The organism is Geodermatophilus sp. Leaf369 (assembly GCF_001424455.1).
GTDB lineage: Bacteria > Actinomycetota > Actinomycetes > Mycobacteriales > Geodermatophilaceae > Klenkia.
In genome coordinates this window covers 1-57671 of sequence record NZ_LMQA01000005.1, presented here as the reverse complement: position 1 = coordinate 57671, position 57671 = coordinate 1, and the positions used below count along the sequence as shown (strand labels likewise).

Sequence of the window (57671 nt, the reverse complement as noted above, 5' to 3'; positions counted from 1 at the left end):
CAAGAAGTGCCCACTGCTCTACCGCTTCCGCACCATCGACCGGTTGCCCGAGAAGAAGTCCCGGGCCGCCGTGCGCGGCACGCTGGTGCACACCGTTCTGGAGAAGCTGTACGACCTGCCGGCCACCGAGCGCACCGTCGCCGCGGCGCAGGAGCTGATCGACCCCGCGTGGGCGGAACTGCGCCAGGAGCCCGGCGTCGCCGAGCTGTTCGCCGAGGCGGCCGACACCGCCGACCTCGAGGCGTGGCTGGCCTCGGCCGGCACGCTCGTCGAGACCTACTTCCGGCTGGAGGACCCCACCCGGCTGCAGCCCGCCGCCCGGGAGGAGCTGGTCGAGGTCACGCTGCCCGACGGACTGCTGCTGCGCGGGTTCGTCGACCGCCTCGACGTCGCCCGCAACGGCGCGCTGCGGGTGGTCGACTACAAGACCGGGGCGGTGCCCCGGGAGGCCTTCGAGTCCACCGCGCTGTTCCAGATGAAGTTCTACGCACTGGTGTTGTGGCGCACCCGCGGGGTCGTCGCCGCCCAGCTCAAGCTGATCTACCTGAAGGACGGCTCGGTCCTCACGTACGCCCCCGACGAGGCCGAGCTGCTCCGCTTCGAGCGGACCCTGCAGGCGATCTGGGCGGCCATCGCGACGGCGGTGCAGACCGGGGACTTCCGGCCGAACAAGAACCGGCTCTGCGGGTGGTGCGACCACCAGGAGTTCTGTCCGTCCTTCGGGGGCACCCCGCCCCCGTTCCCCGCCGAGGCCGCGGCCGCGGCGGGGTGGCGGACGACGCTGCCCGTCCTCGTCGGCTGACGGGGCTCAGCGGGCGACGGGCTCCCGGGCGCCCACCAGGTCCTGCAGGTCGGCCACGCCCAGCCCGGCGAGGGTCGGGCGGACCGTGAGACCCGGCAGCACGGGCAGGTCCTGCAGCGCGGGCACGCCGAGCACGGCGCACCCCGCTGCGAGACCGGCGGTGACCCCGGCGAGGGAGTCCTCGACCACGACGCACCTGGTCGGGTCCACGTCGAGCGCGGCTGCGGCCTGCAGGTAGGGCGCCGGGTCGGGCTTGACCGCCGGCACCTCGTCGCCGAACACCTCGACGGCGAACGGCGCGGTGCCCAGGTCCGCGGCGAGGTGGCGCACCACGATGCTGGCCAGCGGCCGGTGCGTCGTGGTCACCAGGGCGGTCGGCACACCGCCGGCCAGGGCCGCGGCCAGCAGGTCACGGGCCCCGGGCCGCCAGCTGACGCCCGCGGTCAGCATCTCCATGACCCGCCCCTGCAACCACCGGTCGTCGCCCTCGGCGTCCTGGGTCGCCGGGTCGAGGCCGAGGTCGGCGTAGAGCAGCTGCAGCGAGACCGGCACGGAGACCCCGGTCATCGCCGGCCGCACCTCCGCCGACAGCTGGCCGCCCAGCCGCACGGCGAGCTCCTCGAGCCCGACGTCCCAGTAGTGCTCGGTCTCCACCAGCGTGCCGTCCATGTCGAACAGCACCGCAGCCAGGTCCCTCACTCGTCCTCCGTCCGGTAGCCCAGGTTCGGGGACAGCCACTTCTCGGCCTCGGCGACGGTCCAGCCCTTGCGCTCGGCGTAGTCGGTGACCTGGTCGCGGGCGACCCGGCCCAGCACGAAGTACTGCGACTGCGGGTGGGAGAAGTAGAGCCCGCTCACCGCGGCCCCGGGCCACATGGCCATCGACTCGGTCAGCTCGATCCCGGTGGTTGCCTCGGCGTCCAGCAGGTCCCAGATCGCGAGCTTCTCGGTGTGCTCGGGACAGGCCGGGTAGCCCGGGGCGGGCCGGATGCCGACGTACTTCTCGGCCAGCAGCGCGTCGGGGTCCAGCCGCTCGTCGGCGGAGTAGCCCCAGAACTCGGTGCGCACCCGCTCGTGCAACCGCTCGGCGAACGCCTCGGCGAGCCGGTCGGCCAGGGACTCCAGCAGGATCGCGGAGTAGTCGTCCAGGTCGGCCTTGAACTCCGCGACCTTGTCCGCCGAGCCCAGGCCGGCGGTGACCGCGAAGGCGCCCACGTGGTCGTGCAGCCCGGTCGAGACCGGCGCGACGAAGTCGGCCAGGGACTTGCGGGCCGAACCGTCGCGGCCCTCGGTCTGCTGGCGCAGGTGGTGCAGGGTCGTCCGGACCTGCGTGCGTGCCTCGTCGGCGTAGACGGTGAGGTCCTCGGTGCCGTCGACCCGGGCGGCCGGGAAGAGCCCGAACACCCCGGCCGCGCGGAGCCACTTCTCCTCGATCAGCTGGTCGAGCATGACCTGCGCGTCGTCGTAGAGCCGGCGCGCGGCCTCTCCGGTGGAGGGGTTGTTGAGGATGTCGGGGAACCGGCCGCGCATCTCCCACGCGTTGAAGAACGGCTGCCAGTCGATGTAACGGCGCAGCTCCTCGAGCGGGTAGTCGGTGAACGTGCGGACGAACTGGGTGGCGTGCCCGGCCGGGTGGTCGCACACCGGGCCGCTGCACACGTCCCGGGCCTGCTGCAGGAGCATCCGCGGCCGCGGCGGCTGGTAGTCCGTCCAGTCGATCTCCGGGGCCCGCTCGCGGGCGGCGGCCAGCGGCAGCAGTGAGCGGGTGTCCTCCCGGGCGGCGTGCCGCTCGCGGAGGGCGTCGTAGTCGGCGTCGGTGGCCGCCAGCAGGCCGGGCCGCTGCTCGTCGGACAGCAGCGCGGCCACCACCGGCACCGAGCGCGACGCGTCCTTCACCCAGATGACCGGGCCGTGGTACTTCTGGTCGACCTTCACCGCGGTGTGCGCCCGCGAGGTGGTCGCGCCGCCGATCATCAGCGGGATGTCCAGGCCCTGCCGCTCCATCTCGGCAGCGAAGTCCACCATCTGGTCCAGCGACGGGGTGATCAGCCCGGACAGCCCGATCACGTCGGCGCCGTGCTCCTTGGCGGCGTCCAGGATCTTCTGCGCCGGGACCATCACGCCCAGGTCGATGACCTCGTAGTTGTTGCACTGCAGGACGACGCCGACGATGTTCTTGCCGATGTCGTGCACGTCGCCCTTGACGGTGGCCATGACGACGCGACCGTTGCTCCGCTCGACGTCCCCGGGCTGCTTCTCGGCCTCGATGTGCGGGATGAGGTGGGCGACGGCCTTCTTCATCACCCGGGCGCTCTTCACCACCTGGGGCAGGAACATCTTGCCGGCGCCGAACAGGTCACCGACGACGTTCATGCCGTCCATCAGCGGCCCCTCGATGACCTCGATGGGCCGGCCGCCGCGGGCGGAGATCTCCAGCCGCAGCTCCTCAGTGTCGCTCTCGGCGAACTCGTCGATGCCCTTGACCAGGGCGTGGGTGATCCGCTCCCCCACCGGCAGCGAGCGCCACTCCTCGGTGGCGACCTCCTTGACGGTCCCGTCGCCGGCGAAGTCCGCGGCGATCTCGAGCAGCCGTTCGGTGGAGTCCGGGCGCCGGTTGAGGACGACGTCCTCGATCCGCTCGCGGAGCAGCTCGGGCACCTCGTCGTAGACCTCCAGCGCCCCGGCGTTGACGATGCCCATCGTCATGCCGGCCCGGATGGCGTGGAAGAGGAACACGGCGTGGATGGCCTCGCGCACCGGGTTGTTGCCGCGGAAGCTGAAGGAGACGTTGGAGACACCGCCCGAGACGTGCGCCCCGGGCAGGTTCTCGCTGATCCACCGGGTGGCCTCGATGAAGTCCACGCCGTAGTTCGCGTGCTCCTCGATGCCGGTGGCGACGGCGAAGACGTTCGGGTCGAAGATGACGTCCTCGGGCGGGAAGCCCACGCCGTCCACGAGCAGGTCGTAGGCTCGGCGGCAGATCTGCTTGCGCCGCTCGAGGGTGTCGGCCTGGCCGTCCTCGTCGAAGGCCATGACGACGACGGCGGCCCCGTGCTTGCGGCACAGCCGCGCCTCGCGGAGGAACTTCTCCTCGCCCTCCTTGAGGGAGATCGAGTTGACGATCGCCTTGCCCTGCACGCACTTGAGGCCGGCCTCGATGACCTCCCACTTGGAGGAGTCGACCATCATCGGCACCCGGCTGATGTCGGGCTCGGAGGCGATGAGCTTGACGAAGCGGTCCATCGCGGCGACGCCGTCGATCATCCCCTCGTCCATGTTCACGTCGATGACCTGCGCGCCGGCCTCGACCTGCTGGCGGGCCACGGCGAGGGCCGCGGGGTAGTCCCCGGCCTTGATCAGGTTCCGGAAGCGGGCCGAGCCGGTGATGTTGGTGCGCTCGCCGACGTTGACGAACAGCGACTCCTCGGTGACGGTCAACGGCTCCAGGCCGCTGAGCCGCAGGGCCGGGGAGACCTCGGCCGGGGTCCGGGGCGCGCGACCCGCCACCGCGCCGGCGATCGCGCCGATGTGGGCGGGGGTGGTGCCGCAGCAGCCGCCGACCAGGTTCACGAAGCCGGCGCCGGCGAACTCCTCGAGCACCGCGGCGGTCTCGGACGGGGACTCGTCGTACTCCCCGAACGCGTTGGGCAGCCCGGCGTTGGGGTAGCAGGAGACGAACGTGTCGGCCATCCGGGACAGCTCGGCGATGTAGGGCCGCATCTCGGCGGCGCCCAGCGCGCAGTTGAGCCCCACCAGCAGCGGCTTGACGTGCCGGATGGAGTGCCAGAACGCCTCGGTGACCTGCCCGGACAGCGTGCGGCCCGAGGCGTCGGTGATGGTCCCGGAGATCATCACCGGCCAGCGGCGGCCGCGCTCCTCGAACAGCGTCTCGACGGCGAAGATCGCCGCCTTCGCGTTCAGCGTGTCGAAGACCGTCTCGACCAGCAGCACGTCGGAGCCGCCGTCGACGAGGCCGTTGGCCTGTTCCAGGTAGGCCTCGACCAGCTCGTCGAAGGTGACGTTGCGGGCGCCGGGGTCGTTGACGTCGGGGCTGATGGACGCCGTCCGGCTGGTCGGACCGATCGCGCCGACCACGAAGCGCGGCTTGTCCGGGGTGGAAGCGGCGTCCGCGGCCTCCCGGGCCAGCGAGGCGCTGGCCACGTTCAGCTCGTAGGCCAGCTCGCTCATGCCGTAGTCCGACAGCGAGATCGAGGTGGCGTTGAAGGTGTTGGTCTCGAGCAGGTCGGCACCCGCGGCGAGGTACTCCTCGTGGATGCCGCGGATGACGTCGGGCGCGGTGATCGACAGCAGGTCGTTGTTGCCCTGCACGTCGGAGGGCCAGTCGGCGAAGCGCTCGCCGCGGTAGCCGGCCTCGTCGGGCCGGTCGCGCTGGATCGCGGTGCCCATGGCGCCGTCCAGCACGAGGATCCGCTGCTGCAGGAGCGCGGTCAGCTCGGCGGTGGCGTCCGGACGGAGGTGCGCGCTGGGCGCGGTGGTGTCGGGCACGGGGGTCCTCGGAGGTCGGTGCAGCAGGTGTGTCGTACCGGGACCGGGGGGTCCGGGCACGACGTCCGGCGGGCTCGCCTTCGCCCCGGCGTCCACGCACGGGGAACCCCATCTTCCCACTCCCGTCCAGCACCCCGGTCCAGACGTGCCGGGAGCGACCCGGTCCTGCGCCCCGGGCGACGTAGGCTCGGAGGGGTGATCGACCCGACGTCCACCGCCGATGCCCTGCCCCAGCTCACCGACCCCGTCGTCGTCGTGGCCTTCGAGGGCTGGAACGACGCCGGGGACGCCGCGACCGGCGCGCTGGAGCACCTGGAGCTCATCTGGGACGCCGAACCGCTGGCCGCGCTGGACCCCGAGGACTACTACGACTTCCAGGTCAACCGGCCCACCGTGTCCCTCGTCGACGGCGTCAGCCGCCGGATGGAGTGGCCCACCACGCGCATCTCGGTGGCCAAGCGACCGGCCGGCAGCGAGCGGGACGTGGTCCTGGTGCGCGGCATCGAGCCCAACATGCGCTGGCGGAGCTTCTGCGCCGAGCTGATCGAGATCCTCGTCGAGCTCGACGCCTCGACCGTGGTCTCCCTGGGCGCGCTGCTGGCCGACACCCCGCACACCCGTCCCACCCCGGTCACCGGCTCGGCCTACGACACCGAGTCCGCGCAGACCTGGGGCCTGGAGACCTCCCGCTACGAGGGGCCCACGGGCATCCTCGGGGTCTTCCAGGACGCGTGCGTCCAGGCCGGGCTGCCCGCGGTGAGCTTCTGGGCCGCCGTCCCGCACTACGTCTCCCAGCCGCCGTCCCCCCGGGCGACGATGGCGCTGCTTCAGCGGGTCGAGGAGGTCCTGGAGGTCACCGTGCCGATGGGCGCCCTGCCCCAGCAGGCCGAGGACTGGGTCAAGACCGTCGACGAGATGGCCCAGGAGGACGAGGAGGTCGTCGAGTACGTCCGCACCCTGGAGGAGCGGGCCACCGAGAGCGACCTGTCCGAGGCCAACGGCGACCAGATCGCCCGCGAGTTCGAGCGGTACCTCAAGCGCCGCGGCACCGCCGGCGGCTCCTGATCTGACGAGAAGCGCCTTTCTCGTCGTCCCGGACGACGAGAAGGGCGCTCGTCGTCAGGGCAGGAGCGGGGTCATCAGGGACGTCGCGTTGCTGTCGAAGAGACGGTCGTGCATGGCGAGGGCGTAGCGGTCGGTCATGCCCGAGACGTGGTCGACGACCTGGGTGACCAGGTCGGCCTCGGTGTCCCGGTACGTGGCCGGGATGAGCTCGGGGTGGGCCAGGTGGTGGTCGACCAGCCGGCGTATGACGTCGATGGCCACGTGCTTCTGCCCGGCCGCGACGGGTGACTCGTAGACCCGCTCGAACATGAACGTGCGCAGCTCGTGCATGGCCTCGAGCGCGTCGGGCTCCATGACGACAGCCGAGCCACCGGCCAGACTGCCGGCGACGACGGCGTCGATCATCGAACCGACCATCTCGCTGCCGGGCTCCCCGAAGACCGCGCGGGCGCGGGCGGGCAGGTCGGCCGGGCGCAGCACCCCGGCGCGGACGGCGTCCAGCGCGTCGTGGGACAGGTAGCCGATCCGGTCGGCGTAGCGCACGCACTCGCCCTCGCGGGTGGTCGGCGGCGGGCTGATCTTCCAGCTGTGCGCCCGGACGCCGTCCCGGACCTCCCAGGTGAGGTTGAGGTCCTCGAGCACTTCGACGATGCGCACGCCCTGGGCCGCGTGGTGCCAGCCGCCGGGCACGTAGGGCTCCAGCGCGTCCTCACCGATGTGCCCGAACGGGGAGTGCCCCACGTCGTGGCCCAGCGCGATCGCCTCGGCGAGGGTCTCGTTGAGGCTCAGCGCGGCGGCGAGGGAGCGGGCCACCTGGGTGACCTGCAGGGTGTGGGTGAGCCGGGTGACGAAGTGGTCGCCGTCGGGGTGCAGGAAGACCTGGGTCTTGTGCTTGAGCCGGCGGAAGGCCTTGGCGTGCAGGATCCGGTCCCGGTCGCGCTCGTACGCCGTCCGCAGCGGGTCCTCGGACTCCGGACGGGCCCGCCCGCGGGTGGCCGTCGACCGAGCCGCCGCCGGCGCGAGCAGCTGCTCGGCCTGCTCGCGGGTGGCCCGGTCGGCCAACCGGAAGGGCGCGGTCACGCGGGGCTCAGAGGGCCACGCCGAGCAGCGCGTCGACGGCATCGCGGACGACGTCGGTCGCGTGCTGGTCGAGCTCCTCGGGCTCGCCCCCGGCCAGCGTCGCCGCGGCCCAGGCGTCGACGGCGGCGATGGCACCGGGTGAGTCCAGGTCGTCGGCCAGCCGCTCGCGCAGGGCGGTCAGGGTCGGGGCGGCGGGGGCGCCGGACTCCCGGTCGACCGCGCGCCGCCAGGTGGCCAACCGCTCCTCGGCGTCGGTCAGCAGGTCGGCCGTCCACGCCCGGTCGGTGCGGTAGTGCCCGGAGAGCAGGGCGAGCCGGATCGCCATCGGGTCGACGCCGTCGCCGCGCAGCCGGGAGACGAACACCAGGTTGCCCCGGCTCTTGCTCATCTTCTCCCCGTCCAGGCCGATCATCGCCGCGTGCACGTAGGCCTGGGCGAAGGGCTTGGTGCCGGTGAGGGCCTCGGCGTGCACGGCGGAGAACTCGTGGTGCGGGAAGACCAGGTCGCTTCCGCCGGCCTGGACGTCGAAGCCCATGCCGATGGTGCCCAGCGCGATCGAGGCGCACTCGACGTGCCAGCCGGGCCGCCCGGCCACGCCCTGGGGGCCGGCCCAGGAGGGCTCGCCCTCGCGGGCCCCGCGCCAGAGCAGCGGGTCGAGCCGGTTGCGCTTGCCCGGGCGGTCAGGGTCTCCCCCGCGCTCGGCGGACAGGCGCAGCATGGTGGCCTCGTCGTAGCCGCTCTCGGTGCCGAAGCCCGGGGCCTGGGAGACGTCGTGGTACACGTCGCCGGTGCCGTCCTCGAGGGTGTAGGCCAGACCGGCGGCCTGCAGCTCCTCGACGTGGGCGACGATCTGCGGGATGGCCTCGACGGCGCCGACGTAGTCCTCGGGCGGCAGCACCCGCAGCGCGGTCATGTCCTCGCGGAACAGCGCGGTCTCCCGCATGCCCAGGACGATCCAGTCCTCGCCGTCCCGGTCCGCGCGCTCGAACAGCGGGTCGTCGACGTCGGTGACGTTCTGCACGTAGTGCACGGCGTGCCCGAGGTCGCGCCACTGCCGGTTCACCAGGTCGAAGGCCAGGTAGGTCGCGGCGTGGCCGAGGTGGGTGGCGTCGTAGGGCGTGATGCCGCAGACGTACATCCGGGCGGTCTGCCCCGGGGTGGTCTGCACGACCTCGCCACGGGCGGTGTCGTGCAACCGCAGGGCAGGGCCGCGACCGGGCAGGGAGGGCAGGAGGGGGGCGGGCCAGCTGAGCACGCACCGAGCCTAGAGCCGACCCCCGACAGCGTCCGCGGGACGGGTCAGAAGGGCGGCCAGGGCAGCGCCGGCCAGTCCCCGCTGGGCTCGGGGTGGGTGCCCGAACGGAGCAGGTCGGCCACCCGCTGCTGGGTGCGGCGCACCTCCCGGCGGGTCAGGTGCTCGTGCAGCTGCTCCCCCAGGTCGCCCATCAGCTGGTGCCGCAGCTTCTCCAGCACCTCGACCGCCTCGTCGGTGAGCGGCTTGCCGGCCCAGCGCCACAGCAGGGTGCGCAGCTTGGGGTCGGGTGAGAAGCAGATGCCGTGGTCGACGCCGTACACGTGGCCGTCGGCCATCGGGATGATGTGCCCGCCCTTGCGGTCGGCGTTGTTGACCACCGCGTCGAAGACGGCCATCCGGCGGAGCTCGGGCACGTCGCGCCGGACGAACGTGGTCATCTCCACCGACGGGTCGGCGTTCTGCCACAGCTGGACCATGCCGCGGCCGAAGGGCCCCTCGCGCAGCACCGTGGGGGGCACCACGCGCCAGCCGGTGGCCTCGGAGACCAGGTAGGTGGCGATCTCCCGGCCGGCCAGCGTGCCGTCGGGGAAGTCCCACAGCGGGCGCTCGCCGGCGACCGGCTTGTAGACGCACTCCCCCGCCAGGGTGTCGGTGCGGATCGCCCCGATCAGGGTGACGTTGCTGGCGTCCAGGAGCCGGCCCTCGAGGTCGAGCTCACCGTCCAGCAGCAGGGTGCGGGCCTCGGCGTCGTCGACCACCCGGCGGCGGTCCCCGTGGTCGAAGCCCAGGGTGTCCAGCTCGCGGGTGCCGTCGTCGACCTCGAGCTCGTCGTCGTCCTCGGGTTCGTCGTCCTCGACCAGGTCGTCGAGCTCCCCGTCGAGGAACGCGTCGACCAGCTCGTCGCCGGTCCGGTCGGGACCGGGCTCGGCCGTGCTCAGCGCCGGTACCCGTTCTGCCGCGGGCAGACGTGCCCGGCGGGGTCCAGCGGCATCGAGCACAGCGGGCAGGCCGGCCGCCCGGCCGAGACCACCCGGCGGGCGCGGGCCACGAAGGAGCGGGCCGCGGCCGGGGTGATGGTCACCCGCAGCGCGTCGGGGCCCTCGTCGGCGTCGGAGAGGATGGCGTCCTCGTCGATCGGCTCCTCACCGGCGGCCACGGCCTCGACCACGACGGCCTCGGCGTCGCCGTCCCAGGCCAGGCCCATGGCGGCGACCCGGAACTCCTCGTCCACCGGGGCGGTGAGCGGGTCGAGGTCGTCGACGTCGGCGTCCGGCGGGACGACGGTGGTGGCACGGGTGGCGATCTCGTCCAGCAGCTCGCTCATCCGCTCGGCGAGCACCTGCACCTGGGACTTCTCCAGGGCGACGCTCACCACCCGGCCGGCCTCGTCGGCGGCCTGCAGGTAGAAGGTCCGGTCGCCCGGCTGACCCACCGTCCCCGCGACGAATCGGGAGGGACGGTCGAAGTGGAAGACCTGGCGTGGCACGTGGACGAGGTTACGCGCGCAGCGTCAGGCCGTCGTCCCAGCGCCGCCGCCGACGACGGCGTCCGAGGAGGCCTTGCGACGTCGGCCGGGCTTCTTCTTCGGCGGGATCAGCGCGCTGACGTCGCCGCCGGTGTCGTTGACCCGCACCACGAACGGACGGGTCTCGGTGTAGTTCACGACCGAGATCGAGGCGGGGTCGGCCACGATGCGCTGGAACTGGTCCAGGTGCATGCCGTAGGCGTCGGCCAGGATCGCCTTGATCACGTCGCCGTGGCTGCAGGCCAGCCAGACGGCGTCGGGACCCAGCCGGGCGTTCCACTCCCGGACGGCGGCGACGGCGCGGGCCTGGGTCTGGGCGAGCCCCTCCCCCTCCGGGCCGGGGAACACCGCGGCCGAGGGGTGCTGCTGGACGACCTTCCACAGCGGTTCCTTGAGCAGGTCCTTGATCGGCTTGCCGGTCCAGTCGCCGTAGCGGCACTCGCCGAGCCGGTCGTCGGTCTGCAGCTCCAGCTCGCGCCCGGCCAGCACCGCGCCGGCGGTCTGCTGGCAGCGCTCCAGCGGGCTGGCCACGACCGCGGCCAGCGGCACCGGGGCCAGCCGGGCCCCGACCGCGGCCACCTGCGCCTCGCCGGTCTCGTCCAACCGCACCCCGGGGGTCCAGCCGGCCAGCACCCCGGAGGCGTTCGCCGTCGTCCGACCGTGCCTCAGGAGGATCAGCGTCGTCACAAGCACAGAGTAGTGAGACGACCGTGTCCTGCCGGCCCCGCTGCAGGGGCCCGCGCCGAGCGTCAGCGAGGCGTGGGGGGCAGCGGGGTCCTTCTCCTACGGCGACAGCACCCCGGCGCCGACCAGGGCGAGGAGCACCAGGCCCAGCACGATCCGGTAGACGACGAACGGGGTGAAGGTGCCGCGCTCCAGGTAGCGCAGCAGCCAGGCGATGACGGCCAGGCCGACGCCGAAGGCGATCACGGTGGCCAGCAGCGTCGGGCCCCAGTCGATGCCGCTGTCCAGGGACTCGTAGGCCTGGAAGAACCCCGAGCCGAGGACGGCGGGGATGGCCAGCAGGAACGAGTAGCGCGCCGCGGCCGCCCGGGAGTAGCCCAGGAAGAGGCCCATGGTGATGGTGCCGCCGGACCGGGAGACACCGGGGATCAGCGCGGCGGCCTGGGCCAGCCCGTAGAGGATCCCGTGCTTGACGGTGAGCTCGCTGACCTGGCGCTGCTTGCTGCCCACCCGGTCGGCCCAGAAGAGGACCAGGGAGAACACGACGAGGGCGATCGCGACGATCCGCAGGTCGCGCAGGGTGGTCTCGACCTGGTCCTGGAAGAGCAGCCCGAGGACGACGATCGGGATCGACCCGATGATGATCAGCCAGCCCATCCGGGCGTCGGGCTCCGAGCGCAGCGACCGGTTGCCCAGCGAGCGGACCCAGGTCGAGACGATCCGGATGATGTCGTGCCGGAAGTAGAGGAGCACGGCGATCTCGGTGCCGATCTGGGTGATCGCGGTGAACGCGGCACCGGGGTCCTCCCAGCCGAAGGCCTCCCCCACCACGCGCAGGTGCGCACTGGAGGAGATCGGCAGGAACTCGGTGAGGCCCTGCACCAGGCCCAGGACGACGGCTTCGAACCAGCCCACGCCGCTCAGCCCCGACCGGTCGGGACGGCGGCGGAACGGGTCACACGGGGAGCGGGCACGGCAGGCACCCTAGGGCGCGGGCCTGTGCCGGGCCGGGGTCGACACGGGTGTCGCCGGTCGCTGACGAGCGCCCGCGGCACACGCCGGTAGGTTGACCCGTCGTGGAACAGCGGGCGTTGGGGCGCAGCGGCCTGGTGGTCTCCCGGCTGGCGCTGGGCACGATGACCTGGGGCCGGGACACCGACGAGGACGAGGCTGCGATGCAGCTCACGGCCTTCGTCGACGCGGGCGGGACGCTGGTGGACACCGCCGACGTCTACGTCGACGGCGAGTCCGAGCGGACCCTGGGCCGGCTGTTGTCCGACGTCGTCCCCCGGGAGGACGTGCTGGTCGCGACCAAGGCTGTCGGCCGCACCCGGCCGGGCTCGATGGGCCGGGGCAGCTCCCGCGGGCACCTGCTCGCCGCCCTGGACGCCTCCCTCGAGCGGCTCGGCCTGGACCACGTCGACCTCTGGCAGCTGCACTCCTGGGACGACGCCACCCCGCTGGAGGAGACCCTCGCCGCGGTCGACACCGCGGTGTCCTCGGGGCGGACCCGGTACGTCGGGGTGAGCAACTTCACCGGCTGGCAGACCGCGCAGGCCGCCACCTGGCAGCGCGCGTGGCCCGGCCGCACCCCGCTGGTCAGCACGCAGGTGGAGTACTCCCTGCTGCAGCGCGGCGTGGAGCGCGAGGTCGTGCCGGCAGCCGAGGCGCTCGGCCTGGGCCTGCTCCCCTGGTCCCCGCTGGGCCGCGGGCTGCTCACCGGCAAGTACCGGCACGCGACGCCGAGCGACTCCCGGGGCGCCTCCCCGCAGTGGTCGGGCTTCATCGACGGGCTGCGCTCCAAGAACGCCGAGCGCGTGGTGGAGGCGGTGATCACCGCTGCGCAGGGCCTGAACACGGTCCCGCTGGCCGTGGCGCTGGCCTGGCTGCGCGACCGTCCCGGCGTCGTGGCCCCGGTGGTCGGCGCCCGCACCGCTGCCCAGCTGCAGGTCAGCCTGGACGCCGAGGACGTCACCCTGCCCGCGGCGATCCGCCGGGCGCTGGACGACGTCTCGGCCCCGCACACCTCCTACCCCGACCGCCGGCCCGGATGACCTCGTCCACGGCCGGCCCGGCCCCCGACGTCGTCTTCGCCGCCTTCACCACCGCGGGGCTCTGGCCCGGGCTGGGCAAACGGGCGGCCGCCGAGCTCCCCGAGGCCGGCATCCGGACGCCGGACGACGTCACCGCCGACAAGCTGGTCGGCCTGCCCCGGGTCGGCCGGCAGCGCGCCGAGCGGCTGTTCTCCTCCTTCCTGGCCGCGGCCCCCACCTACGACGTCGTCGAGCTGCTGGTCACCGCCGGGGTCTCGGCCCGGCTGGCCGCCAACGCCGCCGAGGCCCTGGGCCCGGACGCCGCCCGCCGGCTGCGGGACGACCCGTGGATGCTGCTGTCGCTGTCCCAGGTGACCCTCGCCGACGCCGACCGACTGGCCGTCGCGGTGCTGCCCGGGGTGGACAAGCAGGACGCCCGGCGTGGCCGCGCGCTGGTCTCGCTGACCCTGCGCACCGCCACCCGCGACGGGCACACCGTGCTGCCGGTCGACCTGGTCGTCGCCGCGCTGCGCGCCGAGGGCGTCGAGGACCCGGCCGCCGCGGTGCTGGCCGCGGTCGACGGCGGCGAGGTGCTCGACCACGAGCCCCCGGAGCCCGAGTTCGACCCGGAGTCCGACGAGGAACCGGCCGAGCCCGACCCGGCGCTGCGCATGCTGTCGCTGTCCCGGTACGGGATGGCCGAGGAGGCGGTGGCGGAGAACGTCGTCCGGCTGGCCGCCACCGCGGAGCGGATCGCCGACCCGGCGTCGGTGCGGTCGGTGGCCAAGGGGCTGGACCCCGCACAGCTCGAGGCCGTCGCGCAGGTGCTGGGCGCCGGCGTCAGCCTGCTCACCGGCGGGCCCGGCACCGGCAAGAGCCGCACTGTCGCCTCGGTGGTGAAGCTGCTGGAGTCCAAGGGCACCGAGGTCGCCCTGGCCGCCCCCACCGGGCGGGCGGCCAAGCGGCTGGAGGAGCTCACCGACCACCCGGCGGTCACCGTGCACCGACTGCTCGGCGCGCAGGGCACCACCGGCGGGTTCGCCCGCAACGAGGAGTGGCCGCTGGACGCCGACGTGGTCGTCGTCGACGAGGCCTCGATGCTCGACGTCGAGCTCACCGCCGCGCTGCTGGAGGCCTGCGCCGACGGCACCCACCTGCTGCTGGTCGGCGACCCCGCCCAGCTGCCCTCGATCGGCCCCGGGCACGTGCTCGGCGACATGATCGACTCCGGCGCGGTGCCGGTCACCGAGCTCACCACGCTGCACCGGCAGGCCGCCGGTGGCGCCATCGCGCGGCTGGCCACCGGGGTGCGCGGCGGGGAGCTCGTGCAGGTGGAGTCCCCCGACCGCGAGGTGGTCATCGTGCCGGCGACGGGCAGCGCGGAGGCCGCCCGCCGGGTGGTCCAGTTGGTCACCGACTCGATCCCCCGCGCGCTGTCACTCGACCCGGCGACGGTGCAGGTGGTCACCCCGGTGCACCGCGGGCCGGCGGGCACCATCGAGCTGAACAAGGCGCTGAAGGCCCAGCTCAACCCCGGCGACGGCACCGTCTACGGCTTCGACGTCGGCGACCGGGTGGTGGCCACCGCCAACCACCTCGACCTCGAACCCGTCGGGTTCGCCAACGGCGAGGTCGGCGTGGTCACCGGTGCCCGCGACGGGTCGCTGTCCATCGACTTCAGCTCCGGGCCCTGCAACGTCACCGGGACGGCGCTGAGCGACCTCAAGCACGGCTGGGCGATCACCGTGCACCGCGCCCAGGGCTCGGAGTGGCCCGGGGTCGTCGTCGTCCTGCCGCCCGAGGCCGGCGGCATGCTGTCCCGGCCGCTGGTCTACACCGCGCTCACACGCGCGCAGAAGCACCTGTCGATCGTGCACGCCTCGGGTGCCGCGCTGGCCCGGGCGGTGCGGGAGGTCGACGTCCGGCCGCGCCGCACCCGGCTCGCCCAGCTGCTGCGAGATCAAACCGACTGACAGACCCGCGGGCGTCGGGCAGGGTCGGGGCGTGGTGATCGAGCTCCGGGACGTCTCCTACGCGTGGCCGGACGGCACGCCGGTGCTCGACGGGCTCACCGCCTCGATCGGCCCGGGCCGGACCGGGCTGGTGGCGCCCAACGGCGCCGGCAAGACCACCCTGCTGCGGCTGCTCACCGGTGAGCTGACGCCGACCCGCGGCTCGGTGGTCGTCGACGGCGTGCTCGGGCACCTGCCGCAGGACCTCACCGCCGACGCCGCCCGCACCGTCGCCGACGTCCTCGGGGTCGCCCCGGTGCTCGCTGCGATCGCCGCCGTCGAGGGCGGGGACACCGACCCCGCGCACCTGGACACCATCGGCACCGACTGGGACGTCGAGGAACGGGCGCGCGCCCAGCTCGACCGGCTCGGGCTCGGTGACGTCGCCCTGGACCGCAGGCTGGACACCCTCAGCGGCGGTCAGGTCGTGACCATCGGGCTGGCCGGCCAGCTGCTCCGCCGTCCCGACGTGCTGCTGCTCGACGAACCCACGAACAACCTGGACGGGGACGCCCGCGCGCGGCTGTACGCGGTGGTGGAGGGCTGGTCGGGCACCCTGCTGGTGGTCAGCCACGACCGGGAGCTGCTGGAGCGGGTCGACCGCATCGCCGAGCTGGACCACGGTGCGCTGCGGGTGCTCACCGGCCCGTTCTCTGCGTACGAGGCGGTCGTCGCGGCCGAGCAGGAGGCCGCCGAACGCGACGTCCGCGGCGCCGAGCAGGCGCTGAAGCGGGAGAAGCGGGACCGGCAGGAGGCCCGCGAGCGCGCCGAACGGCGGGCCGGGAGCGCGGCCCGCAAGGCCCCCGACGCCGGCATCCCGAGAATCCTGGCCGGCGCGCGCCAGCGCCGGGCGCAGGAGTCCACCGGGCGTGCCGACGGGACGCACGCCGGCCGGGTGGACGACGCCCGGGCCCGCCTGGACCGGGCCGAGGCCGGGCTGCGCGAGGACCAGGTGGTCATCGTCGACCTGCCCGAGACCCGGGTGCCGGCCGGGCGCACCGTCGTCGCGGCGGTGGGCGTGCGGGTGCGGGACCTCTTCGGCGACGGGCTGGACCTGGAGCTCCGCGGCCCCGAGCGACTGGCGCTCACCGGCCCGAACGGCAGCGGCAAGACCACGCTGCTGCGGGTGCTGGCCGGGCTGCACCAGCCCGACGCCGGCACCGTGCGACGGGCCGCGGGCGGGGTAGCGTACCTGTCGCAGCGGCTGGACACACTGGACCCGGCACGGTCGGTGGCCGACTGCCTCGCCGACGCCGCGCCCGACCGCCCCGAGGCCGAGCGGCGCACGGTGCTGGCCCGGTTCCTGTTCCGGGGCGAGCGGGCCGACCTGCCGGTGGGCGCGCTCTCCGGCGGCGAGCGGCTGCGGGCCACCCTCGCCGTCGTCCTCGCCGCGCGGCCGGCCCCGCAGCTGCTGCTCCTGGACGAGCCGACGAACAACCTGGACCTGGGCAGCGTGGGCCAGCTGGAGTCGGCGCTGGCCGGCTACCAGGGGGCGATCGTGGTGGTCAGCCACGACCCCCGGTTCCTCACCGCCCTCGCGCCGGACCGGTGGCTCGAGCTCAGTCGCTGACCCGGCAGCAGCGCCGGGCGGCGCACATCATCCGGTGCACGGCGGGGCCGAGGGCGTCCTCGCTGTCGACGGGGACGTCGAAGGGCACCCGGACGTCGCGGTGCCCCCGACCGGACTCGATCCGCAGCCGGAAGCCCGCCCGGTCCAGCCCGAGCGGGCGGACGACGTCCCCGGCGGCCAGCCACTGCGCCGGGATGCGCGAACGCAGCAGGGCGAGCTCCTCGGGGTGGTCGGCGTCCAGGTGCTGCAGGGCAGAGCTCTCCACGGCCACCAGCGGGTCGGGGTTGGCTGCGGTGTAGTCCTCGGGCTCGATCTCGGTGGTGCCGCCGTTCTCCCCGAGCACCACCTCGGCCAGGTCCAGCCGCAGCAGCGTCGCGCTGACCCCCACGTCGAGCAGGGCGCCGGCGGGGAGCACCTCGGCGAACTCCAGGGCGGCCTCCCGGGTCTCGTCGTCCGGCACCGGGGCGAGCCAGCCCGAGAGCCAGAGCTGGGCCCGGACCGGGTCACGCAGGCTGACCGGAGCGTGGTCGGTGACCATGACGAGGGCGGCCAGGTCGCCGTCCTCGGCGGTGCGGACGGCGACGGCCAGCTCCCCCGCGGCCGGCACGACCAGCAGCACGGACCCTGCCTTCGTGGTGGCGTGGGCGAGCACCCGGGAGCCGGAGACGCCGGCCGCGCAGACGGCAGCGGACGGGCGACAGGCCACGGTGCGGGCGCGCTCGGCGGCGGTGGGCCGGACGACGGGCGGGGTGGTCGAGGTCATCGGTGGTCCTTCGCTCGGGATGTAAGGTGAGCCTAACCGAACAAGGAGGCCCCGTGAACACCCCTCGACCGAAGGTGCGCCTGTCCCGCGCCCTGGGCATGCCGCTCACCCCCAAGTGCGTGAAGTACTTCGAGCGCCGGCCGTACCCGCCCGGCGAGCACGGCCGCAAGCGCAAGAACACCAGCGACTACAAGACGCGGTTGATGGAGAAGCAGCGGCTGCGCGCCCAGTACGACGTCAGCGAGACCCAGCTGCGTCTGGCCTTCGACCGGGCCAAGAAGACCAGCCGCAACACCGGCGCCAAGACCGGTGAGGCGCTGCTCCTCGACCTCGAGGCCCGCCTGGACGCCACCGTGCTGCGCGCCGGCTTCGCCCGGACGATCTACCAGGCCCGGCAGACCGTGACCCACCACCACGTGACGGTCAACGGCAGGCGCGTCGACCGGCCCAGCTACCGGGTCGAGCCCGGCGACGTGGTCGCGATCGCCGAGCGCAGCAAGCCCAAGCAGCCCTTCCAGGTTGCGGCCTCCGGTGCCCACGCCGAGGCCCCGAAGTACCTGGACGTCCGGCTGACCGAGCTCACCTGCTTCGTCGTCCGCCGCCCCCAGCGCACCGAGATCCCGGTGCAGTGCGAGGAGCAGCTGGTCGTGGAGCACTACTCCCGCTGAACGTGGCGTGATCTGAACGCATTCGCGCCCAGGACTGCGAACAGGTCACGCCGAGATGCTCGGGCGTTCACGTCCCGACCCCCCTGACGACGCTCCGACCGGTCACCGTGGGCGGATGCGCATCGTGCTGGTCGCGAACCTGCACCACCCCACGTCCGGCGGGCTGCGGACGGCGGTCGACCGGCTGGCGTCGGGCTACGCGGCCCGAGGGCACGCGGTGGCCGTCGTCGTCCCGGGACCGCGGACGGTCGGTGACCCCGCCGACCTGCGCCCCGGTGCGGTCAGCGTGCTGACACTGGCCGCACCCCGCGTGCCCGGCGCCGGCGGCTACCGGCTGATGGACCCCTGGCGGGTGCGCCGGTTGCTGGACCAGCTGACGCCCGACCGGCTCGAGGTGTCCGACCGGACGACGCTGCGCGGGCTGGGCCGGTGGGCCGCCGCCCGGGGCGTGCCGACGCTGGTGGTCGCGCACGAACGACTGGACCGCGTGCTGACCCAGTTCCTGCTGCCCGCCGGGGCGGCCCGCCGGGTCGCCGACGCGGCGAACCGGCGCACCGCTGCCGGGCACGACCTGGTGGTCTGCAGCACCGAGTTCGCCGCCGAGGAGTTCACCCGGCTGGGGACGACGGTGGCCCGGGTGCCCCTGGGGGTCGACCTGCGCACCTTCGCCCCCGACCGCTGGGACTCCCGGCTGCGCACCGAGCTGCTGGACCGCTCCGACGTGCTGCTGGTGCACGCCGGGCGGTTGTCGGCCGAGAAGCACCCCGACCGGTCCGTGGAGACCCTGGCCGAACTCCGCCGCCGCGGGGTGCGGGCGGCGCTCGTCGTCGCCGGGGACGGGCCGTTGCACAGCAGGCTGGAGCGGCAGGCCCGCGGCCTGCCGGTCCGCTTCCTCGGCCACGTCACCGACCGGGACGCCGTCGCCACCCTGCTGGCCAGCGCCGACGTCGCGCTCGCCCCGGGCCCGCACGAGACCTTCGGACTGGCCGCGCTGGAGGCGCTCGCGTCGGGCACCCCGGTGGTCGGCTCGGCCGGGTCGGCGCTGCGCGAGCTGCTCGGGGACGGCCCGCACGGCGTCGCGGTCGCCGACGGACCGAGCGCGTTCGCCGACGGCGTCGTCCGGTTGCTGGCCGTGGACCCCGCCACGCGCCGAGCCGCGGCCCGGGCCCGGGCCGCGGAGTTCCCGTGGTCGACCTCGGTGGACCAGATGCTCGGACTGCTGGCGGCCTGAGCTGCGTCGACCTCCGGGAACCCGCAGGGTGGAGGCCATGCGTCGCGCCGCTCTGCTCCTGCCCCTGGCCCTCGTCCTCACCGCCTGCTCCGGCAGCGACGGCGGTGGCGAGCCCACCGAGAGCGCCCGCGCCGCCGAACCGGCCGACTCCCCCGCGCTGACCACCGACCCCGAGGGCACCGTCGTCGACCTGGACCCCGATGCCGAGGGCATGGTCTTCGACCCGGTGACCGGGCTGCTGGCCGTCGCCGTCCGCGACCCCAACCGGCTCGTCCTCACCGACGCCGACGGCGTCACCCAGGCCGAGATCGAGCTGCCCGGGCACGCCCGGCACCTGCAGCTCGCCGCCCCCGGCGGACCGGTGCTGGTGCCCGCCGAGGACTCGAACACCCTCGTCCAGGTCGCGCTGCCCGGCGGCGAGGTGACCGAGACGATGGTCGGGGACTACCCGCACGACGCCGCCCAGGTCGCCAGCGGCCAGATCCTGGTCGGCGACGAGATGGGCGGCACGCTCTCGGTCGTCACCGACGGCGAGGTCACCCAGACCTTCGACAGCCAGACCCAGCCCGGCGGGGTGGCCACGGTCGGCGACATCGCCGGCGTGGTCGACGTGGGCGCCTTCAGCATCACCACCTACGACGTCGCGGCCGGTGAGCTGCAGACCGTGCTGGACGCCGGCGACGGCCCCACCCACCTGGTCGCCGACTCCCAGGGCCGGTTCCTGGTCGCCGACACCCGCGGGGACGCGATGCTGGTCTACGGCTCCGACCCGCTGGAGCTGGAGTACACCTACGAGCTGTCCGGCAACCCCTACGGGCTGGCCTACGACAGCACCGACCAGGTCGTGTGGGTGACCCTGACCGCGACCAACGAGGTCGTCGGGCTGTCCACCGCCGGTGACGAGCTCACCGAGGTGGCCCGGTTCCCGACCGTCCGCCAGCCCAACACCGTCGCCGTCGACCCCACCACCGGGCGGGTGTTCGTGGGCAGCCGGGCGACCGGGCAGCTGCAGCTGATCGACCCGCGCTGAGGGTGTCCCGCAGGTGACCGGCCGGCCGACGGCTGGCACCATCGGGCGGGTGTCGATCCACGGAGACTGGGAGTACGCCCCGCTGCGCATCCCCAACGGCACGTCCCGCTCGGCGGCCGCGCAGATGATGAGCCTGCAGTCCGACGTCGGCGGCTGGGAGCTGGCCCGCCTCGAGCTGTACGCCGACGGCACCCGTCGCGTCGTCATGCGCCGCCGCGCCCGCCTGAGCTACCTCCCCCTCCCCGCCGTGTAGCGGGGAGCGCCCTTCTCATCGGGAGTCCTGACGAGAAGGGCGCTTCTCGTCGCCTAGGGGACGAGGACGACCTTGCCGACGGTGCCGCGGTCGCCGAGGGCGGCCAGGGCGGTCTGGGCATGGTCCAACGGCAGGGTCTGGCCGACCAGCGGGTCGATCAGGCCGTCGGCGAAGAGCCGGGTGAGGTCCTCGTGCACCATCCCGATCCGGCCCGGGTCCTTGCTCCGGTAGAGCCCCCAGTGCAGGCCGAGCACCGAGTAGTTCTTCACCAGCAGGTGGTTGGCCCGGGCCGCGGGGATCCGCCCGGAGGTGAAGCCGACGACGACGATCCGGCCCTCGAAGGCGATGCACTTGGTCGAGCCGTCGAACACGTCACCACCGACCGGGTCGTAGACCACGTCCGCGCCGTGTCCACCGGTGATCTCCTTGACCCGGGCCACGAAGTCCTCGGCTGCGTAGTCGATGACGTGGTCGGCGCCCATGTCGGTGCACACCTGCGTCTTGCGCGGGCCACCCGCGGTCGCGATGACCTTCGCACCGGCGGCCTTGCCGAGCTGGATCGCCGCGGTCCCGACGCCCCCGGCGCCGGCGTGGACCAGCAGCCACTCCCCCGCCTGCAGGCCGGCACGACGGTGCAGCCCGACGTGGCCGGTCTGGTAGGTGATGTAGAGCGCGGCGGCCTGCTCGTCGGTCATGCCCTCGGGCACCGGCCAGGTCGCGTCGGCGTCCATCAGGGCGTACTCGGCGAACGCACCGGGCCCGCCGGACGGCGAACCGAGCACCCGCTGCCCGTTCTCCAGCTCCCCGCACAGCTCCAGGCCGGGGGTGAAGGGCAGCGGCGGCTTCTCCTGGTAGGTGCCCTGCGCCATGAGGATGTCGGGGAAGTTCAGCGCCGCGGCGCGCACCCTGACCTTCACCTGGCCCTCCCCGGGCACCGGCTCGGGCACCTCGTCGAGGGTCATCACGTCAGCCGGGTCTCCGAGGGAGTGGACTCGCCATGCACGCATGCCCGCGACAGTGCCAGACCGGCCGGTGACCGGCGTCACGAGGGTGTCAGAGCGGCCCGAGCAGCTGACCGGGGATGCGGGCGGACTCCCCCGCGGCGTTCTTGGCGGCCGGGACGCCCTTGAAGCGGTAGGGCAGCGCCCCGACGCCGGGCTGGACGACGTAGGCCGCGCCGGGCTCGGCCGAGGTCCAGGCCGCGGCCATCGCGGCCGCCACCTCGTCGGCGCTGAGCACCGGGAAGTCGGCGGACTCGAAGTGCTCGCGCCACGGGTCGATGATCGCGGTGTCGGCGAAGCCGGGGCAGATCGCGGAGATGGTGATCCCCTCGCGGTGCAGCGCGGTGGCGATCGACCGGACGAAGGCCACCGCGCCGCCCTTGGCGATCGAGTAGGCCTGGTCGGTCGGCATCGGGGAGAGCCCGGCAAGGGACGCGGTGACGACGACGGAGCCCCCACCCGCGCGGCGCAGCGCCGGGCGCGCGGCGTCCGTGCCGTAGACCACGCCGTGCAGGTCGACCGCGATCACGCGCAGGTACTCCTCGACGTCCAGAGCGTCGGTGTCCCCCGAGCCCGCGATGCCGGCGTTGAGGAAGGCGGCGTCCAGCCGGCCGTGCTCGGCCTCGACGTCGGCCACCACCTGCTGGTTGGCGGCGTGGTCGGTGACGTCCAGGACGGCGAAGCCCACCCCGAGGTCGGCGGCCACCGAGCGGTTGCGGTCGCTGTCCAGGTCGGCGAGCACGACCCGCACGTCGGCGTCGCGCAGGCGGGTGGCCAGGGCGCGGCCGAAGCCGCCGGTGCCCCCGGTGATCAGCGCGACGGAACCGGCCGGCGGGGTGGGCGACGGGGTGGGCGAGGTCATGCGGGGCATCGAAACACGTCGGTGACCCGCGCCACCCGGAGGGGTGATCGGTGGACACCCGGCTCCAGTCCCGGTCCCGGGGGCCCGATGCACCCGGAGTAGACGTGTCGTGCACGACCGAACGGAGACCACACCTCATGCGGCCAGGTCCGCTGCGCAGCCTGACGTTCGCCGTCCTCACCGCCCTGGCGGCACTCGTGGGCCGGCTGACCGTCGTCGAGAGCACCCCGGTCGCCCTGGTCTGGCCGGCCGCCGGGCTGGCGGCGCTGTGGATGCTGCTCCTGCACGGCCGCACCGGGGTGCGGTGGGACGCGCTGCTGCTGGGCGTCGTGCTCGCCGCTGTCGACCTGGCCACCGGGAGCAGCCCCGCCGTGGCGGTGGCGCTGGCCGCGGTGGACGTCGGGCAGGCACTGCTGGTGGCGCGGCTCTACCGGCGGTGGAGCCCGACGCCGTCGGGTCCGCTGCTGCTGCACATGCGCGACCTGACCGCCCTGCTGCTCGCCACCGGGGTGGCCACCACCGCCGGCGCGGTGGCCGGCGGCGCCGTGCTCTTCCTGGGGACCGGGACCGGGTCGGTGCTGGCCACCGTGGTCGGGCAGGCCCGCAGCGGGGCCGCCGTCCTCGTCGTCGTCGCCCTGGGCCTCCGGGCACGCCAGCTCCTGCTGGTCCGCCGGGACGCCGAGCAGGAGACGGCGGTGCTGCCGTTCCAGCGGCCCACCGGCCGACGCGCCGCCGAACTGGCGCTGGCCGTCGTCGCGTCGGTGCTCGGCAACGTGGCGGTCTTCGTGTGGCTGCCGGCCTACCCGGTGGCGTTCCCGCTGTTCGCGCTCACCGCCTGGGTGGCGCTGCGCTTCGACACCGGCCTCACGGCGCTGCGGACCGCCGCGGTGTCCCTGGTCGCCGTCGTGTTCACCCTCCAGGGCGACGGCCCGTTCGCCGCCGTGGACGACGTGCTGGTCCGCGCGGTCATCGTGCAGGCCTACATCGCACTCGGCGCTGCCCTCGGCCTGGCGCTGGCGCTGAACCGGGACGAGCGGCTGGTCCTGGAGACCCGGTTGCGCAGCGCCGCCGACCACGCGGAGGAACGGCACCGCCAGGTGCAGGTGCTGGCCACCGCCACCCGCGCCGTGCTCACCGCCGACGACCCCCGGAGGGCGGTGTGCGACGCGGTCCGCGAGGTGACCGGGGCCGACGGCGTCTACCTCATCGAGCCCGACGGCGCGGGCCACCTGGTGTCCACCGCCGTCGTGGGGCTGGACCTGCCGCCGCTGGCCTTCAGCACCGACCCGACCACCTCCATGACGTCGCGGTTGTTCAGCGCGGGTGCCGGGGCCTTCGTCCCGGACGCCCGACAGGAGCCCGGGGTCATCGCCGGCCTGGTCGAGCACCTCGGGATCGCGTCGGCGGCGTGGCAGCCGGCCGCCCTGGCCGACGACCGGGTCGTGGCGCTGATCGGCGTCATGTGGCGGACCCCGGTCCCCGAGCTGTGCGCCACCACGCTCGGCGTGCTGTCGGTGTTGGGTGGTGAGGCGGCCCGGGCCATCGAGCGCGGCGACCTGCTGGAGCAGCTGGCCCGCGCCGCGGACCGGGACCAGCTGACCGGGTTGGCCAACCGTCGCCGCTGGGACGAGCTCTCCGGCGTGGAGGTCTCCCGTGCCCGGCGCAGCGGCCTGCCGCTCACCCTCCTGCTCCTGGACCTCGACCACTTCAAGGTCTTCAACGACACGTACGGGCACGGCACCGGCGACGCGTTGCTGCGGGACTTCGGGTCGGCAGCGTCGGAGTGCCTGCGGGACGGCGACCTGATCGCCCGCTGGGGTGGCGAGGAGTTCGCCGTCGCGCTGCCCGCGTGCACCGCCGAGGGCGCCCGGCCGGTCGCCGAGCGCATCCTGGCCGCTGTCCCGCACGGGCAGACCGCCACGGTCGGGATCGCGCAGTGGGTGCCCGGGGAGTCCGTCGGGGACACCCTGGCCCGCGCCGACGCCGCGCTGTACTGCGGCAAGCGCGCCGGCCGCGACCGGGCCGTCCTGGCCGGTCAGTCGGCGCTCGTACCTGCCTGACCCGAGCGGACGGCGCGCAGGAACCGCTCGACCGCGGTGTCGTCGTCGACCACCGTGAAGCGCAGCGTCGCGTCCCCGGTCCACACCGAGAGCTCCCGGCGGGTGCCGGTGAGCCGCTTGGCCACCCGGACGTCGACCCCGGTCACCGTGTCCAGGGAGATGTCGGCCAACGTCGGCTGACCGAACAACCCGGCGTGGGCCAGGTACAACCGCCCGCCGGCAACCCCGAGGGCCTGGGCGCTGCCGGGCCCCGGCAACCGACCCTGGGTCACCCGCAGGACGGTCACGACGTCGTGACCGTCCTGGGTGAGCTGGCCAATGAGGAAGGCGGCCAGCGGGTCGGTGGGCACGTCAGCTCGCCCGCAGGAACCTGTCCAGCACCCGGATGCCGAACTGCAGGCTCTCGACCGGCACCCGCTCGTCGATGCCGTGGAAGAGGCTGGCGAAGTCCAGGTCTGCGGGCAGCCGGAGCGGGGAGAAGCCGAAGCAGCGCATCCCCAGGGTCTCGAAGCTCTTGGCGTCGGTGCCGCCGCTCATGGTGAACGGCACCGGGCGGGCGCCGTCGTCCTCGGCCTTGAGCGCGGCGACCATCTGCTCGACCAGCGGTCCGTCGAACGTCGTCTCCACCGCCTGGTCGTGGTGGATGTAGTCGCGGGTGACGCCCTCGCCGAGCAGGGCGTCGATCTGGGCCTCGAACGCCTCCTCCTGGCCGTAGAGGAAGCGGCCGTCGATCGTGGCGCTGGCGGTGCCGGGGATGACGTTGGCCTTGTAGCCGGCGTCGACCATCGTCGGGTTGACCGTGTTGCGCAGCGCCGCGCCGATCATCCGGCTGATCGAACCGAGCCGGCTCAGGGCCTCCTCGGGCTCGTCGGGGTCGATCTCGATGCCGTAGGCGTCGCTGACCTCCTCGATGAACTGCTTCATCGGCGGGGTGAGCACGGTGGGCAGCCGGGTGGAGCCGATCCGGGCGACGGCGGCCGAGAGCCGGGTGACGGCGTTGTCGTCGTGGACGAACGAACCGTGCCCGGGGCGGCCGGCGGCGGTGAGCCGCATCCAGGCCAGCCCCTTCTCGGCGGTCTGGATCAGGTAGAGCCGGAGGTCGTCGCGGACGGTGAGGCTGAACCCGCCGACCTCGCTGATCGCCTCGGAGACGTTCTCGAACAGGTCGGCGTGGTGGTCGACCATGTGGTGGGCGCCGTACTTGCCGCCGGCCTCCTCGTCGGCGACGAAGGCCAGCACGATGTCGCGCGGGGGCTTCACCCCGGTGCGGGCCCAGTCGCGGACGAGCGCGAGGGTCATCGCGTCCATGTCCTTCATGTCGACCGCGCCGCGGCCCCAGACGTAGCCGTCGCGCTGCTCACCGGAGAACGGGTCGACGCTCCACTCGCGCTTGTCGGCGGGGACGACGTCGAGGTGCCCGTGCACGAGCAGCCCGGGGCGGTCGCGGTCCTCCCCGGGGATGCGGGCGACCAGCGAGGCGCGGCCGGGCTCGGACTCGTGGATCACCGAGTCGATCCCCACCTCGTCGAGCTTCCCGGCGACCCACTCCGCGGCCTTCCGCTCCCCCACGCTGGTGGAGAGGTCGCCGGTGTTGGTGGTGTCGATCCGGATCAGGTCGCTCAGCAGGTCCGCGACCTCGGCCTGGGCGCGCTCCAACGGTGCAGGTGTCGTCTCGGCCATGCGCCCGATCGTGCCACCGCCGCCCGTCCGCCCGCTCGCCCCGCCACGCTCCAGGGGCGGTGCGGACGACGCCGGGGCCTCCCGTATGCTTCTCCACGGCCCGCGCCGCAGTGCGCAGGTCCACCTGTCCGGGTGGCGGAATGGCAGACGCGCTAGCTTGAGGTGCTAGTGCCCTTTATCGGGCGTGGGGGTTCAAGTCCCCCCTCGGACACCAGCTCGCCCCGGTAATCCTGCAGGTCAGGAGGCCGGGGCGTTTGCGTTGACGCCCCAATTCGTGGTCCGTGATACTCCGGTGATACTTCGGACCTCAGGTTGGGTCAGCGAGCAGCGCTGCGAACCGATCCGCGGCCTGCCGCCCCATGCCTGGATGCACGTGCTGGTAGACCCCGAGGGTGATCGTCGCGTTGGCGTGCCCGAGCCGCTCGGACACGACCTTGACGGGTTCACCGTCAGCCAGCAGCAGGGTCGCGTGGGTGTGCCGGAGGTCGTGCAGACGGATCCTGGGAAGCTTGTCCTCGCCGAAGGCGCGGCGGGCGCGGGTGACGTGACTGTTGAACCGCCGCGAGAAGCGCTCGGGGTGCCGATAGCCGCCGTCGAGACCACCCAGCACCAGGTCATTGGTCCGCACGAGCTGCGGTGAGATGTTCGAGCGCCGAGCTTTGTACACGCGCAGCTTCTGGACCGTCCCAGCGTCCAGGTCGACGACCCGCGACTGGCCGGTCTTGGTGGGTCCTTCTACGAGCTCCTCTCCCCTATCCTTCGTCCTGACCAACCCCACGCTGCGACGGACCGCCACGCGCATGGCGTCGAGGTCGACGTCCCTCCACCGGAGTGCGAGTGCTTCTCCGCGGCGCATCCCGGTGAAACCGAGCACCCGCCATGCCATCGCCGCCTCGGAGTCGAACGACTCGCTCCACGTCAGGAACCGCGCCAACTCGACGGCGGTCCACGCGAGCATTTCCGGTGGCCGGGCCTGCGAAGGTGTTGGCGGGCTGCAACGGTCCGTCGGGTTGACGGCGAGGTGCCCGTGCTTGACGGCGTCGCTGAGGGCGGAACGGAGAATGGTGAACACGTACCGGACCGTCCGCGCGGACAGGCCCCCCTTGTTGTCCGCCCGGCCGGATGATTCGAGCTTCCGCATCCAGGTGTCGATCGACATCGCGGTCAACCGGTCGAGCGAGGTGCGGCCGATGTGCCGGTCGATGTGCAGTCGGATGTTCTTCTGGTAGCTCGACTTCGTGGAGGGCGCCAGCCGCTGAGCGCCAATCCACTCGGCCAGGTAGGCGGTCAACGTCTCCTTCGACAGGTCGACCCACTCACCGGTCTCGACCTTTCGTACTTCGGTACGAAGAGCGTTGGCAGCCTCGCGGCGGGTGGTGAATCCTCGCTTTAGGACGACCTTCGTCGAGCCGTCCGGCCGAATGGCGTTGTACTTGATCAGGAACTTGGGGCCAGTCGACGTCTGGTACTCACTGATTCCACCTTCGCCAGCCTGCCGCCGTTTCGTCCTCGCCACCGGTCTCCGTCCTCGACCTTTCGTCGCCTCGCGCACCGTTGTCCGCGACAGGCCCATGCAAGGCCCGCGAGCTCTGCAGCAGGGCTGTAGACCAGAAGCTGTGGACAGCGGGGACCTTCCACAGGGAGAGGTAGCAGTTGGCGCGGGCGAGTGACATGAGACAGCGCGTCACCTAGCCCAGCGGCCGCGCGAGCGGGACAGCCGTCTGTCATGGGCGTGCCGCCGGTGGCACCTCCAAGAGCTATGAGTTCGGCCGCCTCGACGCCCGCGACCGGGGGGCCAGTACTGGACAGGATCCGTGAAATGAGGCGACTTGGATGAACCTGGATGACTTAGTGAAGAGCAAGGCCGCAGTCGTGACCGTCGCTGAGGTCGCGGAACTCCTCGGCGTAGACGTTCGAACGGTCACGCGCGCGACGAACAACGGTGACCTGCCCGCCCTCCGCGTCGGGCGACGCCTTCTGATTCCCAGGTTGCCACTGCTGGCTCACCTCGGGGTGCTGGATACCGGGCCGGCGGCCGCAGCCGGCGCGCTCGCCTCCTGATTCCCCACACAAGCATGGGTAAGGCGGTCCGGTAGCCCCCTAACCCCCAGCCAGCAGCGGGGGGTCCGTGGCGGTCCGGGAACGTCCCGTTTCCGCAGGTCAGACGACTTCGGCGTCCGAGGCCGTCCGTCGCTGGGCAGGCTCGTCCGGACCGCGTTGCTGTACCGGTTGCTGTACTCGTCCCTCTGCGGGAGTCGAGCGCCTAGCGGTCGTAGACCTCCCGGCGGTGTCCAGCCCGGACGACCGTCACGACCAGCGCGTCGTCGAGGACGTCGTAGATGACGCGGTAGTCCCCCACCCGGATGCGCCAGGCGGTCTGCTCCCCCACCAGCTTCGTGGCACCCGACGGCCGCGGCTCATCAGCCAAGTCGCCGATGGCAGCGATGAGCCGCACGCGCACCGGCCTGTCGAGCTTGCGCAATTGTCGGGCCGCCGCGGCAGTGAACTCGACGGAGTACGTCACCCAGCGAGCTCGTCACGCACCTCGGCCAACGACACCCGCTCCCCGTCGTCCTCGGCCTTGGCCGCCCGGTAGGCCGCCACGTCCTGAGCCATCTCCAGCGCTTCTAGGGCTTCCAGGTCGGCGACCCCGACCACCACAGCGGCCAGCTTCCCGTTGCGGGTCACCCCGATGCGCTCCCCGCCGTACATCGCGCGACCCAACACGTCGGACAGCTGACCGCGCAGCTCGCGAGTGGTGACCTCACCGGAGATGGTGTCCATGCTCGCATCATACGCCGGACATGCAACTGTGTACACAAATTCAGCCCAGGTGACGCCCACCCACCCGATCGACCGGTGCCATCCCGCTGTCGATCCACAACCAGCGACGTGCACAGTTGTGGTCCGTTGTTTCCGGAACGAGTTTCGGTCACCGTTCGCACACCTCGACCTGCGAGTTTGTGCGACTGCTCGAACGTCAGTCCAGCGGCTCACAAACGGGCGGTTGTGGAACGCAGTTGCGGCACCCGTTCTTGGTCACGCAGTGTCACGATGCCGAGAGCCGCTACGTCCAGGTCTGCGGACGCCGGCTGAGATGGTCAGCGGACGAGGCTCACGACGACTTGGCCGAGCACCAGGACCGCTACGGCGGAGACCAGCCAGGCGAACCAGCGCTTGAGTCGTGCTGTGTCCAGGCCGGCGCCCAGTCGTCCGGCGACGAGTGCGGCGATTACGGCGGCGGCGGTGAAGCCGACGGTGATGGGCACGTCGATGGGGGCCTCGCCGGCGTGGGCGGCGAACCCGGCGGCGCTGTTGACGGCCACGATGACCAGTGAGGTGCCGATCGCGGTGGTCATCGGGAGGCCGAGCACGATGACCAGCACGGGGATGATGAGGAACCCACCCCCGACGCCGAGCAGGCCGGTGAGGAACCCGACGACGAGACCACCGGCGATGGTGCGGGGCAGGCAGCGCCGCCAGTTGACGGTCCCGTGGTCGGTGGCGCACGCGGCCCCGGTAGCGGGCTTGTCCTGCAGCATCCGCACGCCTGCGGCGATCATCAGGGCCGCGAACAAGGTCAGGACGACGTCGTCGGGCAGCAGCCGGTTGACCGCCGCTCCGGCGAAGGCCGTCGCCGCCCCGGCTGCTCCGAACACGATGGCGATGCGCCACGCGATCTGGCGGGCGCGCAGTCGGGGCAGTAGGGCGACGACGGCGGTGATGCCGACGACCAGCAGCGACGTGGCTACGGCCTGGGGCAGCGGTTGTCCGACGACGTAGACCAGGGCGGGCACGGCCAGGATCGACCCGCCCCCGCCGAGGAGTCCGACGAGGGCGCCGATGACCAGGCCGAGGCCGATCGCTGCGGCGATCACCGGGTGGTGGCGGTGCGCAGCACCTGCAGCACGTCGTCGAGGTGCACCGGGGTCCCGCCGCGGTTGTAGGGCAGCGCGGACAGGGCGGCACCCATGGCGCAAGTGTCGGTGACCGCAGCCCCGGCCAGGCCGGCCCCGATGCCGCCGGCGAGGAAGCGGGCCCGGGGAAACCGGATCGAGGCCAGCACGCTGCCGGCGACGATGGTGCCGGCGACCAGGCGGACCTGACGCTCCAGAGCCCAGCGCTGCTTCCCCCGGCGAACGGTGTGGCCGTCGGCGGTGTGGGCGTTCGTGCCGCCCTCGAGCACGGCCAGCTGCTCAGCGCCGGCCGAGGCCAGCGCGTCGTGCGCGGTGCGGGCCCTCGATCCGGCCTGGCACACCAGCACGACCGGGCCCTCCAGGGCGTCGGCCAGGGTGTCGGCGTGGGCCTGCACCAGGGGCAGGGGCACGTTGACTGCGCCGGGGATGTGGGCGGTCTCGAACTCCGCCGGGGTGCGGACGTCGACCACGGTGGCCGTGGTGGCGGCGACCTCGGTAGGGGCGATCAGGGTGGGGCTGGTCATGGGGCGTTTGTCCTCTCGGCAGTGGGTGTGGATCAGGAGCGGCTGAGGAGTCGGCGCAGGCGCCCGGGCTCACGGGGCTCGGCGGCGTGGCCGGGGCAGCGCTGTCCGGTGGGCACCCCGCGCATGACCTGGTCGACGTGCTGGCCGCAACCGGCCCAGGTGGTCTTCCCGCAGGTGCGACACGTGGTCGCGCGGCACATCTCAGACCGCCACGGACTCGGTGTGCAGGCCCGCAGCGGCCGATCCGGTCTCGGGGTCGCCGTAGCCGCCGTCGACCAGCACCGGACGACGTCCGGCCCGGGCCAGCAGCGACGCGGCGATCGAGGCGCGGTAGCCCGAGCCGCAATAGACCCAGACCTCCCCGCCGGGGATCTCGCCCATCCGGTCACGCAGCTCGTGGATGGGCACATGCACCGATCCCCGGACCCCACCACTGGCCCGCTCGTCGTCCCGGCGGGCGTCGAGGACGACGGTGTCGGGGTGCTCGGCCAACTGGGCGGCCAGGCCGGCGAAGTCGCTGACCGGGTAGGACCCCAGGTCGGCATCAGCGGCGAGGTCCTCGGGCGTGCCCACAGCGGCACCGGCGATCCGGTCGACCCCGATGCGGACCAGCTCCCGGCGGGCGGTGGCGACCTGCTCCGCGCTGTCCCCGATCAGGGTCAGCGGGGCGTCCCAGTCGTAGAGCCAGCCCAGGTAGGTGAGGAAGTTGTCGCCCAGCTCGAAGTTCAGCGCCCCGGGCAGGTGCCCCGCGGCGAAGGCGGTGCGGGTGCGCAGGTCGACAACCCACTCCCCCGCCGCCAGCCGGCCGGCCAGCTCCTCGGCGTCGACCACCCGGGGGGTCGACAGATCCACCGGCGCGGGGCCAGCGGCATTGATCGGGCCCATGTGGGCGTAGTAGGCCGGGTAGGCACCCAGCCCGGCGATCAGCTCGTCGACGAAGGTCTGCTCGTCCTGGGTCAGCGCCGGGTTCACCGATCGCTGCTCCTCGATCGTGGACGACGTGCCGCTGGTCGGGGTCGCGGCGCAGAAGCTGCCGAACCCGTGACTGGGGAACACCGCGGTGCCTGCCGGCAGCTCGGCGGCCAGGCGCCGCACCGAGTGGAACTGGGCATGGGTGAGGGTGCCGGTGTGCTCGGCCCCCAGCAGGTCGGTGCGCCCGGTCGAGCCGTAGAGCATGGAACCGCCGGTGAAGACCGCCTGCACCTCACCATCGGCGCCGGACAGGGCGTAGGAGACGTGGTGGTGGGTGTGCCCGGGGGTGTGCACAACGGTGATCTGCAGGTCACCGGCCCTGTGCACGTCACCGTCGGCCGCAGGGACCCGCTCGTAGGCGACGTCGTCGCCAGCCGGGACGAGATAGGCCGCCCCAGTGACCCGGGCCAGCTCGAGGCCACCGGTCACGTAGTCGTTGTGCACGTGGGTCTCCAGCACGTGGGTGAGGGTCACCCCGCGTCGGGCGACCAGGTCCTGGACGCGGTCGATGTCGCGCTGGGGGTCGATGACGATGCCGGTGCCGGCCTCGCTGACCAGGTAGCTGCGGTCGCCCAGGCTGGTGGTCTCGATGACGTCGATCTGCACGGCTGTCTCCTTGCATACGGTACGGGGTAGGGGTATCTGACGGTTCTGCTGAGGAACTGTTGGCGACGAGCGGGAGGCGCCTCAGGCGGTGGGGAGGCCGGCGTCTCGCCAGGCGTTCATGCCGCCGGCCATGTTGCTCACGCGGAGACCGGCCGCAGCCAGGGCCTCGGCGGCCTGCTGGCTGCGCCGCCCGCTCTGGCACACGGTGATGACCGGGGCGGTCGGGTCGAGCTCGCCGACCCGGGCGGCCAGCTGTCCCAGCGGGATCGCGGTGCTGCCGGCGATCGCGCCGGTGGCGACCTCGTCGGGTTCACGGACGTCGACCACGGTGCTGCCGGTATCAGCAGCGACCTGGGCGGGGGTGAGCTGGGCGATCTGCACGGTGCCTCCTCGTTGTGGGGTGGTTCAGGCCAGGGACAGCAGCAGCTTCTCCAGCTGCGCCAGGTCGACCTCGCGCTCGTCGGGGGCCGAGTTGACCGAGCAGTACCGCATGCCGGTGCTGACGACGGCGAAGCTCGCCTTGTTCAGCGCCTTCGAAGCCGCCGCCAGCTGAGTCACCACGGCAGCGCAGTCGCGGCCGTCCTCGATCATCTTCACGATGCCGCCGATCTGGCCCTGGATGCGGTTCAGGCGCTTCACGACGTCGGCGAGCTCGCCCTGGGGGATGTTCACGCCTCAGACTGTAGATACCCCCGGGGGTACCTAGCAACCCAGCTCGTCGTGCAGTGGGTCACGACTGCACAGGACCACACACGACTTGCCACGGACCGTCCGAGAACGGAGTTTCGTGGTCACCCCGGAGCGTGCTGTCCGACGGTGGCTGTGTCCGGCCGCCGCCTCACCCGCAGCCTCGGTGATGTTGTTCGACGAGCCAGGGCGCCTCCTGGTGCGTGAGCACCGCACGGCCCGCGTGTCACCGTGGGTACCCGCTGGGGTATCCGGTCCGGTGGTGGAGGTGTCGTGCGGGCTCGCCTGCTGTGGACGCTGCTGCTGCTGGCCGCTGTGTTCTCTGTGCACGGCCTCGTGCCGTCGTCGACCGCGTTACAGCCTGCGCACCTACCCCTGAGCTCAACCGACTGTGCGTGTTGAGGGTTTGAGCCGAACCACCTGACACCCGTGCCCTGTCCGGGGCCCGGCGTCGCGTGTTCGACCTGCCCTCACCCTTCACGCCCAGGCCCTGTCCTGCACCACGAGCAGGCCGTGGAGATGGCCGACCTGGTCGCCGACCGCTCCACCGACCCTGACGTCCAGGACCTCGCAGCCCGCATCCTGGCTGCTCAGGAACCCGAGATCGACACCCTCAACGGGTGGCTGGAGGCCTGGGGCGCCGACCGCGCCGAGAGCGAGATGTCCGGCATGGACGCTTCGGCCATGGGCGGGATGATGAGCGAGGAGGACGTGTTCCCCCTCGAAGCGGCCAGCGGTGTGCAGTTCGACCGCATGTGGCTGCAGATGACGCTCGAGCACCACACCGGCGCACTGGGCATGGCCCAAACCGAGATCTCCGAGGGTGAAGACCCGCAGGCCATCGCGCTCGCCCAGGACAGCACGGCGTCTCAGGGTGCTGAGATCACCGAGATGGAACAGCTGCTGGAAGGCCTGTCCACTCAGTAGCTGACCCGGGCGGGGGCTGCGTCCAGCTCGGTGCAGCCCCCGTCACACCAGCCACCCATGGCACCGTGCTGCAGTCATCGCGGCCGCGTCCTCAGGGCCACAACTCCTGGCGCTTCGACATCCGCAGTCACGGAAGCGGCCATCCAGTGGACAGCCCGATGAGCGCCCACCGAGTTCTCAACGGCGCGTTCTCCCGGCGAAGCGCGAGAGGGGACTCGCGGTCAGCGTGCCGCCCTGAAGGCAGCTGCCAGGTTCGTCGGTGCTCGGCGAGCTGCTCGAGCACCGCCGAGCCCAGGTACAGCCGTCAGGCCAACCCGACGGGGGCCGTGGGGTCGGCGCACGGGTCCACGCTGCCGATCAGGATCGTCGGGAAGCCGCGGGAAGCACAATGGGCAGCCTGCTCGGGGGTGGTCACCTGCTGCAGGTGTGAGGAGGTTGCCTCGTCCCCGGCCTCGTGAGGGCTTCCCTGGTCCGCTGGAGAACCAGCTGCCAGTTGGGACAGCCGTCGAAGGAGGGGAAGGTGACGATCACAACAACACCGTCGTCGCAGTCGAGACAGAGTTCATCGCCTGGGTTCTGAGGGGGCTCCTCGATCGCGAGGTGATCCGGCAGGCACTGACACGGAATTGGTCTGGGCCGAGGGTGAACCAGGAGGCGGGATCTGTCGTGCACCTGAGAGTGACCGGCGGATCAGCCGCCGGACGAGCATGAGGAGACCCCGTGAAGATCCGCCCCTCCCGAACGACGGCTGTCGTCGCCTTGACCGTGTCGGCGCTGGCGGTTTCAGCGGTCAGTGGCCTGACCGCGGCGTCGGCAGACGGCAACGGCAACGGCAACGGTCCGCGTGAGGTGCGCCTGACCGTCGAGTCCCCGACCAACCGGGACAACGTGGGGGTCGCCGGGGCCGGCTGGATGGTCGACCTCGGATTGGACTACGACGGCGGTCTGGCCCAGGCCGGCTACACCGGCGCTCAGCTCACGGGCCCAGCCGGGCACAACAACATCCCGCCGTTCCCGGGCACCTTCTCCACGGGCAAGGACGATCGGCTGCCGGGCCTGGTCGTGCTCGTGTCCACGACCAATGGCACCCTCCCAGGCTTCTCCGGTCCCGGGACCAACCTGGCCAACCTGTTCAACCTGACCGGTGTGACCGACCGCGACACCGACGGCAGTGCCCAGATCCGGGACACCTGGATCGTGGGTGCCCCGATCGCCGGCCAGAACGTGGATGCGATCCTCACGGTCGCCGTGGTCGGGGACCTCAACGGCAACGGGATTCTCGATGACGCCCCCGGCGTCGTCCAGGACGCCGACGGGGATGGGGACGTCGACCGTCGGGACCTGGAGGCCATCGGCTTGGCTTCCAACGTCGAGCGCGTGCAGTTCCGGATCAACGGTGCTCCCGCCTGACTCCCCCTCAGGCCCTTCGGTGGTCCGGCCGCCCACTCCGGCGACCGGATCACCGAGACCGTGAGAGACCGTGACGTCCAGCGGGGTGCCGAACCCGAACGGCAGCTGATGAGCGCTCTCTACCGGGATCACGCTGCTGCGATCCACCGGTTCGTGATGCGCTACGTCGACGGCGATGAACAGCGAGCCGAGGACGTCGTGCAGGAGACCCTGCTGCGGGCTTGGCGGCACATGGACGCATTGACCGTGGGGCGCGGGGATCCTCGGCCCTACCTGCTCACTGTGGCTCGTAACGTGCTCACCGACCAGTGGCGTGCGGCCTCGCGCCGCCCGCGGCTGGTCGACGATGCCGAGTTCCTGGCAGCCGTCCCCTCAGCCGAGGACATCGATGCCGCCGTCGATGGGTGGCTGGTCGCGGCCGCGCTGACGAAGTTGACCCCTGAACACCGGGACGTCGTCCGCGCGCTGCACTACGAGGGGCGCACCGTGGCTGAGACCGCCCTGCTGTTCGGTGTTCCCGAGGGCACCGTCAAGTCCCGCAGCTACTACGCCGTCCGGGCTCTGCGCACGGTGTTCGAAGAGATGGGAGTCGTCCGGTGACCGACCGCCATGAGGAATTGCGGCTGCTGCTGGGGGCCTACGTTCTGGGTGGTCTCGGCACCGGCGACCGCCGCGATCTCGAGGACCACCTGAGCCGTTGCGAGACCTGCCGTGAAGAGCTGAGTCGATCCGCGCCCCTGCCCGGCCTCCTCCGCCGCCTTCCCGCAGGAAGCGCGCCGTGGGACGACGGTGCGCCCAGCACCCCGCCCGGTGAGGGACTGGAAGGGCTGCTCCCCCGGTTGCTCGACGGTGTCGGGCAGGACCGGCGGCGCCGCCGTCGCAGCAGCATGGTGCGTACGGGGGTCATCGCCGCGACGGTGGCTGCCCTGGCCGCGGTGGGGACCGCCGCCGTCCGGGAGACCCCGGCACCGGCCTCCATCGTGTCGTTGAGCGCAACAGGGCTCTCGGAGGCGGATGGCGATGTGTCACTGGTCGACATGCCCTGGGGCACTGCCCTCACCGTGAGGGTGTCTGGACTCCCCGACGGTGGGCCGTTCGTGCTGGAAGTGACCAGATCGGGAGGCGGAGTACCTGAGCAGGCGGCCACCTGGTCGGCCACCCCGGCCAGAGCAATCGAAGTCCGCGGCGCCTCATCGATTCCCTACACAGAGATCGACACGATCAGCGTGGTGGGCCCAGAGGGTCGAGTTCTCACCTCCCGCTGACGCCTCAGACCTAATTACCCCCGGGGGTATCTGACAACCCAGCTCATCGCGCACTGCGTCACGACTGCACAGGACCGAGAACAGCTCGATGCGGACCGTCCGAAACGGGCGGCAACTGATGGTCGTGACGCGGGTAGGGCGATCGTCTGCCTACCCTGGTGGGGTATCCGGTCTAGTGGTGGAGGTGTCATGCGGGCTCGCCTGCTGTGGACGCTGCTGCTGCTGGTCGCGGTGTTCACCATGCACGGCCTCAGTTGCGCTGCTGCTGACTCGGCCATGACCGGTGCGTCTACCCACACGTCGGCGGCCACCGCTCACTCGCCCACCGCGGCTGCCGGCTCCGTCGTGGGGCTGGTCGTCGCGGGTGCGGCGATGCCGGACGTGGATGCCGGTCACTCCACCGATCAGCCCGATGGGCACAGCTCCGCAGCGCATGCGCTGATGGTGTGCCTGGCGGTGCTGGCCGGCGGTGTCGGTGCCGTGCTGGCCGCCTTGGCCGCGTGGCTGGCCCACCGTCGACTCGGGACGATCTACACCCGCGCAGCTGGGCACGTGCGGGTCGTCGTCGACCGCGCTGCAGCCTGCGCACCAGCCCCTGAACTCAGTCGCCTGTGCGTGCTGAGGGTCTAGGCCGAACCACCTGACGCCGGTGCCCTTGTCGGGGCCCCACGTCGCGTGCTCGACCTGCCCTCATCCTCTCGCGCCCTGGCCACGCCCGGGCGTCGCACCCTTCAGGAGTTCCTGTGTTCAACGACCCCGCGTTCCTCCGCTCGACCCGTAGCGCGGCACTCGTCGGTGCCCTCATCGCCGGCTCGGTGGCCCTGTCGGCCTGCTCCGGTGGCACGAACACTGCTACGTCGGAGTCCTCGACGTCGGTCCCGGCCGACGCGCCGTTCAACGACGCCGACGTCGAGTTCGCCCAGATGATGATCCCGCACCACGAGCAGGCGGTGGAGATGGCCGACCTGGTCGCCGACCGCTCCACCGACCCCGACGTCCTGGACTTGGCCGCCCGCATCCAGGCCGCCCAGGGGCCGGAGATCGACACCCTCAACGGCTGGCTGGAGACCTGGGGCGCCGACAGCGCCGACAGCGCCGACAGCGAGATGTCCGGCATGGACCACTCGGCCATGGGCGGGATGATGACTGAGGAGGACATGTCCTCCCTCGAGGCCGCCAGCGGCGTGCAGTTCGACCGCATGTGGCTGCAGATGATGCTCGAGCACCACACCGGCGCCGTGGGCATGGCCCAGACCGAGATCGACAACGGCGAGGACCCCGAGGCGATCGCCTTGGCCCAGGACATCAAGTCCTCCCAGGGCGCCGAGATCACCGAGATGGAACAGCTCCTGGAGAGCCTGGCGACCCAGTAACACCCAGCCGGCGGGGAGGCGCAGGCGTTGCACCGGCGCCTCCCCGCCGGGCCCAGGTCGATCCCGGGCGCGTGCCGCCGCAACCACCGGGCCCAGTTGGCTCGACCTTCTCGACGTCATCCCTTGGCCACCGGTACCCCCCGGTGGTATGAAGGGCTTCTACTTGGGTACCCCCCGGGGGTATGGAGGCATCATGTCGCACAGCCAGCACCACCCACCGGCCACCCAGGCCGACCACACCTCCCCACAGCAGGCCGACGACCACCCGACTGCCGCGCCCGCCGGCGGGCGCGAGGACCACGGCGGGCACGGCGGGCACGTGGCGGTGTTCCGGCGGCTGTTCTGGTGGAACCTGCTGCTGGCGGTGCCGACGGTGGCCGCCTCGGGCATGTTCGCCTCGATCCTGGGCTACCCGTTGCCCGACGTCGCCGGCCTGTCGTGGGTGTCCCCGGTGCTGGGGACGGTCATCTACCTGTGGGGCGGTCGGCCGTTCCTCACCGGCGCCGTGGACGAGATCGGCTCCCGCAAGCCCGGGATGATGCTGCTGGTCGCGCTGGCGATCACGGTGGCGTTCGCGTCGTCGTGGGCCTCGACGCTGGGGCTGGTGCCCCACGGGCTGGACTTCTGGTGGGAGCTGGCCCTGCTGGTGGTCATCATGCTGCTGGGCCACTGGGTCGAGATGCGGTCCCTGGCCCAGACGTCCTCGGCGCTGGACTCCCTGGCAGCACTGCTGCCCGATGAGGCCCAACGCGTCCAGGACGGCCAGATCGTTCCCGTGGCACCGGCCGACCTGCAGGTCGGAGATGTCGTCGTCGTGCGGCCCGGTGGCCGGATCCCGGCAGACGGGCGGGTCACCGACGGCTCGGCCGCGGTGGACGAGTCGATGATCACCGGTGAGTCCCCGACCGTCACCCGCGGCGTCGGGGACCCGGTGGTCGCCGGCACCGTGGCCACCGACTCCGGCATCCGCGTCCAGGTGACCGCCACCGGGGAGGACACCACCCTGGCCGGGATCGGCAAGCTCGTCGCCGACGCCCAGGCCTCCGGGTCCCGGGCGCAGCGGCTGGCCGACACCGCGGCCGGCTGGCTGTTCTGGTTCGCCCTGGGCGCCGGGATCCTCACCGCCATCGTGTGGTCGACCATCGGCGCACCGGAGGACGCGGTCATCCGGACCATCACCGTGCTGGTCATCGCCTGCCCGCACGCCCTGGGACTGGCGATCCCGCTGGTCATCTCCATCGGCACCGAACGCGCCGCCCGCGCCGGGGTCCTGATCAAGGACCGGGTGCAGATGGAGGCCATGCGCACCGTGGACACCGTGCTGTTCGACAAGACCGGCACCCTCACCGTCGGCCGACCCACCCTCACCGACATCCGCACCGCCGACCACCCCACCGCCGACCCCGGCCAGATCTTCGACGCCGACCGCGTACTCGCGTTGGCCGCGGCCGCCGAGACCGACTCCGAGCACCCCCTGGCCCAAGCCATCGTCCGGGCCGCCGCCGATCGCGGCCTGACAAACCCCACCGCCGCGGACTTCACCTCCTCCCCCGCCATCGGCGTGCAAGCCACCGTGGAAGGCCGCGCCGTCGCCGTCGGCGGACCCGGCCTGCTCGCCCAGGCCGGCGCCGCCGAGCTCCCGGTCGCCGACCAATGGCGCAAGCAGGGGTCGATCATCTTGCACGTCCTGGCCGACGGGGTCGTGATCGGCGCCCTCGCCCTGGCCGACGAGATCCGACCCGAATCCCGGGCCGCGGTCGACCAGCTCCGCGACCGCGGCGCCCAGGTCGTCATGATCACCGGCGACGCCGAAGCCGTCGCCGGCACCGTGGCCGCTCAGCTGGGCATCGACCGGTACTTCGCCGGCGTCCGTCCCGAGGACAAGTCCGCCACCGTCGCCGACCTCCAGGCCGAAGGACGACGCGTCGCCATGGTCGGCGACGGCGTCAACGACGCCCCCGCCCTGGCCCAGGCAGACGTCGGCATCGCCATCGGCGCCGGCACCGACGTCGCGATCGCGTCCGCCGGCATCGTGCTGGCCTCAGCGGACCCCCGCTCGGTCGTCTCGGTGATCGACCTGTCGGCCGCGACCTACCGCAAGAGCGTGCAGAACCTGGCCTGGGGCGCCAGCTACAACCTGATCTCCGTGCCCCTGGCCGCCGGGGTCTTGGCCCCGATCGGATTCGTCATGCCCATGTCCATCGGCGCGCTGCTCATGTCCGCATCCACGATCGTCGTCGCCCTCAACGCCCAACTGCTGCGACGCCTCGACCTCCGACCCGGGCCCACAGGGCCAGACCACCACCGCCCAGATCCCGGCGCCTCCGCGGCGTCGACCCACCGGATCGAGGTCGAGGCGTGACCACTCCCCGACGCTCGGCTCGGATCGTTCCTCCGGTGGCGTTGCGCACTCGAGCTGTGGGCCCTGCCATCACACAAGCCGGCCGCCCGTCCTCTTCCGGGACGAGTTGCGCAGCGAGATCCGTCGATCCGTACACAGGGTCTTGTCGTCCGCACTGGATGCACTGCGACACGGGTTGCGGTGTGCGCTCCGGGAAGGTCAGTGGGGCGGGACGACGAGCACCGGGGTGACCCTGGTGTCCAGGAGTCGTCGACCAGGGCAGGCAATGGGCTGTCCCGGTCTCGGGGGTGGGTGCCCACGACGATCATGCAAGCGTGCCGATCGTGACGGGGCCGGCAACGCCGGATGCAAGGTGCGCCGCCCCCGGCGCACCGCCGTCCCGGCACCGGTGCGTCGGGGTCGAACACCAGCGCTGGGCACTGGTCGGGTGATCCGTGGTCGAGCGGTCCTCTCCCGTTGTCCGGGGGTCCATCAGGCCTGAAGCACGGTTCAGGCGTCGCGAGCTCGGCGGCGTTCCATCGCCGGGCTCAGCGGTGGTCCTGCCGACTGGCGTCTGTCACCCCGCCCGCGCCACTCTTCCTCCGCGGTTCGGGCGGGGGGACTCGTGCCGTCGCCGTGGCCACCAGGTCGCGGGCCGGGCCGGCGGGGGGTCGGTCGGTGGGCCCCACCCACACGGCCCGCAACCGCCGGCCCAGGTCCACCCCGGTGAGGCCGACTGCGACCAACCGGCCGTCGCGCAGGTCACCGGCCACCGCCAGTCGGGGCAGGACGGCCGGGCCGAGCCCGGCCCGGACGGACTCCCGGACGGCGGTCGCCGTGCTGAGCTCGAGCACCGGCGCCGGGCCCGGGGCGCCCAGGGCCTGCTCGAGAGCGGTGCGGGTGCCCGAGCCGACCTCCCGGGTGACCAGCGGGGTGCGGGCCAGCAGGGCGGCGCCCACCGGCCGTCGTCGACGGGCCCAGGGGTGGTCCGCAGCGACGACGAGCACCAGGTCGTCGGTGCCCACCACGACCTGCGAGAGGTCGGACAGGGGATCCGGTCCCTCGACGAGCCCCAGGTCCACGGCGCCGGCGCGCACCAGGTCGGCCACGGCGGCGCTGTTGGTGGCCGTCAACGTGATCTGCTCGACGCCCCCGTGCGCCCGCAGGGCAGCCAACCACCCCGGGACCAGGTGCTCGGCCACGGTCATGCTCGCCGCCAAACGCAACCGCGCCGATCCCCGGTGACGCAGTGCGGTCAGGCCGGCGTCCAGGTCGGTGGCTGCCTCCACCACGCGAGCCGCCCAGGCGGCGAAGGCGGTCCCCGCCTCGGTCAGCCGGGTGCCGCGGGCCCGCCGCTCCAGGACGGCGACGCCCACCTGCCGCTCGAGGGTGCGCAGCCGGGCCGAGGCGGCCTGCTGGCTGACACCGTGCCGGCGCCCGGCGGCACCGATGCTGCCGGTGGCCACCACGTCCAACAACAGCTCCAACGCCCCCAGCTCGGGCACGTGCGGACTCAGCGGCACGCCGTCAGCTCCGGCAGCCATGCTGCTGCGGCGTCCAGGGCGTGCTGCAACCGCTGGTCGGCCTCGGTCCGGGCGTGGGTGTTGCGCTGGGAGGGGTGCGGCACCGCCAGGGTCGCCACCGGGTGCACGGGTGGGTGCATCGTCAGGTACCGCATCCAGCCGGCCAGTGCCGCCGTCCCCAGCGGGACGACGACCCGCAACCGCGGGACCAGCTCGAGGACCTCGGCCAGAGCTGGACCGGCCTCCACCAGGTCGGCCGCCCGTGGGTTGCGCCAGGCCTCGGGGGTGCCCAGCGCCCACGGGACGACGTTCCACCGCAGGCAGTCCACGGCCCCCAGCGGGGACGCTTCCCGCGCGGCCCGCAGCACCCGCGCCGTGGGGTCCGGGTTGTCCTCGGAGGAGAACCCGCGCTCCCCCAGCGCCATCGTCGCCGGACCCGGGCTCTCCAGGAGCAGCAGCACCCGCGCACCGGTGCCCCCGCCGTCCGGGTCGAACCACGGCACCGCCCGACCTCGGCCCCGCCACCGCCGGACCAGCGCGTTCAGCGGCGCGACGTGCGGGGCGTCCACCCGGGCGAGCTTGAGCTCTCGCAGTGTCTCCTGCACCGGTGCGACGCTAGGCCCTGTCGCCGAGCCCCACAACCCGAACTTGTGCATGCACAACGACGTGGCGGCTACCGGCAGGGTCTGCACCGGCGCAGGATGGGCCCATGACCAGCACGGCGATCCAGCCCACCCCCCAACCGGGCCTGTTCGGCAGCGCCGACGACAGGCGACTGGCCGTGGCCACCATCGGCCCCAACTGGTTCGCCTCGGTCATGGGCACCTCCATCGTGGCCACCGCTGCAGCCACCCTGCCCGTCACCGTCCCGGGCCTGCAGGTCCTGGCACAGGTGGTGTGGGTGATGGCCGGGGTGCTGCTGCTGGCCGTCTCGGCCGCCACCCTCGCGCACTGGCATTACCACCCCGACACCGCCCGTGGGCACGCCGACAACCCGGTCATGGCGCACTTCTACGGCGCCCCACCGATGGGCCTGCTGGCCTTCGGCGTCGCCACCCACCTCGTCGGCGCCGACCTCATCGGCGCCACCGCAGCACTGTGGGTGTTCGCCGTCCTGTGGGTCGCCGGCACCGTCTACGGCCTGGTCACCGCCGTCGGCCTCCCGTACCTGGTCTTCACCCGCCACGACGTCGCAGAGGACGCCGCGTTCGGTGGGTGGCTGATGCCCGTCGTCCCGCCCATGGTGTCCGCGGCCACCGGCGCCCTGCTGGTCCCCGAACTGCCCGCCGGACAGCTGCGCACCACCCTGTTCACCCTGTGCTGGTCGATGTTCGGGCTCTCGCTGCTGGCCAGCCTCGTGGTGATCACCTTGGTGTGGGGCCGACTGGCCCGGCACAAGATCGGCGCCGCCGCCATGGTGCCCACGCTGTGGATCGTGCTCGGCCCGTTGGGCCAGTCGATCACCGCCGCGAACAACCTGGGCAGCCAGGCCCACCTCGCCGTCCCCGAGCCCTACGCCACCGCCTTCCAGGCCATGGGGCTGGTCTACGGGCTCCCGGTGTGGGGGTTCGCGCTGATGTGGGCCGGCATCGCCCTCGCCGTCACCGTCCGCACTGCCCGGGCGCACCTGCCCTTCACCCTCACCTGGTGGTCCTTCACCTTCCCCGTCGGCACCGTCGTCACCGGCACGTCCGGGCTCGCCCTGCACACCGGCGAGACCTTCCTGCAGGTCGCGGCCGTCATGCTCTTCGCCGCGCTGCTGGGGGCCTGGGCGACAGTCGCCCTGCGCACGGCGCGCGGGGTCCTCACCGGGGCCCTGCTGCGCTGACCGTCGACCCCCGGGACATGCCAGGCACCCGACTGGGCCGGACCCGGGCGTCGCCTGGCAGGACAGCCAGTTCCGGCCCACAGAATGGGCCTCGGACGCGCAGCGGAGCTCTATCCACGGTTCCCGCAGTCACATCCGACCAGCCCGCTCCTGACACCACTGCACCACGGACGATCCATGCACATCGGGGACGACGACCGTCGGAGCCGAGCACTGCATCGACCCCGCAGACCAGGGCCCTAGCGGTTTCGGACCTAGTTGTGACACGGAATCCGTCGATCCATATACGGGGGTTTGTGAGCCGCCTGCGACATCTGCCCCCAGCCGGGCGAGGCAGGCCCTTCGTCCCTCCGCGACACCCGCAGACACGCCGCAGTGGTGCCGGTGAGTGCGTCGCATCCACCGGCCCCTGGGGTGCGTCTAGCCGCCCACCTCATCCATGCCCTACTCTCTGCGTATGGATGCGGATAGCAGATCAAGGCGGCCTGTGTTGCCCGCCGACCAGGTGGACCTAGCCGTCGAGGTGTTCCGGATGCTCTCCGATGCCACCCGCATTCAGCTGCTGTGGGCACTCATCGACCGGGAGCTGTCGGTCAACGAACTCGCCGACCACGTGGGCAAGACCCCGGCCTCGGTGTCCCAGCACCTGGCCAAGCTGCGGATGACCCGTCTAGTGCACACCCGCCGGGAGGGCACGTCGGTGTTCTACAGGCTGGAGAACAACCACATCGCCCAGCTGGTCACCGACGCCGTCTACAACGCCGACCACGCCACCGCCTCGGTACCCGACCACCACCGGCCCGACGCCGACATCACCGCTCTACCGACCCGCAGCGACGAGGCCACGTCATGACCACACCCCCCGGCCAGCACACCCCCGACGCGGACGATCAGGACACCCCCGCGCACCAGACCACCGCCGCCACCCACAACGACCACACAAGAGTCGTGGACGACCATCCGCACCGAGACCACCCCCACGACGACCACAGGCACGACGACCACGGGCATGACCACCCCCACGGCGACCACGGTCACGACCACCCCACGGGGCTGAGGGGGTTCGTACTGGGGCTCTTCCGGCCACACAGCCACGACTCGGCCGACTCCATCGACTCCGCCCTGGAATCCAGCGCCGAGGGCATCCGCGCCCTGAAGATCAGCCTCATCGTGCTGCTAGTCACGGCGATGGCCCAAGCCGTCGTCGTGTGGTTCACCGGCTCGATCGCGCTGCTGGCCGACACCGTCCACAACTTCTCCGACGCCCTCACCGCCGTCCCGCTGTGGATCGCGTTCCTGCTCGGGCGCCGCGCCGCCTCCCGCCGCTACACCTACGGCTACGACCGCGCCGAGGACCTCGCCGGAGTCTTCATCGTGGCCATGATCGCCCTGTCGGCGGTGCTGGCCGGCTACGAATCGATCCGCCGCCTGCTCGACCCCCAGCCGATCACCCACGTCGGCGTCGTCATCGCCGCCGGCCTCATCGGCGCCGCGGGCAACGAACTCGTCGCCCTCTACCGCATCCGGGTCGGCCGCAAGATCGGGTCCGCAGCCCTGGTCGCTGACGGGTTGCACGCCCGCACCGACGGCCTCACCTCGCTCGCCGTCGTCGTCGGCGCCCTGGGGGTGCTCGCCGGTTTCCCGCTCGCCGACCCGCTGGTCGGCCTGGCCATCACCGTCGCGATCCTCTTCGTGCTCAAGAACGCCGCCCGCGACGTCTACCGGCGGCTCATGGACGCCGTGGAACCCGAGGTCCTCGACGCCGCCGAAGCCAGCATCCGCACCACCCCAGGCGTCCTGGACGTCGAACGACTCCGGGTGCGCTGGACCGGACACCGCCTCCGCGCCGAGACTGCCGTCACCGTCGACCCCGACCTCAGCGTCACCTCCGGCCACGACATCGCCGTCGACATCCACCACCGACTGCTCCACGACGTCCCCAAGCTCATCGACGCCACCGTGCACATCAGCCCAGCCACCGCCGACCACGACCCCCACGACGCACTCGCCCACCACGGCACCACCTAAGGCACCTGGCGACCACCGGGTTTCGGACCAAGTTGTAGGCCGGAATACGTAGATCCGTATACGGGGGTTTTGATATGCCCCGGCCAAGACCTAGCGATGGACACTCACCAGGGTGTCAGCCACTGTGGACCTACCGCGCGGGTTGACCCACCTCAATGGCCTAGGAGGTCGACGTGGACGTCGCACTTCAGTACTTGGATGGCTGCCCCCACTGGCAGGTTGCTGACGGCCGAGTGCTGGAGGCTTTGAGGTTGTCCGGTCGCGACGACACGGAGGTCGACCACCAGTTGGTCTCGACTCCCGAAGAAGCCGCGGCCGTCGGCTTCCGCGGCTCCCCCACGCTGCTCATCGATGGTGTCGACCCGTTCGCCGACCCAGACGCACCCGTCGGCCTGTCGTGCCGGGTCTACCGCACAGACACGGGACTGGCCGGCTCCCCCACTGTCGAACAGCTGCTGGCCGTGCTGACGTGACGCCATCAGCTCCCGACGGTCGACTGGAGACTGTCGGCTGCGGTTGCTGCGGCCGCGACCGACCTCGCAATGGTGTCCATTACCTGGGGGCGACGCCTGGCGTCGCTGTCTGCTGGCGTTGTGCTCTGTGGATGGGTTTCCGCACGGCGTTCCGCCGGGGGTGAGGCCCCCGGCCGCCTCCGCTCCTGCGGCACAGACGCCTCGGCCCGCTGCGCCCCGGTAAGCGCGCTGCTCGTTGACGCCACCGTCCACCTCAGCCCAGGCATTCCCCGAGCTCAACCCCACCACCTCCGCGTCTTTCACCGCAGCGGCACCGAAGGCGCCCGAGTTGGGTATCGGGACTTCGCGTCGGACTGGCACAGCCTCAATCGTGAACTGGGGCCTCGTGCGTCCGGTGGGATGCAGACTCCAGCTGAAAGGTGCAGTGCTCCATGTCGAAGTGCTGACCCAGGCAGCCCCCCAGCGCATCGAGCACCCGTCCGCCATGGCCGTTGGCGAGTGCGTCCTCGCTGACCACCACGTGAGCCGACAGCGCCTTGGAGCCCGAGGTGATGGTCCAGGCGTGGAGGTCGTGGACGTCGACCACTCCGTCGGTCTCGAGGATGTGCTGGCGTACCTGGGCCATGTCGACGTCGCGAGGGGCGTTCTCCAGCAGCACGTCCAGAGCGTCGCGCAGCAACGACCAGGCCCGCGGCAGGACGAGGGCCCCGACGACCAGCGATGCCACGACGTCGGCACCGGTCCACCCGGTGGTGATGATGAGGATCGCCGCGACGATGACGGCAATCGAGCCCAGCGCATCACCCAGGACCTCCAGGTAGGCCCCGCGCATGTTCAGCGACTTGTCCTGCCCGCCCTTGAGGATGAGCAGAGAGACCCCATTGGCAACCAACCCCAGCACAGCGGCGGCCAGCATCACTCCGGAGCGGATCTCCGGGGGGTCCCCGATGCGCTGGACGGCTTGCACCACGATGTACAGCCCAATGCCGAGCAGCAGCAAGCTGTTTCCCAGGGCTGCCAGCACCTCAACGCGCTGCCAGCCGTAGGTACGCCGAGCCGAGGCAGCTCGCTGGGCCAGGGTCACCGCGACCAACGCCAACACCACCCCCAGGCTGTCGGTGGCCATGTGGCCTGCGTCGGCGAGCAGGGCCAACGAGCCGGAGATCAGCGCGCCCACGACCTGAACGATCAGGACGGTGACGGTGATGGCCAGGACCGCAACCAGCCGTTTGCGGTAGCCGGCCGAGACCGTGGCCCCCGGTGCGGGTGCGTGGTTGTGGTCGTGGCCCATGACGCGGTCTCCTCTGACATGCGGGTGTGCGCATGTCAGCATGCCTTACCGTGCGCGGGGAAGGGAAGGGGTCCTCAGCTGCAGGGGCCGCCCATCTCGATTCCCCGGGCCCGCAGCCAGGGCATCGGGTTGGTCCGCCCCTGGTACATGCCCTGGCTGTGCACCTCGAAGTGCAGGTGCGGTCCGGTGGACTGGCCGCGGTTGCCGACCTCGGCGATGAGTTGTCCCGCGCTGACGCGTTGGCCGGTGGTGACGAAGAAGTCGTTGATGTGGCCGTAGACGGTCACGGTGCCGTCGTCGTGCTGGATGTAGACGGCCAGTCCGAAGCCTGTCGCCGGTCCGGCTCGCACGACCCGGCCGGCGACCGGGGCGTAGATGGGGGTTCCGATGGGTGCGGCGATGTCGAGCCCGTTGTGCATCTGCCCCCACCTCATCTCATAACAGGAGGTGAAGCGCCCGCTGGTCGGCGCCACGCCGCCACCTGCACTCGGGGGGCGCGGAGCCGTAGTGACGGGCCCGGGGCGAGGGGGGACCGCGGTGGCTGCAGCACCGCCGCCGACGCCTTGCCCGTTGCCGGCGCGTGCTTGGGCTGCCGTCTGGGCCAGTACCTGGGCAGCTGCCTCGGCTCGGTCTGCTTCCTCTTGCTGGGCGGCCTGCTGCTGCGCCTGCCAGGCGGCGTACCCGTCGCGCTGGCCCTGCAGTTCCAACAGCCGGATCTGGGCGTTTTGGAGTTGCTGTTGCAGGTCGGCCTGCTGGGTGGTCAGTCCGTCCAGGGCCGACTGCGCCAGCGCGAGTTCAGCGGTCGCGGTGTCAGCTGCCGCGGTTGCGGCGGCCTGCGCGTCGGCGCTGTCCTCGACCGCTGCATCGGCCAGTGACGTCGCATTGGCCTGTCGCAGCTGAGCGGTCTCCAGGTCCTCCAGCAGGCTGACCCGGTCAGCGGCCAGGTACTCCAGAGTGACGGCCTGCTGCAGCATCTGCGAGGGTCCTTCGGCGGCGAGCAGGGCGCTGATCCCGCCCAGGTCCCCGGCACGCATGTACGTCTCGGCACCAAGGTCCCCCACCGCCGTTCGCGCTGTCTGCGTGGCTAGCGTGGCCGCCTCCAGCTCCACCGCAGCCACGACCGCGGCCTCCTGGGCGCGGAGCAGGTCGGCCTCGGCGACGAGTTGGGCATCCGCGGCGGCGGCAGCGACGGCGTTGGTCTGCTCGAGTTGGGCCTGGGCGTCGGCGATGGTGGCAGCCAGACGTCCGACCTCGGCGGCCGCGGCGTCCTGCTCGTCCTGGGCGGCCGAGATCTCGGTGTCGCTGGGGTTGAGCGGTGCCGCCTGCGCCGGCCCGGCCGACCAGGTCAAGGCGATCACCAGCACGCCGACCGCCACGCCCACCCGAGGTCGCCGACGGCCCAGGCCGTGATCTTCACGGGGTGGGGGTGTTGCAGTGCTCACGATGCCCTGGCCTCCAGCGGATACGACAACTACCTGTCGTAGTACTAACGGCCGGCGTGGTGGCGTCCTTGAGTCCTCACCCCGAACGGGTCACCCGGGTCGGTCACCGGCTGGACCTCGGTCGGCACTGCTGGCCGCGCGACTGATGGTCAAGCGCAGCGACCCCCCAAGGTGATGCCACGCTGGGCGAGCCATGGAGCCGGATTGGTGCGGGTGGCATAGAGGCCACCCACATGGGTCTCGATGTGCAGGTGCGGGCCAGTGGATTGGCCCCGGTTACCGACCTCGGCGATGAGCTCCCCCGCCTCGACCACCTGACCGGCGGTGACGAAGAACTGGTTGATGTGTCCGTAGAGGGTGATGGTGCCGTCGGAGTGCTGGATGTAGACAGCGAGCCCGAACCCGTTGGCCGGTCCGGCGTTCAGGACGACGCCCCCCTCGGGGGCGTAGATGGGCGTGCCGATCGGGGCAGCGATGTCGATGCCGTTGTGGTTGGTGCCCCACCGCGCTCCATAACAGGACGTGACTTGGCCGGCCACCAGCTCACCGCCCGAGGCGGCCACCGCGGCCTGACCGGCGGCGACGACCGATTCGGGATCATCCACGCCCTGTTCGGTGAGGGCTGCGACCTGGGCAACCTGCAGCTGCTCTTGAAGGGCAGCGCGCTCCGCGGATGCTGCTGCGTAGCCCTGCTGAGCCTCAGCCAATCTGGCTGCGGCATCAGCATCGGCCTGCTGGGCTGCACCCAGCGCCTCCTGCTGGCGCAGGACGGCTTCCTGAGCGCTCGCATCGGCCGTCTCCTGCTGTCCCTGGACCTCCTCCAATGCGCTGATGTCTTCGGCGCGGTCATCAGCCAGCAGCGCCAGCGTGGTGGCGCGGGCCAGAAGGTCCTCGGGATCATCGGCCTCCAGCAGGAGCCCAGCCTGGGCGAGGTCACCCGAGCTCATGAACGCCGCCCTCCCTGCGGCGGCCACCTCGCTCTGCGCCTGGTCCGTCGCCGCCTGGGCGGTCTGGGCTGCTGCAGACGCCGCTGCGGCGGCGGCGGTCGCTGTGTCCAGCTCCAGGGCGGCCAGTCGGGTCAGCTCGACCGTCGATTCGGCCTCGACGGTGGCCTGGTCCAGCCGTTGCTGGGCTGCCTCAAGCAGGCTCTCCAGACGCGCCGCCTCCTGCGGGGCAGTCTCCTCACCGGGCACGCCGGCGGACGTTCCCGGGGACGGGGCTGCCGCGCTGTCCGTGGGCTCTGCCGGTGCCGCTGATGCGATGCCGGGACCTGCGGTCGCGGCGAGAGCCCAGAGCAGGGCCAGGACAGCCGGACGCCCCCGTGGTCTCAAGCTGCGGGCGCCCCGCGTGCTGCGGGCGCCGTGGAGGGGGCTGAGCTTCTGGGGAGGGTCGTGCAGGGTCGCCACAGTGCAGCGGGCTCCGTTCTTCCTTCCACCGACCGAGTTAGCTGACGGGTTCGGGCTGGAAGGAGCCCTACTGCGCGGTGGCAGATTCACCCCAGGAACACATGGGTCCCCGGCCCGCCGACTGACCCGCAGAGGTCAGGCGACGATTAGGCGGGTCTGCCCAAGGACCCAGGAAGGGCGCGTGGCCTGAGCAGACGCCATCAAGCTACTAGCTTGACTAGTAGAGGTCACGTTCCGGTCACGACCGCCTGTATCCCCCGGCGTCGTGTTGTCGCACAGGGTCGGGTCCTGATGGCTCAGCGTGGCGTAGCCGCCTGGTCAGGAGTCCGAGTTTTCTGCCTGCAGCACCGGACTCGGTGAGCGCGACGCTCGAGCCAGTGCCCAGACCGCGATCGCTCCGGCTGTCATCAGCCCCACCAGTAGGAACACCACGGCGGCATGTCGTTGGTCGGTGAGTGCAGAAGGGCGCCACGCCGGGTCGATCTCGGTCCACCAGCCCTCCGCCAGCGCGGTGGGCCAGGTCAGCAAAGCAACCGAGACGAGCACGTGGATGGTGGTCCAGCCCGCGATCCACCACCCCCGCAGCTTGCGGGGGATGTCGCTGTCGAACCAGGACCGCACGAGCACCATGCCCGCGGTGAAGGTCGCGATCACAGACACCACGTGGGCGGCGTGGGATCGCATGACGATCTCCAGCACGGGGCCGGTGTACCCCAGGTAGACAACGACCACGAAGAGGGCCAGGGCTGGTGCGGGCCGGCGCAGGACGAGGGCGGCGCGGCTGGAGGTGATGGCCTCCAGCCACTGGGCGGCCCCCCGGTTGTCATCCATCACTGGTTCCGTCGCGGGTGATCGACGGTCGAGGTGGTCGGTGAGCAGCTGACCCGGTGCTGCCCGGAGAACCAACGCTGGCCCGAGCAGGCCGAGCAGGAGGTACTGCAGGGCGTGGGCGGGTGCAGAGACCAGGGCGTAGCGAGCAAGCCCGCTGGTCGTTGCCACCAGGAGCACGGTGGCACCGCCCAGTAGGAGTGCAGTGCGCCAGGAAGGCCACGACTGCCCGGCCTGGGTCCTCCTGCGCACTGCCCACACGTACGCCACCACCGCGCCGGCGATCAGGACAGGGAACAGCGGATCGGGGTAGGGCTGCCACAGTTGGGTCCACCACTGTCCTGGGGTGGGGTTGGGTGGGAGAGGGAAACCCAGAGCGTCGAAGGCGCTCCCCTCCTCCTCCCCCGGATTTGGCGTGGTTTGCGGGGTAGGGGTGCGCGACAGGGACACCGCGACACCGATCGTCGCTGCGAAGACGAGCACTTCGCTGATCGCCAAGCGGCGGAAGGCACGGTGGTCTCCCCGGGCCAGGCTGGGGAGGGTCCGGCGCCGGTGGGCCCACCCCAGCCCGCCCAACGCCAGCAGCGCAGCTGTCTTGATCACGACCTGTCGGCCGTAGTCGGTGTCAACCAGATCAGCGACGCCGGTCAGCCGCGTCGCGGCTGTGAGCACACCACTGAGGGCGACGAGCAGCACGAGCAGCGGTGCAACCGCGCTGAACCGGGTCACTGCCACCTGCAAGGCGGCGATGGGCACCCGGCGGATGAGGATCAGGGAGAGCACCCCGCCGGCCCAGGCGAGCACCCCGAGTACATGCAGCGCCAGACCGGAGATCGCGGCCTGGTGACTGCCCGATCCGGCGGCGTGTCCGGTGAACACCGGGGGGAGGCTGGCGAGCAAAGCGATGAGGAGCAGCGCCGCGCTGCCTGCTGTGGTGAGCACCAGCCGGGACCCGATGACCAGGACGAGGGTCAAGACCGCTACTGCGGCTTGGGCCTGGCCTTGCGGGATGGTCGTGGTGAAGGAGAACAGGCCGCGTGCGCTCACCGACGCCAGGTCGGTGCCCAGAAAATCCGCCAGCTGCAGGGGTGCCACCAGGATCGAGCTGAGCAGCCACACGGCTGCCGGCCAGGTCGCCATCCGTGTCCAGCGGTAACCCGCGACACTCATCTGCCGGTGCCCGGGGGCCAGTAGCGCAGCGGCCATCAGGCACCCCGCTGTCGCTACCGCCGCCAGGTCGCCCACGACCCGGGTCACTGGGATGGCCCAGGTGACCGCGGCCGAGGTGGCCGGTATCCCGGGCAGCGCCTCGGCGACGAGGGAACCCGACGCCCACAACAGCGCCAGGGTCGTGCCGACCCCGATCATCAGAGCGCTGAGTGTGATGACCGGTCCCGCCGGCATCGGCCACCCCCGCTGCCGCCGCGTGGACACAGCGGGGGCGACCACCATGACGTCCCCTGAGGACATCTCTGCTGAATGGGCGTCCGCTGGTGCCGGCGCCGCCCCGGGGTCGGCAGGTTCTGCTCGTCCCGCCCGCGCGGGTTGCCTTTCGCCCGCCGCTGACCCGTGCGGTGCCTCGTCGGGGCCGGCGCTCACGCCTTGTGACTGAGCCGGCGGCGGCGCGCGAGGGTGAAGCTGATGATCAGCAGGATCGCCAGGATGGCCAGACCAATCATCGTGGCCACCGAGATGCCCCCTGAATCGCCTGTCTGGGCTGCTTCATCAACAGCCGGTGTGGCCGCGCTCGGCGTGGTCGGTGTCGATGCAGCCGGCGTCGAGTCCGCACTCGGGGGGGCCGTGCTTTCGGCGGGAGTGGGGTCGGCGGGGTCGGCGGTGACCGCCGCTGGGGTGAAGGTGAAGCCGTAGGTGCCTTGGATGGTGTGGCCGTCGGCGGACACGATCCGGTAGGAGACCCCGTAGGCACCGCCGCCACCCATCGAGACCGGCTGGGTCACGACATCGCCCTGCACGGTGGGTTCACCATCGGTCACGTCGGTGCCGCTGGGGTCCAGGACCGCGATCTGGGCGAACCCGGGCTGCACCCCGTCGGTGAAGGTGAGCTCCAAGGCGCCGGGGGCCTCCTCGACGGTGCCGTCGACCGCGGGGCTGGCGGACTCCAGGTCGCTGTGCGCCTGCGCGGAGGGCGCCCCGAGCAGAACAGCGAACAGCACCGATGCCACGACCACCGCTGCACGCAGCGACGTTCTTCTGGTGCCAGACCCCCATGCGCCCTGATCTGCCTGGAGGCTGCGGGGGCTCAGGGCTCGGGTGGTGTACTGCACGGTCACAGGGTGGCTCCTGGGCTGGTGGGCTGCGGGGTGCTCGGGGACCGCCTCGGCGATCCCCTCGTCTAGTCGCCAGCTGGCGACCTGTGGTTCCCCCGTGGTGTCAGGTCAGGTCGGGTCGGGGTCGTTGGCACCCTGTCGGGCGCCGGTGCCCTCGAGCAGTTCACTGGCGTAGGGCCCGTGCTTCTTGCCCGCGTGCGCCTCCTCCTGGAGCCGTCGCTGCAGGTGCGGGTAGTGCAGCTCGAACGCCGGCCGCTCGGAGCGGATGCGCGGGATCTCGATGAAGTTGTGCCGCGGCGGCGGGGAGGACGTCGCCCACTCCAGGGAGTTGCCGTGGCCCCACGGGTCATCGCGCAACGCGAGCTGCCCGTACTTCCAGGAGTGCACCACGTTGTAGAGGAACGGGATGGTCGAGGCACCCAGGATGAAAGACCCGACCGTGGAGATCGTGTTTAGCGTGGTGAAGTTGTCACTGGCCAGGTAGTCGGCATACCGGCGCGGCATCCCCTGTGAGCCCAGCCAGTGCTGGACCAGGAACGTGGCGTGGAACCCGATGAACGTCAGCCAGAAGTGCAGCTTGCCCAGCCGCTCGTCCATCATCCGGCCGCACATCTTGGGGAACCAGAAGTAGATGCCGGCGTAGGCGGCGAACACCACGGTGCCGAAGACGACGTAGTGGAAGTGCGCGACCACGAAGTAGGAGTCGTTGAGCTGCCAGTCCAGGGGCGGGGAGGCCAGCAGCACGCCGGTGAGCCCACCCAGGAGGAAGGTGACCAGGAAGCCGACGGAGAACAGCATCGGGGCCTCGAAGGTCAGCTGCCCCCGCCACATGGTGCCGATCCAGTTGAAGAACTTGATCCCGGTGGGCACCGCGATCAGGTAGGTCAAGAAGCTGAAGAACGGCAGCAGCACCGCGCCGGTGGCGAACATGTGGTGCGCCCACACGGTCAGCGACAGGGCGCCGATGGCGATGATCGCGAAGATCACCGCGCCGGTGGCGAACATGTGGTGCGCCCACACGGTCAGCGACAGGGCGCCGATGGCGATGATCGCGAAGATCATGCCCTTGTAGCCGAACAGCGGCTTGCGGCTGAACACCGGGATAATCTCGGAGATGATCCCGAAGAACGGCAACGCGATGATGTAGACCTCGGGATGGCCGAAGAACCAGAACAGGTGCTGCCACAGCATCGGCCCGCCGTTGGCGGCGGAGAAGATCAAAGCACCGAGATGCCGGTCGGCCAGCAGCGCGAACAGGGCTGCGGTGAGGATCGGGAAGGCCAGCAGGATGAGCACGCTGGTGATGAGGGAAGACCACACGAAGATGGGCATCCGGAACATGGTCATCCCCGGCGCCCGCAGGCAGACGATGGTGCTGATGAAGTTCACCGCACCCAGGATCGTGCCCAGCCCCGACACTGCCAGCCCCGCGATCCACAGGTCGGCGCCGGCGCCGGGTGAGTTGGTGGCATCAGAAAGCGGGCTGTAGGCGTACCACCCGAAATCTGCTGCCCCACCAGGGGTCAGGAACCCCGACATGGCGATCAACCCGCCGAAGAGGAACAGCCAGTAGGAGAAGGCGTTCAAGCGGGGGAACGCGACGTCGGGCGCACCGATCTGCAGCGGCAGGATCAAGTTCGCGAACGCGAAGAACAGCGGCGTCGCGAAGAACAGCAACATCACGGTGCCGTGCATGGTGAACAGCTGGTTGTACTGCTCGTTGGACAGGTACTGCAGCCCGGGCCGGGCCAGCTCACCGCGCATGAGCATGGCCATCAGGCCACCGACCATGAACCAGGTGAACGACGTGATCATGTACATCACGCCGATCTTCTTGTGGTCGGTCGTGCGCAGCAGATCCGCCAGTCGGGAGCCCTTGCCCTCCGGCATCGGGGGGCTGGGTCGACTGATGATCTGCACCGGCGCGATGGTCACGGCGACCTCTCTCCACAGCTCTAGCCGCACCGAGCGGAGCGGCCACGGGTCTCCCCGTCTGCTAGGCAGCATAGTAGATGTGTCAGGTGCCCGACCCGTGCCGTCAGGAACGGCGCGAGACCGAGGTCATCGCCCGCCACCGACCGACAGGGCAGGATGAGGACGTCGGCCCGGCCGCACACCCTGGTCACCGACGGCGCCGCCCCGGGGACCGACCGCTAGACCGACAACGATCTGCAGGGAGAGACGTGCGCCCGTTCGGAGACCTCGAGGCCGCGATCATGCAGGTGCTGTGGGACCGCGGGGAGCCGGCGACGGTCCGCGACGTCCTGGGTTCCCTGCAGACACCCAAGACCCTGGCCTACACGACGGTCATGACCGTGTTGGACAACCTGCACCGCAAGAACGAAGTGACCCGGGAGATGCACGGGCGGGCCTGGAGCTACCGCCCCCTGCGGTCTCGCGCCGAGCACTCAGCGGCCCTGCTGCAGGGTGTGCTGCAAGACGCCGGGGACCCCGGTGCCGTGCTGATGCACTTCGTCGCCGACCTCGACCCCGCGGTCGTCACGCAGCTGCAACAGGCTGTTCGGGCCGCCCAGACCGAGAAGGACACTCCGGCGTGACCGCCACCTGGATCCTGGGTGCAGCGGGTGTGGCTCTCCTGCTGCTGGGGCCTCGCCTGCGCCACGCGGGGTGGGTGGAGAGGTCCCCGAAGCTGGCGATCGGGCTGTGGCAGGCCTTGTGCCTGTCGGCAGTGGCCGTGCCGGTCCTGATGGGACTGACATTGTTGGTCCCGGCCACTGTCTGGGTCACCGACATCGCCGGGTGGGTGCACGCCTGCGCTCAGAGCATCCAGGACGCCTACGGCTTCCACGGCGATTCGTTGGAGCCAGCGATCGGGCTGCTGATCAGCGCCGCGACGGTGACGTGGACGGTGGGGTGGGTGACCGTGGAGGCCATCGGGGCGCACCGGGACCGGCGGCGGGTCCGAGACTCCCTGGCCCTGATCAGTGCCGCGGACCCCCGGCTGGGCGTGCACGTGGTGCAGGCCGCGGCCCCAGCCGCCTTCTGTGTGCCCGGCCGCTCGGCGCAGGTCGTCATCACCTCGGGGGCGCTGGAGGTTCTGACCCCCGCCGAGCTGGCCGGGGTGCTGGCCCACGAACGGGCGCACCTCAATGCCCGGCACCACATCGCCGTGGTGCTCTCCCAGTCCTTGCAGCGCGCCTTCCCGCGCGTGGGACTCTTCGCCACCGCCACCGCCCAGACTCGTCGGTTGATCGAGATGGCTGCCGATGACAGCGCCGTCCAGCGGGTCGACCGCCTCAGCGTCGCCTCAGCGATCGTCCGTCTGGCCTCGATGCAGGCTCCCGGCGCCGCATTCGCCATGGCCGGGGGAGCCGCCACCCACGCCACCACCGCCCGGGTGGGCCGGCTGCTCGCCCCAGCCCTGCCGCTGGAACGGGGGCGCCAGGGCATGGTGTTGGTCGGCGTCGTGGCCCTGGTCGGCGTTCCACTGCTGGTGACCGTGGCCCCGACCGTCGTGGCGGCACTCAATCACCTGTGCGCCGTGTCGTTCTGATCCCGACTGCCACCTACTGCCCCACCCGCTCCTACTAAGGCTGTTAGTCGCAGATGGTTGAGTGGGGGGCATGGCCACCACCAGCGGGACAGGACCACTGGGCGCCACCGTCGGGTTGCCCCTGACCCGCCGCGGGTTCCTGGCAGCGGTTGCCCTCGGTACCAGTGCCCCCCTGCTGGGGGCTTGCTCGGGAGGCGGTGATGAACCCGCCGGTTCCTCGGTCAGCGGCGGCAACGCCTCTTCCCCGGCCGCGGTGACCACCGCAGCCGACGGGACCCAGGAAGTGACCCTGGTCGTCAACGACGACTTCGTCTTCCTCCCAAAGGCCTTCACGGTCGCACCAGGACCCGTACGGCTCACCCTGTCCAGCGAAGCGACCCAGATGACCCACAACTTCCTCTTCAGCGCAGGCCAGGGACCCGCCGCCATCACCGAGGAGATCCCCATCCTCGGGCCAGGTGATGAGGCCACCATCGACTTCGACGTCACCGCCCCCGGTGACTACCCCTTCGAATGCTCCTTCCACCTGGCCCTCGGCCAGGTGGGGACCATGACCGTGACACCCGGCTGAGCCGCCAACGGCAGCAGCAGCAGCGACCGGTCACCCGGTCAGGACACCACCCGCAGGGACGCGGCCTCACTGGGCGGCACCAGGCTGGTCAGCTTCTGCCGGACGGTGCGCGGGCTGGTGCCGGCCTGGATCTCCGAGATGCCCTCGACGAGCAGGTTCATCTGGGCGGCCTGCAGGTCGCTGGTGCGGGTGATCTTGGCGGCCATCGGCAGCCAGAAGACGTTGGCCGACAGCACGCCCCACAGCGTCGCCACGAACGCGGCGGCAATCAGCTCCCCGAGCGTCTCGGGCTTGTTCAGGTTCTCCAGCACGTGGATGAGCCCGATGACGGTGCCGATGATGCCGATGGTCGGGGCGTAGCCGCCCATGGCGGTGAAG

At 71.9% G+C, this 57671-nt stretch carries 55 protein-coding genes, 1 tRNA gene and 1 riboswitch (1 of these 57 running past the window's edge); of the genes, 26 read left to right on the top strand and 30 right to left on the bottom strand.

The annotated features are described in order from the left end of the window. Positions 1 to 802, top strand: partial view of a RecB family exonuclease gene (locus ASG36_RS19315; protein ID WP_055768075.1) — the 3' portion only. The gene continues 89 nt to the left of window position 1, outside the view; only the last 802 of its 891 coding nucleotides appear in the window; its start codon lies off the left edge, out of view; it ends in the stop codon at positions 800 to 802. A 6-nt stretch (positions 803 to 808) separates the two neighbouring features. On the opposite strand, the gene ASG36_RS19310 is transcribed toward ASG36_RS19315, so the two are convergent. Together ASG36_RS19310 and metH are read right to left on the bottom strand one after the other, a co-directional pair. Further along, positions 809 to 1501, bottom strand: a complete 693-nt coding sequence (locus ASG36_RS19310; protein WP_235495296.1) for an HAD family phosphatase — start codon at positions 1499 to 1501, stop codon at positions 809 to 811. Beyond that, on the bottom strand, positions 1498 to 5307 hold the full coding sequence (gene metH / locus ASG36_RS19305) for a methionine synthase (protein WP_055768072.1): 3810 nt from the start codon (positions 5305 to 5307) through the stop codon (positions 1498 to 1500). Before metH ends, ASG36_RS19310 begins: the two co-directional genes overlap by 4 nt. A 195-nt stretch (positions 5308 to 5502) precedes the next feature. Here metH and ASG36_RS19300 point away from each other — a divergent pair, with 195 nt between their 5' ends. Continuing rightward, positions 5503 to 6372 carry a PAC2 family protein gene (locus ASG36_RS19300; RefSeq protein ID WP_055768069.1) on the top strand — a complete coding sequence of 290 codons (870 nt, stop codon included), beginning with the start codon at positions 5503 to 5505 and terminating at the stop codon, positions 6370 to 6372. 54 nt (positions 6373 to 6426) lie between these two features. On the opposite strand, the gene ASG36_RS19295 is transcribed toward ASG36_RS19300, so the two are convergent. The 6 genes from ASG36_RS19295 to ASG36_RS19270 form a co-directional block, all read right to left on the bottom strand. Next, on the bottom strand, positions 6427 to 7452 hold the full coding sequence (locus tag ASG36_RS19295; protein ID WP_235495294.1) for an HD domain-containing protein: 1026 nt from the start codon (positions 7450 to 7452) through the stop codon (positions 6427 to 6429). 7 nt (positions 7453 to 7459) lie between these two features. Next, positions 7460 to 8707, bottom strand: a complete 1248-nt coding sequence (gene mshC, locus ASG36_RS19290) for a cysteine--1-D-myo-inosityl 2-amino-2-deoxy-alpha-D-glucopyranoside ligase (RefSeq protein ID WP_055768064.1) — start codon at positions 8705 to 8707, stop codon at positions 7460 to 7462. A gap of 44 nt (positions 8708 to 8751) precedes the next feature. Beyond that, entirely contained in the window at positions 8752 to 9705 is a 954-nt protein-coding gene (locus tag ASG36_RS19285) for an SCO1664 family protein (RefSeq protein ID WP_235495292.1), read from the bottom strand. Continuing rightward, complete coding sequence (locus ASG36_RS19280) at positions 9642 to 10193, bottom strand: DUF3090 family protein (RefSeq protein ID WP_055768061.1); 552 nt, start codon at positions 10191 to 10193, stop codon at positions 9642 to 9644. Before ASG36_RS19280 ends, ASG36_RS19285 begins: the two co-directional genes overlap by 64 nt. A 24-nt stretch (positions 10194 to 10217) precedes the next feature. Then, on the bottom strand, positions 10218 to 10919 hold the full coding sequence (locus tag ASG36_RS19275) for a histidine phosphatase family protein (RefSeq protein WP_055768058.1): 702 nt from the start codon (positions 10917 to 10919) through the stop codon (positions 10218 to 10220). Positions 10920 to 11015: 96 nt separating this feature from the next. After that, positions 11016 to 11831, bottom strand: a complete 816-nt coding sequence (locus ASG36_RS19270) for an undecaprenyl-diphosphate phosphatase (RefSeq protein WP_055768054.1) — start codon at positions 11829 to 11831, stop codon at positions 11016 to 11018. 161 nt (positions 11832 to 11992) lie between these two features. Here ASG36_RS19270 and ASG36_RS19265 point away from each other — a divergent pair, with 161 nt between their 5' ends. From ASG36_RS19265 to ASG36_RS19255, 3 genes are read left to right on the top strand one after another with little or no spacing between them, the layout of a single operon-like run. Next, positions 11993 to 12970, top strand: a complete 978-nt coding sequence (locus tag ASG36_RS19265; RefSeq protein ID WP_055768052.1) for an aldo/keto reductase — start codon at positions 11993 to 11995, stop codon at positions 12968 to 12970. Continuing rightward, a complete protein-coding gene (locus ASG36_RS19260) occupies positions 12967 to 14922 on the top strand; it encodes an AAA family ATPase (RefSeq protein WP_055768049.1) in 1956 nt (651 codons plus the stop codon). The genes ASG36_RS19265 and ASG36_RS19260 overlap by 4 nt, the downstream gene beginning before the upstream one ends. 31 nt (positions 14923 to 14953) lie before the next feature. Beyond that, entirely contained in the window at positions 14954 to 16531 is a 1578-nt protein-coding gene (locus tag ASG36_RS19255; protein WP_055768047.1) for an ABC-F family ATP-binding cassette domain-containing protein, read from the top strand. Here the strand turns inward: ASG36_RS19255 and ASG36_RS19250 are convergent. Beyond that, positions 16521 to 17294, bottom strand: a complete 774-nt coding sequence (locus ASG36_RS19250) for a DUF2470 domain-containing protein (RefSeq protein ID WP_055768043.1) — start codon at positions 17292 to 17294, stop codon at positions 16521 to 16523. The two genes, ASG36_RS19255 and ASG36_RS19250, sit on opposite strands and share 11 nt — an antisense overlap. A gap of 53 nt (positions 17295 to 17347) precedes the next feature. Between ASG36_RS19250 and rpsD the strand changes: the two genes are divergently transcribed. From rpsD to ASG36_RS19230, 4 genes are all read left to right on the top strand, one after another. Next, positions 17348 to 17962, top strand: a complete 615-nt coding sequence (gene rpsD, locus ASG36_RS19245; RefSeq protein WP_082523329.1) for a 30S ribosomal protein S4 — start codon at positions 17348 to 17350, stop codon at positions 17960 to 17962. 115 nt (positions 17963 to 18077) lie between these two features. After that, the gene (locus tag ASG36_RS19240; RefSeq protein WP_055768040.1) at positions 18078 to 19193 is read left to right on the top strand and encodes a glycosyltransferase; all 1116 of its coding nucleotides are present in this window, start codon (positions 18078 to 18080) and stop codon (positions 19191 to 19193) included. A 37-nt stretch (positions 19194 to 19230) separates the two neighbouring features. Continuing rightward, the gene (locus tag ASG36_RS19235) at positions 19231 to 20223 is read left to right on the top strand and encodes a YncE family protein (RefSeq protein ID WP_157498979.1); all 993 of its coding nucleotides are present in this window, start codon (positions 19231 to 19233) and stop codon (positions 20221 to 20223) included. 49 nt (positions 20224 to 20272) lie between these two features. Next, on the top strand, positions 20273 to 20476 hold the full coding sequence (locus ASG36_RS19230; protein ID WP_055768644.1) for a DUF5703 family protein: 204 nt from the start codon (positions 20273 to 20275) through the stop codon (positions 20474 to 20476). Between the two features lie 53 nt (positions 20477 to 20529). On the opposite strand, the gene ASG36_RS19225 is transcribed toward ASG36_RS19230, so the two are convergent. Next, the gene (locus tag ASG36_RS19225) at positions 20530 to 21438 is read right to left on the bottom strand and encodes an NADPH:quinone oxidoreductase family protein (protein WP_235495290.1); all 909 of its coding nucleotides are present in this window, start codon (positions 21436 to 21438) and stop codon (positions 20530 to 20532) included. A 91-nt stretch (positions 21439 to 21529) separates the two neighbouring features. Next, a complete protein-coding gene (locus tag ASG36_RS19220; protein ID WP_055768029.1) occupies positions 21530 to 22339 on the bottom strand; it encodes an SDR family oxidoreductase in 810 nt (269 codons plus the stop codon). 137 nt (positions 22340 to 22476) lie between these two features. Here ASG36_RS19220 and ASG36_RS19215 point away from each other — a divergent pair, with 137 nt between their 5' ends. Further along, positions 22477 to 24399 carry a diguanylate cyclase domain-containing protein gene (locus ASG36_RS19215; RefSeq protein WP_055768026.1) on the top strand — a complete coding sequence of 641 codons (1923 nt, stop codon included), beginning with the start codon at positions 22477 to 22479 and terminating at the stop codon, positions 24397 to 24399. On the opposite strand, the gene ASG36_RS19210 is transcribed toward ASG36_RS19215, so the two are convergent. Both ASG36_RS19210 and ASG36_RS19205 read right to left on the bottom strand, forming a co-directional pair. After that, the gene (locus ASG36_RS19210) at positions 24375 to 24749 is read right to left on the bottom strand and encodes a hypothetical protein (RefSeq protein ID WP_055768022.1); all 375 of its coding nucleotides are present in this window, start codon (positions 24747 to 24749) and stop codon (positions 24375 to 24377) included. The genes ASG36_RS19215 and ASG36_RS19210 overlap by 25 nt on opposite strands. A 1-nt stretch (position 24750) precedes the next feature. Further along, on the bottom strand, positions 24751 to 26079 hold the full coding sequence (locus ASG36_RS19205) for a M20/M25/M40 family metallo-hydrolase (RefSeq protein WP_055768019.1): 1329 nt from the start codon (positions 26077 to 26079) through the stop codon (positions 24751 to 24753). A 126-nt stretch (positions 26080 to 26205) separates the two neighbouring features. On the opposite strand from ASG36_RS19205, the gene ASG36_RS19200 reads away from it, so the two are divergent. Then, positions 26206 to 26293: transfer RNA gene (locus ASG36_RS19200), tRNA-Leu, on the top strand. Between the two features lie 93 nt (positions 26294 to 26386). Here the strand turns inward: ASG36_RS19200 and ASG36_RS19195 are convergent. Continuing rightward, positions 26387 to 27595, bottom strand: coding sequence for a site-specific integrase (locus tag ASG36_RS19195; protein WP_055768015.1), 1209 nt, complete (start codon positions 27593 to 27595; stop codon positions 26387 to 26389). Between the two features lie 335 nt (positions 27596 to 27930). Between ASG36_RS19195 and ASG36_RS19190 the strand changes: the two genes are divergently transcribed. Then, entirely contained in the window at positions 27931 to 28140 is a 210-nt protein-coding gene (locus tag ASG36_RS19190) for a helix-turn-helix domain-containing protein (RefSeq protein WP_200944583.1), read from the top strand. Positions 28141 to 28342: 202 nt separating this feature from the next. On the opposite strand, the gene ASG36_RS19185 is transcribed toward ASG36_RS19190, so the two are convergent. From ASG36_RS19185 to ASG36_RS19155, 7 genes are all read right to left on the bottom strand, one after another. Then, on the bottom strand, positions 28343 to 28603 hold the full coding sequence (locus tag ASG36_RS19185; RefSeq protein WP_055768010.1) for a type II toxin-antitoxin system RelE/ParE family toxin: 261 nt from the start codon (positions 28601 to 28603) through the stop codon (positions 28343 to 28345). Then, on the bottom strand, positions 28600 to 28863 hold the full coding sequence (locus tag ASG36_RS19180; protein ID WP_055768007.1) for a type II toxin-antitoxin system Phd/YefM family antitoxin: 264 nt from the start codon (positions 28861 to 28863) through the stop codon (positions 28600 to 28602). Before ASG36_RS19180 ends, ASG36_RS19185 begins: the two co-directional genes overlap by 4 nt. Positions 28864 to 29180: 317 nt before the next feature. Further along, positions 29181 to 29957 (bottom strand): sulfite exporter TauE/SafE family protein, encoded by a 777-nt coding sequence (locus tag ASG36_RS19175; protein ID WP_235495288.1) that lies wholly within the window; start codon positions 29955 to 29957, stop codon positions 29181 to 29183. Beyond that, positions 29954 to 30520, bottom strand: a complete 567-nt coding sequence (locus ASG36_RS19170; protein WP_055768004.1) for a rhodanese-like domain-containing protein — start codon at positions 30518 to 30520, stop codon at positions 29954 to 29956. The genes ASG36_RS19175 and ASG36_RS19170 overlap by 4 nt, the downstream gene beginning before the upstream one ends. Before the next feature lie 201 nt (positions 30521 to 30721). Beyond that, the gene (locus ASG36_RS19165) at positions 30722 to 32098 is read right to left on the bottom strand and encodes a rhodanese-like domain-containing protein (protein WP_055768002.1); all 1377 of its coding nucleotides are present in this window, start codon (positions 32096 to 32098) and stop codon (positions 30722 to 30724) included. 81 nt (positions 32099 to 32179) lie between these two features. Then, complete coding sequence (locus tag ASG36_RS19160; protein WP_235495286.1) at positions 32180 to 32479, bottom strand: rhodanese-like domain-containing protein; 300 nt, start codon at positions 32477 to 32479, stop codon at positions 32180 to 32182. A 24-nt stretch (positions 32480 to 32503) separates the two neighbouring features. Further along, a complete protein-coding gene (locus ASG36_RS19155) occupies positions 32504 to 32770 on the bottom strand; it encodes a metal-sensitive transcriptional regulator (RefSeq protein WP_055767999.1) in 267 nt (88 codons plus the stop codon). 510 nt (positions 32771 to 33280) lie between these two features. Here ASG36_RS19155 and ASG36_RS19150 point away from each other — a divergent pair. The 7 genes from ASG36_RS19150 (at position 33281) to ASG36_RS19120 (ending at position 40122) form a co-directional block, all read left to right on the top strand. Next, positions 33281 to 33712, top strand: a complete 432-nt coding sequence (locus ASG36_RS19150) for a DUF305 domain-containing protein (protein ID WP_255353019.1) — start codon at positions 33281 to 33283, stop codon at positions 33710 to 33712. Positions 33713 to 34432: 720 nt separating this feature from the next. Beyond that, entirely contained in the window at positions 34433 to 35122 is a 690-nt protein-coding gene (locus ASG36_RS19145; protein ID WP_055767993.1) for a hypothetical protein, read from the top strand. 108 nt (positions 35123 to 35230) lie between these two features. Then, a complete protein-coding gene (locus ASG36_RS19140; RefSeq protein ID WP_055767990.1) occupies positions 35231 to 35722 on the top strand; it encodes a sigma-70 family RNA polymerase sigma factor in 492 nt (163 codons plus the stop codon). Continuing rightward, the gene (locus ASG36_RS19135; protein ID WP_055767986.1) at positions 35719 to 36387 is read left to right on the top strand and encodes a zf-HC2 domain-containing protein; all 669 of its coding nucleotides are present in this window, start codon (positions 35719 to 35721) and stop codon (positions 36385 to 36387) included. Before ASG36_RS19140 ends, ASG36_RS19135 begins: the two co-directional genes overlap by 4 nt. Before the next feature lie 189 nt (positions 36388 to 36576). Then, a complete protein-coding gene (locus ASG36_RS19130; RefSeq protein WP_055767983.1) occupies positions 36577 to 37017 on the top strand; it encodes a DUF6153 family protein in 441 nt (146 codons plus the stop codon). 113 nt (positions 37018 to 37130) lie between these two features. Then, complete coding sequence (locus ASG36_RS19125; RefSeq protein WP_055767978.1) at positions 37131 to 37760, top strand: DUF305 domain-containing protein; 630 nt, start codon at positions 37131 to 37133, stop codon at positions 37758 to 37760. Between the two features lie 193 nt (positions 37761 to 37953). Beyond that, complete coding sequence (locus ASG36_RS19120) at positions 37954 to 40122, top strand: heavy metal translocating P-type ATPase (RefSeq protein ID WP_082523326.1); 2169 nt, start codon at positions 37954 to 37956, stop codon at positions 40120 to 40122. 527 nt (positions 40123 to 40649) lie between these two features. Here ASG36_RS19120 and ASG36_RS19115 read toward each other — a convergent pair. Together ASG36_RS19115 and ASG36_RS19110 are read right to left on the bottom strand one after the other, a co-directional pair. Further along, on the bottom strand, positions 40650 to 41624 hold the full coding sequence (locus tag ASG36_RS19115) for a LysR family transcriptional regulator (RefSeq protein WP_235495283.1): 975 nt from the start codon (positions 41622 to 41624) through the stop codon (positions 40650 to 40652). Continuing rightward, complete coding sequence (locus tag ASG36_RS19110; protein WP_055767976.1) at positions 41615 to 42229, bottom strand: uracil-DNA glycosylase; 615 nt, start codon at positions 42227 to 42229, stop codon at positions 41615 to 41617. The genes ASG36_RS19115 and ASG36_RS19110 overlap by 10 nt, the downstream gene beginning before the upstream one ends. Positions 42230 to 42333: 104 nt before the next feature. On the opposite strand from ASG36_RS19110, the gene ASG36_RS19105 reads away from it, so the two are divergent. The 4 genes from ASG36_RS19105 (at position 42334) to ASG36_RS19090 (ending at position 45953) form a co-directional block, all read left to right on the top strand. Next, complete coding sequence (locus ASG36_RS19105) at positions 42334 to 43452, top strand: TDT family transporter (RefSeq protein ID WP_055767973.1); 1119 nt, start codon at positions 42334 to 42336, stop codon at positions 43450 to 43452. Positions 43453 to 43891: 439 nt separating this feature from the next. Continuing rightward, on the top strand, positions 43892 to 44305 hold the full coding sequence (locus tag ASG36_RS19100) for an ArsR/SmtB family transcription factor (RefSeq protein WP_369794104.1): 414 nt from the start codon (positions 43892 to 43894) through the stop codon (positions 44303 to 44305). Then, positions 44302 to 45480, top strand: a complete 1179-nt coding sequence (locus ASG36_RS19095) for a cation diffusion facilitator family transporter (protein ID WP_082523323.1) — start codon at positions 44302 to 44304, stop codon at positions 45478 to 45480. Before ASG36_RS19100 ends, ASG36_RS19095 begins: the two co-directional genes overlap by 4 nt. Before the next feature lie 173 nt (positions 45481 to 45653). After that, positions 45654 to 45953 carry a hypothetical protein gene (locus ASG36_RS19090; RefSeq protein WP_055767969.1) on the top strand — a complete coding sequence of 100 codons (300 nt, stop codon included), beginning with the start codon at positions 45654 to 45656 and terminating at the stop codon, positions 45951 to 45953. 364 nt (positions 45954 to 46317) lie between these two features. Here the strand turns inward: ASG36_RS19090 and ASG36_RS19085 are convergent, their stop codons facing one another. The 6 genes from ASG36_RS19085 to ASG36_RS19060 form a co-directional block, all read right to left on the bottom strand. Beyond that, positions 46318 to 47244 carry a cation diffusion facilitator family transporter gene (locus tag ASG36_RS19085; RefSeq protein ID WP_055767964.1) on the bottom strand — a complete coding sequence of 309 codons (927 nt, stop codon included), beginning with the start codon at positions 47242 to 47244 and terminating at the stop codon, positions 46318 to 46320. Between the two features lie 74 nt (positions 47245 to 47318). Next, a complete protein-coding gene (locus ASG36_RS19080) occupies positions 47319 to 48626 on the bottom strand; it encodes a M23 family metallopeptidase (RefSeq protein WP_055767960.1) in 1308 nt (435 codons plus the stop codon). A gap of 209 nt (positions 48627 to 48835) precedes the next feature. Continuing rightward, positions 48836 to 49879, bottom strand: a complete 1044-nt coding sequence (locus ASG36_RS19075) for a M23 family metallopeptidase (protein ID WP_235495281.1) — start codon at positions 49877 to 49879, stop codon at positions 48836 to 48838. Between the two features lie 226 nt (positions 49880 to 50105). Then, positions 50106 to 50255: riboswitch (cyclic di-AMP (ydaO/yuaA leader) on the bottom strand. A gap of 155 nt (positions 50256 to 50410) precedes the next feature. Further along, positions 50411 to 52288: a cytochrome c oxidase assembly protein gene (locus tag ASG36_RS19070; protein WP_157498975.1), complete on the bottom strand. Its 1878-nt coding sequence runs from the start codon at positions 52286 to 52288 to the stop codon at positions 50411 to 50413. A 227-nt stretch (positions 52289 to 52515) separates the two neighbouring features. Next, positions 52516 to 53205: a copper resistance CopC family protein gene (locus tag ASG36_RS19065; protein ID WP_162245212.1), complete on the bottom strand. Its 690-nt coding sequence runs from the start codon at positions 53203 to 53205 to the stop codon at positions 52516 to 52518. Positions 53206 to 53316: 111 nt separating this feature from the next. Then, positions 53317 to 55143, bottom strand: a complete 1827-nt coding sequence (locus ASG36_RS19060; protein ID WP_255354655.1) for a cytochrome c oxidase subunit I — start codon at positions 55141 to 55143, stop codon at positions 53317 to 53319. A gap of 248 nt (positions 55144 to 55391) precedes the next feature. On the opposite strand from ASG36_RS19060, the gene ASG36_RS19055 reads away from it, so the two are divergent. The 3 genes from ASG36_RS19055 to ASG36_RS19045 all read left to right on the top strand — a co-directional run bounded on the left by ASG36_RS19055 (position 55392) and on the right by ASG36_RS19045 (position 57293). Next, entirely contained in the window at positions 55392 to 55766 is a 375-nt protein-coding gene (locus ASG36_RS19055; RefSeq protein ID WP_055767950.1) for a BlaI/MecI/CopY family transcriptional regulator, read from the top strand. Next, positions 55763 to 56722 (top strand): M56 family metallopeptidase, encoded by a 960-nt coding sequence (locus tag ASG36_RS19050; protein ID WP_055767943.1) that lies wholly within the window; start codon positions 55763 to 55765, stop codon positions 56720 to 56722. Before ASG36_RS19055 ends, ASG36_RS19050 begins: the two co-directional genes overlap by 4 nt. Before the next feature lie 70 nt (positions 56723 to 56792). Beyond that, a complete protein-coding gene (locus ASG36_RS19045; protein WP_082523321.1) occupies positions 56793 to 57293 on the top strand; it encodes a plastocyanin/azurin family copper-binding protein in 501 nt (166 codons plus the stop codon). A gap of 38 nt (positions 57294 to 57331) precedes the next feature. On the opposite strand, the gene ASG36_RS19040 is transcribed toward ASG36_RS19045, so the two are convergent. Continuing rightward, the coding region (locus ASG36_RS19040; RefSeq protein ID WP_200944582.1) for a motility protein A at positions 57332 to 57671 on the bottom strand (340 nt) is incomplete at its 5' end.

Bases quoted from the DNA above. Each gene is read 5' to 3' on its own strand.
- ASG36_RS19260 (WP_055768049.1), top strand. From the start codon at position 12,967: ATGACCTCGTCCACGGCCGGCCCGGCCCCCGACGTCGTCTTCGCCGCC.
- ASG36_RS19250 (WP_055768043.1), bottom strand. From the start codon at position 17,294: ATGACCTCGACCACCCCGCCCGTCGTCCGGCCCACCGCCGCCGAGCGC.
- ASG36_RS19240 (WP_055768040.1), top strand. From the start codon at position 18,078: ATGCGCATCGTGCTGGTCGCGAACCTGCACCACCCCACGTCCGGCGGG.
- ASG36_RS19235 (WP_157498979.1), top strand. From the start codon at position 19,231: ATGCGTCGCGCCGCTCTGCTCCTGCCCCTGGCCCTCGTCCTCACCGCC.
- ASG36_RS19225 (WP_235495290.1), bottom strand. From the start codon at position 21,438: ATGACCCTCGACGAGGTGCCCGAGCCGGTGCCCGGGGAGGGCCAGGTG.
- ASG36_RS19220 (WP_055768029.1), bottom strand. From the start codon at position 22,339: ATGACCTCGCCCACCCCGTCGCCCACCCCGCCGGCCGGTTCCGTCGCG.
- ASG36_RS19215 (WP_055768026.1), top strand. From the start codon at position 22,477: ATGCGGCCAGGTCCGCTGCGCAGCCTGACGTTCGCCGTCCTCACCGCC.
- ASG36_RS19205 (WP_055768019.1), bottom strand. From the start codon at position 26,079: ATGGCCGAGACGACACCTGCACCGTTGGAGCGCGCCCAGGCCGAGGTC.
- ASG36_RS19180 (WP_055768007.1), bottom strand. From the start codon at position 28,863: ATGGACACCATCTCCGGTGAGGTCACCACTCGCGAGCTGCGCGGTCAG.
- ASG36_RS19170 (WP_055768004.1), bottom strand. From the start codon at position 30,520: ATGACCAGCCCCACCCTGATCGCCCCTACCGAGGTCGCCGCCACCACG.
- ASG36_RS19140 (WP_055767990.1), top strand. From the start codon at position 35,231: ATGAGCGCTCTCTACCGGGATCACGCTGCTGCGATCCACCGGTTCGTG.
- ASG36_RS19130 (WP_055767983.1), top strand. From the start codon at position 36,577: ATGCGGGCTCGCCTGCTGTGGACGCTGCTGCTGCTGGTCGCGGTGTTC.
- ASG36_RS19120 (WP_082523326.1), top strand. From the start codon at position 37,954: ATGTCGCACAGCCAGCACCACCCACCGGCCACCCAGGCCGACCACACC.
- ASG36_RS19105 (WP_055767973.1), top strand. From the start codon at position 42,334: ATGACCAGCACGGCGATCCAGCCCACCCCCCAACCGGGCCTGTTCGGC.
- ASG36_RS19100 (WP_369794104.1), top strand. From the start codon at position 43,892: ATGCCCTACTCTCTGCGTATGGATGCGGATAGCAGATCAAGGCGGCCT.
- ASG36_RS19095 (WP_082523323.1), top strand. From the start codon at position 44,302: ATGACCACACCCCCCGGCCAGCACACCCCCGACGCGGACGATCAGGAC.
- ASG36_RS19085 (WP_055767964.1), bottom strand. From the start codon at position 47,244: ATGGGCCACGACCACAACCACGCACCCGCACCGGGGGCCACGGTCTCG.
- ASG36_RS19070 (WP_157498975.1), bottom strand. From the start codon at position 52,288: ATGATCGGGGTCGGCACGACCCTGGCGCTGTTGTGGGCGTCGGGTTCC.
- ASG36_RS19045 (WP_082523321.1), top strand. From the start codon at position 56,793: ATGGCCACCACCAGCGGGACAGGACCACTGGGCGCCACCGTCGGGTTG.